The organism is Chryseobacterium ureilyticum (genome assembly GCF_900156735.1).
Taxonomy (GTDB): domain Bacteria; phylum Bacteroidota; class Bacteroidia; order Flavobacteriales; family Weeksellaceae; genus Chryseobacterium; species Chryseobacterium ureilyticum.
On record NZ_FTOL01000001.1, the window covers coordinates 1,268,774 to 1,326,444 of the forward strand.

A 57,671-nucleotide genomic window follows, 5' to 3' on the forward strand; every position below is an offset into this window, starting at 1 on the left:
GAAACCCTGTAGCTTAACAGACCTTTACTATACGAAAATCTTTTAATGGAAAGCAATGAATGAGAAATTTAAATTTAAAATTTGTTAAGCCGTTAGAATGCATTAATTTTACTAGTTTAATATACATCTTATTTCAGTTCCCATACATCAATTGATTCCAACATCCAAATTGAAAATCATTATCTTTAAACAATGGAAAAGAGAGATCTACTCATTATAAAATACTTGTCAGAAGGTTATAAGATAACAGAAATCAGGGAACAACTCATTACTTACCACTCTATCACCATCAGTAAAAGTTTAATTGAAAAACGATTAAATACAATCTCTAAACAATATCAGGCAAAAACATTATTTCAATTAGCAGTTCTCCTCACTAAAGAAAAAATTATTTAAAAAGATTAGCTAATACTAAACCAACAATTAAGGAAATAAATATTGTTTTATTCTATTAGCCATTTAAGTACACCATAAAAAATCTGGATGAAAAAATAACATCCATCCGGAGCGCTTTTCAGTTTCATTGAGTAGGGTCGCATTTTACAACCTGGTCCGGAACGATGAAAAACATTGCTCCGCCTTCAATGTAGTAGTCCTGCTATGAGAGGATTACTTGGAAAACTAAAATGCAACAACTACAAGGTGCTGATTGCAGCCTTTTCCATTATCCGACCTGGAGTGGCTCAAAGCGGAATGATGCGGGAATATATTTTCAGACATAACCATCCTACAAAATTTGAGTATTTTCATGAGGTTTTTGAAAAGGAATTAGGAGAAACTTATGGCATTATGGTCTACCAGGAGGATGTCATTAAGATTGCAATTTGATCAAGATTTAGATCAATTTCCAAAGAGAACAGTTCCTGGTCAGTCTCTTCAAACTTTAAAAAATGAAAGAGCTCTATGATTTTGTCGGAGGGAGATTTATTAAACTCGATGCGATTTGTTTCCATACAATTGCTCGGAAAGATATTTCAGGATATGCAACATCATTACCTTTTCGGTTGTGATCATATCTATGATACTTTCTTTGGGCATTAGAAAAACAGTGCAGTCTGTAATGGCAATGACATCAAAGGAAGATGAAAATTCTATTGATGTGGCATAGTTTCCCTCACCTCTACCCAAAATGGTGCAGATTATGTTATTTCCTTCAGAATCAACTTGGGCAAATGTTATCAGCCCACTTACAACCTGAAAGTAATGCGTCACCTCCTCATCTCTGCTAAAAGCAGAGTGCCTACGGCAAATGTACTGAATTCAGCGTCGTGCAGTCTCAGGCAGTCCTCCTCAATCATAGTATTATTAAATTATTGATGAATATAACTTTTAATGTCTACTACACTTTATGATTTGCAGCATAAGAATATCATTTGACAATCTCGTTGAAAGATTTAGGGAACAATCGTGATAAAAAGGTAGATCATAAATATCCCGATAAGCACAACTCCCTGCATAATATTGGTTTTTCCTGTGGCCAGCGAAATTGTGATGATAAATAGCGATAGTCCCAGAAGAACGGTCGATTTGATGTCTATTCCCAACGTCATCCGGATTCCGCTGAATACCGATATGATTGCAATGGCAGGAATACTCAGTCCGATGCTTGCCAGCGCAGAGCCAAATGCCAGGTTCAGCGAAGTCTGTATCCGGTCATTTTTGGCCGCCCTGACTGCCGCAAGAGCTTCCGGTAAGAGCACAATTCCTGCAATGATAACACCCACTGCGGATCTTGGTGCTCCCACAGCCACCACAAGATATTCTACATCTTTTGACAGAAGCTTAGCCATCAGAACAACCACGCCCAAACTTACGATCAGTATAAAACTGCTGATATACATATTCTTTCTTGAAACTTTAATTTTACCATCATCTTTCATAGTTTTTTCCTTCGCTTTGTCACTGGGCGATATAAAAAAGCTCCGATGCCTGATCGTCTGTACCATTGTGAAACCGAGATACAGCGCCAGACATAACAAAGCAATAAAAAAAAGTTGAAAAGAGGTATACTCACCTCCTTTGTGACTGACCGTGTAGTTAGGTAATATCAGAACAAAAACAACCACTGCTGTCAGAGTGATAAGCGCCGTACTTACGCCTTTCAAAGTGAAGGACTGCTCCCTGTATCTTATTGATCCAATAACAATACAGATACCGATAATTCCATTAAGGATGAGCATAACTGCTGCAAAAACCGTATCTCTTGCCAGAGTAATAGTCTCCAGACCTTTGGCTCCAAGCATAATGGAAATAATCAAACCAACCTCAATAACTGTTATGGCAAATGCCAGAAGAAGGGTGCCAAAAGGCTCACCGAGCTGTTGTGCAAGCACTTCGGAGTGATAGACCGCTGTTAGCACGCTTCCCAGCAATAGTGCAGTTAGCAGGATCGAATAATAACCTGATGAAAAAATGAAGCTCCAAAATAGAAGAGCCATGATAAAACCGGCACGACAATCGTCCAATACCGTAAGTATTTATGTTGATTCATAAAGAAGAACCTAATTTAATTTTTGATTGGTTAAGAGCTTATCATCTTTCTACAACAAAATGCGATCAATGCGCAGATAAGCCATTAACCGGTAAGTTTATTTGAAAGAAATAGTAGCTCTATTTGAATTGATACAGAAATACCACATTGCCAGTGTAGGCGGGTTTCGACTCATCCCTTACTACGAGCCTTGCTCCGACAACGACCTTGACCATTCCCCGAAGGTCATTCACCGATCTGATCGTCGCCTGCAATGATACTTCAGAATTCACTTTTACAGGCATGCAGAATCTCAGGTCTTCAATTCCGTAATTGATCTCAAGGTTTACATTCTGCACCGATGCGATTTGCTTCCATAGATAAGGAATCAGCGCAAGGGTCAGGTATCCGTGGGCGATGGTTGATCCGTAGGGACTTTCAATGGATGCCCTCTCGCTATCCACATGAATCCACTGGTGATCCAAAGTGGCGTCTGCAAATCTGTCGATCTGCTGTTGATCAATCGTGTGCCATGGAGAACTTCCGACCATGACTCCTTCCAGTGACTTATATTCTTCGTAATTGTTGATGATCTGCATATATTTTCTGATTTAATAGTTCAATGGCAGCAGTATGATTTCCGTAAAAAGATAAAAAGCCTCTCGCAATATGCGGGAGGTCGGTAATATAACTAATATAATAATAATAATAATAATTACTATACTGATCAGATTATGCCAATTTGACGTTGATTGCACTTAAACCTTTATCTCCTTTCTGTACGTTGAAAACAACCTCGTCGTTCTCACGGATGCCTCTTGACTGAAGTCCTGAGGTATGTACAAAGATGTCTGCGCCACCTTCTGATGGTGCGATGAAACCGAAGCCTTTTGCTTCATTGAAAAATTTTACGGTGCCTTTTTGCATTGTAATAAAATTAAAGATTAATATAATGGGATCTGTATACTTTACAGATTTCATTTTTGAAGTTAATGATGATCAGTAGGACAAACTCAAACATTTGTTTTATCTACCTATCATTCTTTGCGCGACTCATTGATGTTATGCATAAGATATCTAAATATCTTGGCCTGCAATATCGGGTCACTTTTTAAGATCAAAAGAATCGAGATTCTCAATATCATTAAAAAATTGGATCTATAAACGGGAACTGTAGAAGCAAGACCGATCGGTGTCATGGGACCGGTTAAGCAAAGGCAGGAACCTTTCTTTATGAATACTATGCAAATGTAGAACTATATTCTTCAAAATTAAAAAATATAAATAATTGATTATCATTATTTTATTTGTACATTACGCACACAGAAGAATTATTTGCACAGTGCGGATGATCAAAAATTCCGTAAACATGCAGACCCATCCAACTATACCCCAGACCCTATCTCAACCCATTGGAGAGCATTCCTCACCACAGGTTCGTATTGCTTATTTCATTATGGTACACCAGCGACCTGAGACCTTTAAAGCCTTGTTTGAAAAAATTTATACCCGTGATCAATTCTACCTGATACACATTGACCGGAAAGCCAGCTCTGAAACAACGGAAGCGATCCAGGATTATATCGTTCAATATCCGAATGTCTACATTCTGGAAAGTATGAATATCGTCTCAGGGGGCTTCAGCATGATCCATGCTGAGCTCAACGCGATGGAATTCTTACTCAATGCCAGCAAAGAATGGGATTATCTTGTCAACCTAAGTGGCGAAGACCTCCCATTGAGGTCTCAGCAGATCATCAGGCAGTTTCTGACGGTCAATGTGGGAAGAAACTACATTTTCTACTACGATCAGAAGTTTTACAGACCCGATACGTTGCAAAGGATTCAGAATCACTTTACAGAACTCACACACAGGATATCCTCATTAATCTACAAAAGAGACTTTATGAAGAATGTCACTCCATACATTGGTGGCAAATGGTTTATTTTTACACGGGAAACATGCTCTTTCTTAATCAACAATGAGAAGGTGATGGACTTTGAAGATTATTATCTGCATACTCTGCTTCCTGCTGAATCGTTCTTTCAGACCGTGCTAATGAATACCAATTTCAATGATATTATCGTGAATGATGACAAAAGAGCGACTTTTAATCCACCGTTGATAGGCAAAGACAATTATTACAAACAATTCCTCAGATTTTTAAAAGAGAGCAATAGCCTTTTTATTAATAAGGTCGGAGACCTGACTGATGAGCGAATAATCGAATGTATGATCAATAATTACAATCTCCCGTTACCTGAAGTCAATGAGATTGAAAGAGAATTGAAAAGAGATAAACCCGGCAAGAATTAATTTTTGCTGGATTATAAGAAGATTGTAGCCGATGTAAAACAGAGCGGTTATAAGATAGAATTTAAATATTCATCGGCGATATTTAATTTAGATGAAACAACATAATTTAGAATTTTATTTAACTGTAAAAATAATAAATGACAACAATCTAAGGCCATCAAACATTCTTCAATTCGTACGATTCCTCTATTAATTCGGATGAAAAGTCAAACTGTATCACTACAAAAATCTAAATGTTGTTCGGGAGATAAAAATTAATTGTTTAATTTGACTCAAACGAAACAAATCATCTATAAAAGTGTTTGAAGATATGCTCGTCTTGGACAAATAGCCAAATAGTGCCAACTGAAGACAGTTGGCGCTATTTTTTTATAATCTTTGCAAAATGATTTAAATAATCTTTTTTCTAGATTATTTAAATCACAAAAAATCAAAATGAATTCATAAAAATATCTTTTTCCATTTTCCAATCGTATTACGGCTCATATTGAATTTTAATGCTAATTGTTTATTATTCAACTTATTTATTTTTTGATAGTCAAGAATTTCTAAGATAGCTTTTTTATCATAAGACCGATGTTTCTGATTTGAAATAAAATATTCATTTCCTCCGAATATTCTTTGATTTAATTTAATAACCTCAAGAGTTGATAGTGTTTTTTTATCTAATATAGATTTAAATTCCATTTTTCTCTCCGGATATCTTCTATCAATCAAGTCATTATAGATTCGCCTGTAATCAGGTTTCAATATTTTTTTTTGTATTTGTCTATCCATTTATGTAAAGTAGTTTTTGGAATTCTATAATCTTCTATTACCTGTTTTATAGTTTTATCTCCAGATTCTACAAGCTCCACCAGAAAATCTATAACTTCTTTTGTATAAATATTTTTCTTGAATATGGGCAATGAATGCTTTTTACCAGATATCCCAGTTTGCTTAAGGGAAGCCGGTGGAGAATATAATATAAGATGCTGGGAGTATAGTCTGAAAAAATCGTATTCGAGAAGCTTAGACCATCTAAGAAGAATTTCTGAATCTAAAGATGGTTGATTGTAAATATTTTCAATTTCTACAGCATTTAAGTTGAAAAAATTACAAATTCTTAAAATATCTATATCCGCTTCATTGACCCTTATTTTAATCAGCTTCCCTATGTGTATGTCTTTATATAAACTCATTGTTCTGATTTATAATTTTTGTTAATTCACTTTCTAAACATAACTGCTGAGCATTATTTAATCTATAAAATTTGAATGATTGGTTATGAAGACCAGGCTTGTACATTTCTCCTCGTCTAAATGATATTTTAAGATTTGTTTTAAATAGTGTCCTCTTTATTTTGTATTTAACAAGTCTTTGTTTTGGAAATTCTGTAAGCATCTTTGAGTTATGGATGTGCTTTTTCATGAAAGGATGAGAAATAATAATACTAAGGACTTCACTCGTACTGTCAATTTCAATTTTATTAGTAAAAATCAAATTATTAATTAACCAGATTACGATAAATGTAAGAGAAATGATCATTAATAGTATTTCTGAAATATTATAAAAAACAATTAAAAAAAACAGATATAGAAAAGTAATAATGAGCAGAAAACAATTTATTATTAAAAATATTCGTGCATGGCTATAGTTATTAAATTTCATGAAAATTCTATAAGGTTTTTGAGAGAATATTAAAAATGTTGCCTTCTTTATTTACTATATATATATTGAAGTTGTGTTTTTTTATTTTGAGGAAAATAAGAAGGCAATTAATTTTTATTTATCACTGTTCCTATTAAACAACAGTGATATTAATTGAATAATCACTTAATTTGATGCCCAGAAAGACCAAACAGAGCCATTAAAAAAAGCTAATCTTTTAGCACCAATTTTATTAATATACACCATCATGCCAGGTGATGGACTGGGGATATTATTAACATCGCTTACAATAGGTATAATCATCGCTTTTGTTACTGACTCCAATATTAATAATCCATCTGCAGAACTGGTATTAGATCCGATAATAACTTTTGCATTAGTATTTTCGATATCATTTGTTTGTTGAGTAAGAACCGTTCCCATGTTACCGTCTTTCCCACTTAGATCCTGCCAAGCCCCGTTATAATATTTAATTCTTGCTTTTGAAGGGTTGGAAGCATCCAGCAGGAGTGTTCCAGGAGTAGCTGCACTAGGCAGACTTTTTACGTAAGGCAGTATAATACCTTTATTATTTGTGTTTGCAAATTCTAGCAATACGGAAGTTTTATTAGCTGCCATTCCTATTGCATCACCAAAAATTACTTGGGCAAAAAATATTTTATATAGAAATATTGCACTTAGCGTTATAATTTTTTTCATGTCTAACGGTTTAAATTTAAAAGAGGAATAATAATTACGGACAAGACGGGGTAGAAAAACATTTCCAAGTTCCATCGCTATATATTTTCAAGCATTTTTCTGTAGTATCATATACCATCATTCCCTCTTGTGGAGTTGTGATTGCAGATAACCCAGCGGTTGGAACCCTCGTAATCACAACGCCCTTGGTATTGGATTCTAAAACAGCATATGCTGATTTTCTGATCATTGGCCAATTTCCATTATCGGCACCAGCCCTTTGTTGTAGGGTTATACCCAATTTTGTATCGATACCCGCATTTGTATTTGTAACCGGATTATAGCAAGAGCAATTCCCTACATTTACTACTAATTTTGATTCGCTGACACAACCACTTGCATTCGTGTGATTATAAATAATTTCTGCAGTTCCGGAAGCTCCATAAACGGCTGAAGCAAGTCCTGTATTAGGGTTAATTGTAATTAAACTTGGATTATCTGAGCTCCAAACCCCGCCTGCCAGAGAATTTGTAAACTGGTATTGTGTAGGATTACTACTCATATTGCTGCATATAGTTGTTAACCCGCCTGTCATTTCAACGTTGGGTATGTCCGGAGGAGCCGGTGCAAAGGTGATATCATCAATGGCAATATCATTCCCATCACCTCCAACTGAGTTATTCTTTAAAAATATCTCTCCGGTTGTAGAAGTAGCAGTAAACGTAAAACTATACCTCTTCCAGATAGTAGATGAAATATCTCCTGTATTAATAGAAGCCAATAAAGTTCCACTATTAGGATCTACTATTCCCATTGTAACATTTGGACGTATAGAGAATGAAGGGCCTAGATCTGCAACCCAAAAGGCAAATTCATACTTTGTACCTACGGATAAACCTGTAACTGTTTGCCTAAAGAAGTCATCTGTTGCATATGAAGCATTGAAAAGTGCAAAATAGCCGTTAGGATCATTAGGAGTATGATTTAATAAAGGCGGTACCGGTCCACCAGCAAACCATCCCGTACTTGTTTTAGCTAAAGTATAATAGCCATCAGCCACTTGTCCGTTAGCAAAATAATGATATGAAGTAAATCCCTGTGCCGCATTTCCATAGGTAGAAGCACCTTGCCCAAAAGTTAAGATATAGTTTGTAGCACAAACAGCAGGGGTTACTATGGGATTTTCTAAAACATTACTATAAACTATATTAACCACTTCATTGGCAGAAACATTTATTGTAGAGGTGGAACTCGCCAAATTTGCAGAACTGTTATTAGTAGGATCATATAGTTTGATATCACTATTATTCCATCCCGACGGAACTATCTCAGAAAGGCTGTAAACTCCTGCCGGAACCGGAATCATTATAGAATTACCATTTGTACTGGTTCTTACTCTTTCATCATCTAGCCAATCCCCTGTTGATGTTCTAGTATAAATCGTATGCTGAATAAGATTGGAATTATTTTTATTAATAGACCAAACCTGATCACTAACCCCCGCCGTAAGACCATATAAATTTCTTGACCTTGGGTTTGTAGTCCACGATCCATTAGCATACCGAGAGATAGTCGCACCATAATTTGCATATACATTATCATTATTACTAACGGCAATATCACGTGCGGTGTCTGGGGCATTACCTGAAGGTGCATTGGTAACAATAACCGGCACTGCTGAAGAGGGATCCGAAGAAGATATTCTGTAAATATTCCCATCACCTTTGTTCTTTATAAAAACAACATCTCCCGTACCTGGATGTACATCTAATCGAAATGGAAGACTAGTCCCGTTATTCGTTACTTTCGAAAATACAATCCATGAGTCATTAGTTCCATCTCCTGTGTATTTGTATATCATTCCATTATCACCTATTACAGCTATAATTCCTGTAGGCCCACCAGAAGCAACATCTACAATTCCTACATTAGAATGGGAAGCGGGTGACCAAATAACAATAGAATTTCCATTATTGTACAATCCCACATTACCAGATGCATCGGAATATACAGCAGTATTCTGCCCTATTCCATCTACAGATTTTGCATTGTTAATTGAGGTTCCAAGCCAATTAGAGCTCCCCACTGGCCTTGTATAAATTGTTCCGGCAACAGTATGTACCTCTTGTGCAATACTATTATTATTGACAACAGTCCATAATTGCCCTTCTCCGGTATCATGACTATTTCCTAGATCAAATGAATTAAATCCCTCTGGTTTATCATTAAGGGTAAAATTAGCAACAGAATTGCCTCCGGAATCAGTTAAACTAAAATTAAAATTGAGCGAGGCCACTTCACTTATAGCCTTTTTGTGAACATAAATATATCCGTTTTGGGCCTTTATGTTTTTACCAAAAAGACAGAAAATAATTAGTCCGTAAATGTGTTTTTTCATTCCCTAGAGTTATATTTTTTTGGTTTCTATATATATTAATTAGTGTTTTTAAAGTGTTATCACTATGATATTGGTAGCGTCTATTTATCCCCTTTTATCAATGGATGTATCGTTATTTTTAGCGGATATTTAATCCTATTTTTAGTTTGGATATGGCGATGTTATACAATATAAAATGTTCGTTTCTTCTAAAATTTCACGAGGCAAAACTAGTATTGATATTAGAGAATGAAAACAAAAACACTATAAAATAGCAGGAATCAAGATAGCTCAACCGAACATTAAAATACTGATAGTCAATACGGCTTAATTGTATAAGGGCTTTTTTAAAGTATTATTGAAAGTTTAGAATTCTAGAACAGCTAGAAGCATGAGTATGCTCATAATTCAGCATCAACTTAAAATTTGTAATTAGAAAGAGATAAAAAATAACATGACAAAGCCATCACTTAAACAGTAAAAACCGAAAATGATGGTATAGATATTTTGAGTAAAAAAATTCCTACTGAACTTAAGATTTATTTTTCTGTTCCTCAGTTAAAAAACTAATATACTGGCTGGGAGAAATATTCTTAATTGATTTAAAAATACTTCCAAATTGGCTATGAGAATTGTAGCCACACATATCAGCTAATACAGAAATCTTATATTGTAGTAAGTGAGGATTATCGTGAAGTTCTTTCACAATATAATTAATCCGTTGGGTATTGATGTAATTGTAAAAATCCGAATTCCTATATTTTTTTATAATGTAATTAAGATACTTTGTATTTGTTTTAAGCATTACAGACATTTGTGCTGCAGAAATTCCTTTAGTTGTATAAAGTCTTTTCTTTTCAAAAGCATCCAGTTTTTTTAGAATTTCTCTTTCCGTTTCCTCGCTTATTAAGATTTTTTCCTTGGAGAAATCGCTTGTACTTGTTTGAGACTCTGAAAAAATGGTGGGTTCTGAATGCTGATTTTCAAGGTCCTTAATGATTTTTTGATATCTTGATTTTATGTTTTTATTTTTTGCTCTAAAAATGAAAATAACACATATGATTAATACAATGATAATAAAAATAAAAATGATCAGATTTAGCTTTATATTTTCTTTTTTTTCTTTTATGCTATTTTTATCTTTAGTGGTTTCTTCTATTGTTAGATTCTTTGTAACTGTAATTTGAGAATTTGTAATATCAGAAATGATTTTCGAAAATTTTAATTGCTCTGTGGGTGTATCAATGTTGGCTTGCAATCTATTCATTAGAATTTCTTTGATAACAATTCTATCTATATTGGGCTGAGAATAAGCCAAGTCGAAGTTTTTTCTCGCCTCGGACAAATTATTATCTTTGACATTAATAAGAGCTTTATCCAATAAATAAAACTCATATAAGTTTATAGGAGATTTATTTTTAATTTTTTTGAGAGCAATTTCAGTTTTTTCTAAAGTTTCTTTAGCTTCATCAATTCTACCACATCTAATTTGTTCATAACACAATTGCACCAGCATTGCAAAATCGAACATATTCTTATACTCTGTGTTTGGTATTTTTCTGATATGCTGAATATATTTTTCTCTGGTATCTGCTGCTTTGCAAAAATTGCCATCAATATCAAAAATTTTTGCCTGAGTATATAATAAATTTGCAGTCTTAATAAATGGACTTGATTCCTTATCAAGCCCTTTTACCAATTCCCACGTTTCCTCGGATTCTACTATTAGTTCTGCTCTTCGGTATGAATTTATAAGTGAATATAATATTGTTATTCGATTTTGGATAGAGTCGGTTTTCTTTATAAGAGAATCTGCTTTTTGCAAAATTTTTACAGATTCCAAATAATTTCCTTGTCCATACAAGCAATCACCCAAATTAGAGTAAGCAAGGGCTTTTTCATAATCATTCTGTGCGTATTTAAGCATATTTTTTGCTCTTGCCAACAGTTTATCCGGATTATATGATTTATCATCGTATTGTTGATAGAATAATTTTCTCTTATTTACATCAATCTTAGCCTGAGAAAAGATTTGTATAAATAGGAAAAGAGAGCCAAAACTAAATAAAAATCTTATTATTTTATATTTAGCCTTACAAGTTATCTGCATACTCCACATACATTATAGAAAATGGTTTTGTTTATTGTTTAAGCTATGTTTTTTTTAAATATCAGCTGACCAAAACTAATATTTAAAAACCAGATTTCAAAGTATAAAGAATAATATAATAGTGGAGGTATTTTAAAATATTAATAAGAACAGTAGATAAAAATTATTAATAAAACTTATATACATTTTTTGGTGAAGCAAAAGTTTTCGCAAAGATCAATTATATACACAAATATCTAAATGAAAGCAATAATACTTTTTAATTTTGCTCAAACGAACCAAATCATCTATAAAAATGTTTGAAGATATGCTCGTCAAGGTCACTGGTAGCCAAAAAGTAACACTTTAAATTGTCATGTCTAAGCTACAGACTTCGATGAACCATTAGATAGGATTACTGCGTTATCGTAGCGTAGCCTAATCGCCATTATCTTTCCCTCCATAAGCATCTTTTTAAGATGTTATAAAAAAGATTATCTGTTGAGAATAATTTTACGATTATATACTTTTTCACCTCTGGTTTTAATAAGAATAAAATACATCCCTACAGGCAGATAAGAAGGAATATCAAAAGATTTTGAAATCAGTTTAGTACGGTATACTTCTTTTCCGGAAAGATTACTGATGAAAACTTCTGACTTCTCCAAATCTAAATTTCCTTCTAAACTGACAGTACCTGTGGTAGGATTGGGAGAAACTTTTACTATTATATCCTCTTTAAAATCAGTTTTGGACGTTACACCCGGGACAGATGATGGACCACTGACGTTCCAGTTATAAGAATCATATAACATCTTTATTTCTTCCCATGTCAAGGCTTTATCATATACGATCAATTCATCAATCTGTGCCCGATCCAAGGTAACAATATTGGAGATGTTATTCCCCACCAGATTGATAATAGCCTCGAAAGGATTCAGGTCAAAATAAAAATTAGCTCCTCCATTGACCACTAGTTGACCATTTTTAAATACTTCCATTAATCCATCCTTATTCCTGATTAGATAGTGTTCAAATAAAGACGATGTATTAGGAGCCCAGCCAAACTCTGTATTATCCCCCAGCCCAAAACTGGGATAGGCGGAAGAAATGGCAAGCTTTAGACTATCCGGTAGTACAGCCAACCTATCCAATATCGGTTCAACTGCTAGTGAAGGAGATTTCTTTCCGGGTTGCTTAGGTGCAATTTTAGCCCAAAATGAAATACTGTGATTAAGGGCAATGTCTCGGGATGTCTTCCCATTTATTTTTTTGATTTCACCTGTAAGACTATATTTGGATTGATCATCCGTGGTTCCCAACCCCTGCCCACAGCGCATATTATTTTGGTAAACAGGAGGGAGAGCACTCGTCATCCCGTATCCGTTTACGGGATCATTGAGACTTCCGTTAAACGAATAGTAATGCAGAGGATCAAAAGGTGGATACGTACAGCCGTGAGGCCTGTGATAAGCATAATAAATTTTAAGTCCCCCATTAAGATTTAGAAGTCCACTGTTTAAAGTCACCCTTACACGATCAAAAGGTTTAGAAACAAACAGCTCCACGGTTCCTCGTGTTGGATTAGATATACCAAGCTTAAGAATTTCATTATTAACGATCTGATAATCATTATTTGAAATATTCCCGTTAAATGTTTCTATGGAAACACCACTCAGTAGCTGTACCGATAAACTCCCCTGCCCTGTACCGATCCCTATAATAATCTTTTCCTGTTTGGTTACTGTCGGAAAAATCAAAGTCTGTTCAATTCTGGCAATAGCACCAATGGGAATCACCATAGAAGAATAATCATCTTCATTATCTCCTAGGGTATTTTGTGCATCCAGAATAGAACATGCCACACACAATCCATAAATCTGCGAATGTTGTGTACCTGCATAAACTTTCTGAGCATAAGCAAATGAATTCAGTACAAAAAATAATAATAACAGTAGAATCGTTTTACCAAGAAACCTACCTGATAATAAATTTGTTTTCATATACTTAAGTTTTGGTTTTAGTTTTTAATCGTCTGCAAAATCCAATTCAAAGACTGTTAAAGATAATGATAAAACATAATTGTATTCTTTGAAAATTCTTTGAAAATTGATCTGCACAACTTCACGCTAAAAGACCAAATTTCACATGCAAATATTAGTATACCGTTGTGTGAAAGTAAACAAATAGAAATAGGTTCAGACTTTTCTGAAAAAAAAGACTTACCGAAAATATTCAGTAAGTCTTTTTTTTAAATAATTTTTATTTAAATCTAAGATTCAGAGATATAATATCTGATTTCATTCCTATGGATTTCGTATAATGTCCATATCTTATTTCTAACATATTCAGCCTTTCAACACCGAATAAACCGTTTTTCGGAGTTATTCTGATTCCTGCCCCGTAAAAATTACTGCTGAATTTTGAAAGATCATAATTACTGGTATAAAAATCATCAAAAGCCGTGTGCTCTTGATAAGGTGCAAAATATTTAGCTGCAGTCTGAGAATAGTACCTGTAAAATGGACTTACCGAAATAAAAGGTGAAATTTTTACCGGTGTTTCTAAACTGAGTGTATTCGATTTTAAGCCCCAATCATCGGTATAATAACGATAATACGCTCGCAGAATCACTTTGTCTCCTAGGAAATAATTCGCTCTTACTCCCAAAGGAATTTTAAACCTTTTATCCGGCAAAGCTTCCTGATGAACTGAATTATCATTGAAATAAACCCTGTGGAAAGGCAAACTTAAATATCCCGTCTGCTGAACACCGTCCGCCAAAAATTCAACCTGAAAATTCTGATTAATGATCTGCGAATAAGAAAGTGACAGCGCAAAAGTATTTCTTCCGCTGGTTCCGTAATTTTCGTGTTCTCCTCCGGTGCTTCCGTTTGTTCTGAGCTCAATCGGAGCAATAAGTTTTACCTGATCCAGATAAGCCTGAAATTTCGCCGTAAACTCTCCCATTCTGTTCTTTGTCTTTTGTGAAAACCCAATGTTTGCTCCGTACGATGTGTAATCGAACTCGAAGGAAGTGGAGACACCCGCCATTAAAGTTGTTCCTTTTTCATTATTCTCACGGCTCCAGCTTAATGCAGGATAAATTCTGTTGTCTGCGTGGGAAGCGGATGAATTGGCTTTCAGATCGATCATATCCGAAGAAGCAGAAGTATAGTGATCGATCCCGACACTGAAATCGAATTTATTTTTCCTGTCTTTCTTATCGTACTTTACCATAGTTACGTCAATGGTATTCGAGATGTCAGTCAGTTTTTCCGTACCGATTCCTCCCGTCACTGCGGAATTGTTTCCGTTTTGCTTGTAATAGCTTGAAACCAAATTAGCTTCATCGAAAGTCAGTTTTTTAGGCTGTTCGTTATTTGTGTTTTCCTGTGCTTTTGCGTTGAAAATTCCGAAAAGAGCAATAACACTTACGATCAATTTTTTCATTTTTGAATCACAATTAAATTTTACGATTACTCTTTTTAATTACATCCGCAACCACCACCTACTTTTCCTGCATTCGCACCCGAAGATCCTTCTCTGTATGATTGAAAGCTCAGTTCGGTTTTTTCAATTTTTCTGTTTCCAAGAGCCATTTCAGCATCGTTTAATTTGTTTTTCTCGTACTCTTTTACCGTTGTGCAGGACTGTACTGACGCAACTATGATTAGTAAGCAAGCTAATATCTTTATAAGGTTTTTCATTTTAAATTAATGTTTTGAGATGAATAAATTTTGTCCTGATCATCAATAATGATGCATTCCAGATGATTGATCTGATTGATCATATTAAGCGCCGCATCAATTCCCATAATACTTACCGGAGTTGCCATTGCATCTGCAATTTCTGCGTTAGGACAAAAGATCGTAACACTTTTCACGCCCGAAACAGGCATTCCTGTTTTGGGATTGATGGTATGAGAATATTTTTTACCGTTGATCACGACGAATTTTTCATAATTTCCGGAAGTTGCCACCGCCATATTGGTAATATTCATATAAGAAAAAGGCTGTTTGGCGTTATCGGGATCAGCAATTCCGACAGTCCAGGGTTTTCCGTCTGCCTGATTTCCCCATGTCGTTAAATCACCCGAAGCATTCACAATTCCGGAATTTACACCTCTGTTTTGAAGCATCTGTTTTGCCATTTCTGCAGCATACCCCTTACCGATTCCTCCAAAACCGATCCGCATATCTTTTTCTTTGAGGAAAACAGTCTGCTTTTCGCGGGTAAGAATAATATTCTGATAATTAACGAGTTTCAGATGATCTTTAATCAGTTCAGGATTCGGAAGCTCTTTCATTTCACGATCGAAATTCCAGAAACTTTTATCGATTCCCCCATAGGAAATATCGAAATAGCCGTCTGTTATTCTGCTGATTCTAAGGCTTCTTTCAATCAGATCAAAAATCTCCCAATCCACTTTTACAGGCTTAATTCCAGCATTTCTATTGATCAGATTGGTCTGGCTTTCCTCATTGAATGTGGTCAAAAGCTTTTCAATTCTTCTGATTTCGTTAATCGCTGCATCGATATGCTGATTTGCAGAATTTTCATCATCGCTTACAACGGTAATTTCAAAAGCGTTCCCCATTAGTTTCTGAGGTCTTTTGAATTCTCTTAACATACCTTTTTTATTTTTGATTTTCTTTTATACTTTTTATTTCTTTGCTGAAAGCCAGTGCATCTTCCGAAGGCAGCCCTTCCCAGCTTTTCAGGACTTTACCTTCAGCATTCAATAACAATGTATAAGGAAATAGTCCTTTTTGGTTGTATTGATCAGCAAGTGTAGCATTTTCTTTTTTCAGTTCCGGGGAAAGCTGATTCTTTTTATTTCTTGGAAAATCTGCATTGATGTAAACCACGACATTTTCTGTTTCCAGCTTTTTAAATTCATCGGTCTCGATGATATTTTTGTGAAGCTTGATGCATGGTATACACCAGTCAGAACCTGAAAAGTTCAATAAGATAAGTTCTTTATTTTGTGAGGCTTGTTTCTTGGCATTTTCCAAACGGCTTTGCGCATGAATACCAACAGCGAATACAACCATTACTATGGCTGAAAATAGTGTTTTCATTATTATGAAATTAATGATATAAAATAATTGATGATGTTGGTTTGTGAGCACAAACCAAATTGAGACTAAATTATGAAAAAGAAGATCTTGGCGGTTCCCATACGGAATTCAAAAAACCTTTGTAACAAAGATCTTCATCTTTTGAAGGAATCTTATCCATTTGTAAAGGAATGAAATGATACATTGCCGTTTCCAAACTGAATCCCTGATTAATTGTAAAAACCAATGATAAAGGCGCAGAATGTATGATAAAAGGAAGTCTCTGATCTTTACCGTAATCACCATCCTTCACAGGATGATCATAATGTGTTCTCAGAAATGCAGTAACCGTCATATCCGGATTGAATTCTTCATGCTCTATGTAATGTTCAACAAGTTCCGGGATTTTCAAAAGCTGATACAATTCGGTTGTAGAAACCAAATATAAAAATAACAACAATATGGAAATCAACTTTTTCACAAATCAAAATTATAAAATATTTTATCAGAAAGGATTATTTTTTTTTATTTTCTTCCTGTATACCTTTTTATAAGTTTATAAACCTCAAACCATAATACTGAAATAGCGGCAACAAGCAATGTTATCCCCAATTCCTTTACAGCAAGAGGTGCTACACTAAAGAATCCTGATACAGGTTTCACATACAGAATAATAAATAACAGTACAAGAACCAATGCCGAAATCCCCATCAGTAGAAAATTACGATTTTTAAAGCTTTCAAATATGCTGTAATAGAAAGATCGGTTCACCAGACTTAATAGTATATTAGCAAATATCAAAGTACTGAAAACCAAAGCTCTTGTTTTTGCCTCATCATTTCTAAGATCAACAGAATACTGATACATCCATAATATTCCTACTGTAATAACCAGCCCCTGAATAATACTTACCGTAAGCTCCCGCCAGTTTAAGAAAGTTTCTGTAAGTGCTCTCGGAGGTCTCTTCATTGCATTTTTTTCAATAGGCTCATTTTCATACACAATAGAACAGGTAGGCCCCATAACCAATTCGAGAAAAATAACATGAACCGGTGTAAATATGTGAGGAAATATCCACCCCAAGAATAATGGCAAAGAAACCGTAAGTATAATAGGAATATGAATGGAAATAATATACTGAACCGCTTTTTTGATATTGGCATAAATTCTCCGTCCTGCAGCAATTCCTACCACCAGCTTTTCCAGATCATCATTCGTAATTACCAAAGCAGCAGCCGATTTAGCAATCTCAGTCCCTTTATTCCCCATCGCCACTCCAATATGAGCTGCCTTTAAAGCTGGGCCGTCATTCACACCATCGCCGAGCATTGCCACTACATTACCTTGTGCTTTCAGAGCATTCACCACTTCCAGCTTTGCTTCCGGAAACATTCTTGTAAACAAAGTTGTATTTTCGCAGAGCTTCATCAGGTCATCTTCAGAACCTGCAGCTATTTCGCTTCCATTAACTGCCGGACTTTCATTTATAATTCCTGCCTGCATTGCAATCGCTTTTGTTGTGTCTGCATTATCTCCTGTAATGACTTTTACTTTAATCCCTGCGTCATAGATATGTTTAAAAACTTCTTTTATTCCTTTTTTAGGAGGATCATAAAATACAGTCAATCCTAAAAATTCAAATGTAAAATCCTGTTGTTTTACAGGAAAATTGTTTCCTTCAAAATGAGATTTGGCTACCCCAAGAACACGATATCCTTGTTCTCCGAATTTTTTAATGACTTCTCGTACTTTATTCTTTTCTTCTTCTGAAAGCTCAGAAACATTAAGAATAGCTTCAGGAGCTCCTTTAGCAGCAATAATTCTGTCTTTTTGTTCATTCTCGAAAAGATGTGTCATCATTGGAGGTTTTCCTTCCAACGGATATTCATGAAATAACTGGTAATCTTTCCTTTTATCTGAATCCTGAGTTTGTTCGTAAACCTTATGTAAAGTTATTTCCATCGGATCAAAAGGTACCGGTTCACTACTCCACATTGCATAATCAATGAGTTCATCCAGTTCTTTTATTGTAAAGTCTTCCTGCTCGTAAATGGTATCAGATTGATAATCATAAAGGTGTTTTAACTGCATGGAATTTTCAGTGATCGTTCCCGTCTTGTCTGTACATATTACCGTCACACTTCCTAATGTCTCAACAATGCTGCTTCGTTTGATAATGATTCCTTCACGCATCAGTTTCCAGGCTCCCAAAGCCATGAATGTTGTAAAAGCGACAGGAATTTCCTCAGGAAGTACAGACATCGCCAATGTAAGACCACTTAATAAACTGGTAACAAAATCTTGCGTTTTAATATAGCTGAAAACACATACTGCCGTAAAGATAACCAGCCCAATAATCGCCATTCCTTTTACAAAACTCCGGATCTGAAGCTGTAAAGGCGAGGCTTCTTCTTTTATACCAAGAATAGATTGCCCAATCTTCCCTACTTTGGTTTCTTTTCCTATTTGTTCTACCTCAAAAACAGCCAATCCGGAAACCGTAATGGTTCCACTGTATACTTTATTATCTTCCGATTTACTGTCTTTGAAAACAGAAAAGCTTTCTCCTGTCAAAGAAGATTGATTAACCGAAAAATCATTACTGTGGATAATCTTCCCATCAGCATTAATTAAACTTCCTTCCTCAGTAATACAAAGATCACCGACAACGATTTCAAAAGTGGGAATTTTCATTACCTTTGAATTTCTTATTACCGTACTTAAAGGTTCATTCAATTTTTCGAGCTCTTCCAGTGCTTTCTTGCTTCGGTTATCCTGATAAAAAGAAATAGCGGTAATACCTACTATCGCAACAAACATAAATGCAGCTTCTCCATAATCTCCTATGATTACATAGATAAGGGAAACACATATCAATAAAATAAGCATGGGTTCTTTCAGAATGTCAAGAAGCATACCTACCCATGTTTCCTTCTTCATCGCTTCTAATCTGTTATAACCGTATTTTTTTCTGGAAGCCGTAACCGCAGCTTCTGTAAGTCCTTTCAGGTCTTCAGGTATATTATAATTCATGCGAGATGGATGTAGTATTAAATTTACTGAATATTTTTTAATCAATGTTTTTATTCGCTGCTATTTAATCTGTTTTTTAACTTCAGATACCCACTTTTCTATTTCCGATTTATCTGCAGAAGATAATTTTGCATTACGATGGATGACTGTATATGAGCTTAAAGGCATTTCCCCACTTCTTACCGCTTCAGTAATCTCGTCTAATTTTTTCAATTTCTTTTCTTTAGAATAGGTATTGAATTCATCAAAATTCAAATGTCTTTTTCCTGAATTGACATGATCTGCCAACCACCATTTTACCGGCTGTATATGATTATACCAAGGATAAGCAGTATTGTTAGAATGACAGTCATAACAGCTTGTTTTTAATAAACCTTGTACATGAGAGGATAGCTGATAATGTTTTTGAATTGCATTTTCCGAAGGAGTAACTGATATATTTTTGTCAGTATCAAAAAACTGAATAGCAATTATCAATAGGGCGACAAATCCGGCTCCTGTTTTTATTAAAGAAGATGTTTTCATAATTTTATATTTTACTTGATTTTTTAAAATACTTATTCATTAATCACAAACTATTCTCCTTCTGTATTTTTAAGCTTCATAAGAAGGATATAGGCATTTTTGGTTACAATTTTTTTATTGTTAAAATCATTAAAATTGAGAATCTGTATGAATCCGTTTTCCGTTTCGCCCAATTTTACAGGAGTTAATCTATAGGTTTGCTTTTTATCTTCCACAAAAACAAAATCTTTCCCTTCAAAATTGACAATACTCTCTTCAGGTACGGCATTGGAGAACGCAGTACTCGTTTCTATTTCTGCATTCATGTACATTCCCGGCACAAGGCTCTGGTCGTATTTTTCAAAATGGCAATGTACTTCAGCCCAACCTCCGGGATTAACATCTTTACTTACCAATAAGATTTCTCCATAATACTTTTTATCAGGAGCAGTATTGGTATATGCTGCGAACCGCTGCCCTTTGTTCAGGGTTTTCAGATCCTTTTCATAGACTTTAAGAGTAAGGTGAATATCATTAGGATTAATTAATTCAAAAAGGACATCGGACGGGTTTACATATTTTCCGATATTCACATTGACCTTGCTTACAAAGCCATTGATACTGCTATAAACAGGTACACTTTTCGTAATATTTCCAGAGCTCAGCGATTCTGGATTGATGTTGATAAGACGAAGTTGCTGAGCTAAAGAGTTCATCAGGATTTTCTGACTGTTCATTTCAGATTGTGCCTGCTGCATCACTTTATCACTGGTTGCCTGGCTTTGATTCAGTGTTTTCTGACGGTTATAATCGAATTGGGCAAAATGTACTTTAGATTTTGCCATCAAATAATCCTGTTGAAGTTGAATAAACTGTGGGTTTTCAATAACAGCAATCACCTGTCCTTTTGAAACCGGTTTGCCAGGAAGTAAATTGCTGGATTTGAGATAACCTCCCAAAGGAATACTTACCGAAACCAGATTTTGCGGCGGAACATCAATCATTCCATTCAGCTTTAAAACTGAAGAAATCTTCTGTAAAGAAAGCGTTGTTGTTTCTATCGGAGCATTTCGCAACTGTGCATCGGTAAGAGTCACTATATTTTCATCTTTTGAAGTCTCGGATACCGGTTCTGTTTTTTTATGGTCTTTGCATTGATAAAACAGCAGCAATGTTACGGATAGAGAATATGATATAATTTTAAGTTTAAGTTTCATTGTTAAGGGTTTAAAGTAAGATATTCCAGTTCTATAGCACTTTGATTCAGTTTCCATACGGCATCGGCATAATTATTCTTTAAGGTAACAGCCTGATTGACCAATATGACAAATTCCAGATAATTAATTTCACCAGCCAGAAACTGCTTCTTAGCTGTTTCAGTAATGACATCGGCATTTTTCAGCTCTGAGCTTTCATATTGGGAAACAATATCAAGATTAGTCTGGTAGATATTGGTGATCTTTTTAAGCTGATTCTGTAGGGTAAATTCTGTATTCTCCAGATCATTTTTAGCAACTGATTCTGCAATTTTTGCAGCCTGTATTCTTGACTTCTGGCCTCCTGAAAAGATAGGAACCGAAACGCCCAGCTGTACAGAATGAAACTGAGGTGCAGGGCCATACACTTTATCATCGGCTCCCATTCCTCTGAAACTGTTAAGATTATAAGCCAACTGAAGACCGGGAAGCATTTTTGCCTTTTCAAGAGCAATCTGCTGCTCAGAAACATTTTTCTGCTGTTGTAACAATTTAATAGCAGGATGCAAGCTAAGTTCAGTTTTAGAAACTCCATTAAATAATTTCTGATCCTCAGGAAAAAAATCTGTTTCAGTATTCAACAACCATTGAAGTTGATATTTCAGAACAGAAAGTTCCTGTTCTACTTGTTTCAACTGAATTTCTATCGCTGACTTCTGATTGGAAGCTGTTGTTTTTTCCAGAATATTACTCTCACCTGCTTTTAAACGAATGCTTGCTTTGTTCAGAAAATCGGTGTATAATTTTAATGTTTCATGGAGAAGCTGCTCTTTGTCTCTCCAATACAGGATATTATAAAAGGTAAGACTCACGGCTTTCTTCAGCTCATATTCTTTAAGAGAAACATTCAGCAAAGACCTTTTCCATTCTTCAGTATATACATTTTTCTGTTTTTTATACACTGTCGGAAACGAAATATTCTGGGAAATTCCGAATTTCATATCGTTGTAAGCACTATTGATCTGCCCGTAATCCATTGAAATTCCCGTTTGCGCAATATCATTCGCTGATTTGATTAATGCTTTTGAATATTCTGTTTTCAGTTTTTCATTTTTAAGATTTCTATTGTTCTCTAGTGCTGTATTAATAGCATTTTGCAGGTTGATTGGAGTTTGGGATTTAATTCCGATTCCCATTATACAGAAAATCAAAATCAACACAGCTGCAAAGTTTTTATGATTGTGTTTTTTCATTTTAAATCCTTTTTCAATATTTACATAAAGCAGTGGCAAAACAAACAAAGTGAGAAAAGTGGCCACCATCAGACCGCCAATAACTACAGTTGCCAAAGGTCGCTGTACTTCCGCTCCCGCACCATTGCTTACAGCCATTGGAATAAAGCCTAATGAAGCCACAAAAGCAGTCATCAGAACAGGACGAAGTCTTGATTCTCCTCCGTCTATAACAATTCTTACTATATTTTTAATTCCTCTTTTATGAAGACGGTTAAACTCTGAGATTAAAACAATTCCATTTAAAACCGCAACTCCAAAAAGTGCGATAAATCCTACTCCCGCACTTATACTGAAAGGCATACCCCGTAATGCCATCAGAAATACTCCACCAATAATAGAAAGTGGAATTGCAGTATAGATAAGTAAACTTTCTTTAACAGAATTAAAAGCCAGGAACAGCATAACGAAAATAAGAGCCAATGCAATCGGGACAGCAATCATAAGACGCTGTTTGGCATTATTAAGATTTTCAAATGATCCTCCATAGGTCATATAATATCCTGTGGGAAACTTCATTTTTTGATCTGCTTTACGCTGTAGCTCTTCCACAATACTTTGCACATCCCGTCCTTTTATATTGAAGCCTACCACAATTCTTCTTTGAGCGTTTTCCCTCTGGATTTGATTAGGGCCATTTTTTACCTCTACTTTGGCAAGCTGGGAGAGCGGGATCTGATTTCCGGAAGGAGTAGGAACCAGAAGATTCTTAATATCAGTGACATTTTTACGGTCCTTGGTATCAAGCCTCACTACCATATCGAAACGTTTTTCTCCTTCAAAAACCAACCCTGTACTTTGCCCTGCAAATGCTGTGTTAACAATTCTGTTGATGTCTGAGATAGACAAATGATACTGAGCAATCAAAGGACGGTTGTATTCTATAATAACTTGTGGCATTCCGGAAATAGGTTCTATATAAAGATTCTGAGTTCCATCCACGGTCTCTATAATTTTTCCAAGCTTCTGGGCATATTGTGAAAGAACATCCAGATCTTCTCCAAAAATCTTGATCACAACATCCTGTCTTGCCCCCGTCATTAATTCATTAAAACGCATCTGAACAGGAAACTGGAAACTGGCCGTAATTCCCGGAACATCCTGAAGCTGTTTCCCCATTTTATCTGCCAGCTCAGGGAAAGAGGATGCGGAAGTCCATTCTTTTTTATCTTTTAAAATAACCATCATATCTGAAGCATCCATGGGCATTGGATCGGTAGGAACTTCACCACTTCCGATCTTTGTCACTACTTTTTCCACTTCAGGAAATCTGGATTTGAGAATATGAGCAGCCTTCTGGGTGCTTTCAATCGTCGTTGTAAGATTACTTCCTGGCAAAACTCTTGTGTCCACCGCAAAATCGCCTTCTTCAAGAGATGGAATAAATTCCCCTCCCATTCTGGATAAGATGAAAACGGCCATTATAAACAGAACAGCCACAATTGCAAAAACTGTTTTAGGAATTCTAAGAAGCTTAAGTAAAGTATTAAGATAAATCTTCTCCACTTTCTTCATAATTCTATCTGAAAAAGTAGGTTTCTCACTTCTTTTTCTCAGTAAAACAGCACTCATCATCGGGATATATGTTAATGATAATAAAAATGCGCCCAATAATGCAAAAGCAACGGTCTGAGCCATTGGTTTGAACATCTTTCCTTCAATTCCCTGTAAAGTAAGGATCGGAAGATAGACAATCAGGATAATGATCTGTCCGAAAACCGCACTGTTCATCATTTTTCCGGCAGAATCTATAACAACGGTATCCATTTCTGATGCTCCTACAGAAAAAATCTTTTTAAATTTTGAATTATGACTGAACTGATGTAAAACAGATTCTACAATAATCACCGCTCCATCGATAATCAAACCGAAATCCAGAGCTCCTAGGCTCATCAGATTACCACTAACTCCGAAAAGATTCATCATACAAATCGCAAATAACATAGCAAGAGGAATCACTGAAGCTACCAGTAAACCGGCTCTTATATTTCCAAGGAATAATACAAGAACAAAAACCACGATCAATGCTCCTTCTGTAAGGTTCTTTTCAACAGTACCAATGGCATTGTTCACCATTTTGGTTCGATCCAGGAAAGGTTCTATTACCACTCCTTTTGGCAGCGTTTTCTGAACCTGGGCAATTTTCTCTTTTACATTTTTAATCACCTGGTTACTGTTTTCACCTTTAAGCATCATAACGACCGCTCCTGAAACTTCTCCTTCATCATTAAAGGTCATGGCTCCGTATCGGGTGGCAAAACCTGTTTTTACTTCTGCAATATCCCTTATAAACAGCGGAACATCATTTGTTTTTGTAGCAATAGAAATATTTTTAATTTCTTCAATGTTCCCTACCAGACCTTCACTTCTGATGTATAGAACGGTAGGTCCTTTTTCAATATAAGCACCACCTGTATTTTGATTATTAGTTTGTAAGGCATCGAAAACATCATTAATAGTAATTCCATACGCATTCAACCTATCCGGATTGACTGCAATCTCATATTGTTTTAATTTTCCTCCAAAGCTGCTGACTTCTGCAACTCCTTTTACACCTAAAAGCTGTCTTCTTACAATCCAATCCTGAATTGTACGAAGCTCTGTGATATTGTATTTTTTTTCATATCCTTTTTCAGGTCTTACTACATATTGAAAAATTTCACCTAATCCTGTGGAAATAGGTCCTAATTGAGGATTTCCTATTCCTTGTGGAATGACAGCCTGTACCTGTTGCAGTCTTTCTGCAACCTGCTGTCTGGCCCAATAAATGTCAACATCATCTTCGAAGACAATGGTAACAAGAGATAGTCCGAATCTGGAAAAACTTCGGATCTCTTTTAATCCTGAAATATTATTATTGGCCTGTTCTATAGGAAAGGTAACAAGTCGTTCTATATCCGTTGCCCCAAAAGAAGGCGCAATGGTGATGACCTGTACCTGGTTATTGGTAATGTCGGGTACTGCATCTATCGGTAATTTTGTGACCTGATAGGAACCAATTCCAATAAGCCCTAATACCAACAAAGCAATAATGAGTTTATTCTTTACAGAAAACTCAATGATTTTTGTAAGCATAAATGATTAATTAATCTTAATTATTGAGATAAGTTTTGGTAGTCTGAAACACGTGATGAATGCATCTACACATTTTGCAGATAATTCACGGCAAAGCAGAATACCCTCAATCAGAGAATGATTGAGAAAAATAGATTAAGATTGATGAAATCTTGGGGGCTCCCAGATAGAATTTAAAATTTCCTTATTGTAAAGGACACTTTTATAAAAGGTCTTTTTAACCTTGGTAGGATTGTATACCTTCTCGGTAAAATGAAAGTCTAAAGTAGAATTAAGGGTAAATGCCACTGAAAGAAGGCTCACATGCGAAACAAAAGGCAATCTTTGATCCTTGTCATAATCGCTGTCTTTAACCGGATGATCATAATGAGTTTTCAGAAATGCTGTAAGAGACATCTCAGGGTTAAGTTCCTTATGCTCCATATAATGTTCTATAAGAAGCGGCATTTTCAAAAGCTGATAAACTTCAGTTGTAGAAACTAAATACAATGATAACAATAATATGGAAATCAGCTTTTTCACTACTCCAAAATTATGAAATCTTTCATTAAGAATGATTTTAAATAAGAATTTGTTTTAGTCAGTTTATCAAGGTTTCAGAGAAAAAAGCAATTAAACACGTTTTTCACTGCACAATCAGTTCCTTCGAAATAATCATTATAATTGGAAATGAAAGAAAAACCTTTATTCAGATGAAGCATAAAGTCTTTATTATATTATCAGTATATATATATTGCACTATCTTACTCACCAATGGAATTCAAAAATATATTGATTATTATTCATTTTAATAGTATCTTGTAGAAAACAAATCTGCATATACTATATGTCTGCCAAACGTTATCTTCAAACCCGAGCCAGAAAAATCAGAAAATTCTTTGGATTATTAGGTCCGGGATTAACGACCGGTGCTGCCGATGATGATCCTTCGGGAATTGCTACATACTCTCAGACAGGAGCTCAGTTTGGCTATGCCCAATTATGGACAGCTCTCTATATGCTTCCATTTATGACTGCCGTACAAGAAGCCTGTGCAAGAATAGGAATGGTTACGGGTAAAGGACTTACGGGAGTTATCAAAGAACATTACAGCAAAAAAATACTTTATAGTTCTGTAGGGTTGGTTGTAATTGCTAATACAATTAATATAGGAGCGGATATTGGAGCCATGGCTGCTGCTGCACATTTAATTATTCCTGCTGATATTGTTATACTAATGTTATTTTTTACTGTTAGTATACTTACTTTAGAGATTTGTACCAGTTATCTGGTATATTCAAAAGTTCTTAAATGGTTGGCATTATCTCTTCTTGCCTATCCTCTTACAGCTTTCATTATTGACCAGCCATGGAAAGAAGTATTAAAAGCCTCTATTGTTCCTCATTTCGAATTTTCTTTCAATTTTCTGTTCATAATGACCGGAGTCTTTGGAACAACGATTACCCCTTATATGTTCTTTTGGCAGGCCTCCCAGGAAGTTGAAGAAGAAAATGAAAGAGGATTAATACAAGACGGAAAACCCAACATCGGATGGCGTCATATTCATGCGATGAGAAAAGATAACAATATAGGAATGGTTATCTCTGAATTTACAACATGGTGTATTATATTAGTTGGAGGAACTGTTTTGCATAATGCTCATATAACGGATATTAATACCGCAGCAGATGCAGCAAAAGCTTTAGAACCTTTAGTACAATCGTTTCCCAATTCAGGGTTGATATCAAAAGTCATATTTGCCGTTGGCATAATAGGCCTGGGACTGCTTGCTGTTCCCGTTCTTTCAGGATCTGCATCTTATGCAGTTTCCGAAGCTCTCAACTGGAATGCAAGTTTAAACCTGAAATTTACAAAAGCAAGAGGATTTTATATGGTAATTATTATCTCTACACTTATTGGTCTGTGTATGAATTTTGTTGGGATTAACCCCGTGAAAGCCCTTGTATATACAGCAGTTCTCAATGGTGTAGCTGCCGTACCTCTCTTGTTTCTGATTATCCGGATATCTGCAAGTGAACACATTATGGGAGAATTCAAAAGCGGATGGCTTTCTAAAAGTTTACTTTGGGCAACTTTCATTTTTATGGCAACAGCTTCTATTGCCATGTTTTTCACTATCTAAATAAGTAAATAATATAATGGTAAACTTCCATGTCTTTGAAATCCTCATCTTATTCAACTAGTAAAATCTAAATTGTGATACAAATCCGTATAGTTAAAATCAACAAAATTTGTTTAAAAAGTAGAGCAATTTAATTCTCTTTTAATTTGGCCTAAACGAACCAAATCATCGATGAAAGTGTTTGAAGATACGCTCGTCTTGTTCAAAAACAGCCAAATAGCGCCAACTGAAGATAGTTGGCGCCTTTTTTATATCAATAATAGCAGAAATTACTCCTCTTAATAATCAAAAAGCATTATTTCAAATTTTCCATCTCTTTGATTGTTTGTTTCCAAAGTGTAAAAATATTCATTGTTTTGATGATTTTAAAGATAAAAACAAAAGCAAAAAATGAAATAAAGGAACTATAAATAGTATAATTTTTAAAGAATAAATATTGAACTACAAAAGTTAAAACATTGATTAACAAAAATGTTAAGGTAATCTCCTTATGTGACAACCCAAGAGTTAGCAGATGGTGATGAATATGCGTTTTGTCTGCTTTGAAAGGAGATCTCCCTCTCAGAATTCTATCCGCATATACTCTTACTGAATCGATGATAGGAATGGTGAATACAAACAAGATAAAGAAAATCCCATAGGGAAAACCTGAATGATTATGATCGAATTTCGTGATGTAAATTCCAATACTAATTAATAGGTATCCTAAAAAAAGTGCCCCCGAATTTCCTAAGAAAATTTTGCTTTTCTTCGACATATTATATTTTAAAAATGCGATAATACTTCCGATAAACAACAACCCTATTTTAGCTAATTCTAAATTTTTCTCCCACACCATAATAATGAAAAACAATACAAAACCAATTCCGGCAACACCTCCAGCCAAACCGTCGATCCCGTCAATCAGATTAAACGCATTTACTGCAGTTGTGATAACCAAAACAGTCAGTAAATACTGCGCGTAAACGTTGATCTCATAGACCCCAAATAACCCGTATAAAGAAGTAATTCGGATTCCTGCCATTGCAATGATTATACTTACACAAAGCTGAGCAGCAAGTTTATATAATGCTTTCAAGTCTGCCTTATCGTCTAAAGCTCCTAGCAAAAGCATAATATAAGAAGTAATAATAATGGGGAGGATTTCTTTTAAGCTTTTAAATCCGGAAACTCCCATTAATAAAAATACAATCATACCAATCACCAAACCACCTATTAAAGGAATTGCCGTTTGATGTACTTTTCTCATATTGGGAACATCAACCAGTTTTAATTTCTGAGCTACAACTCTCATGAGCGGAATAATACACATCGATAAAATGAACGCAAGTATTCCGAATATAGCTAGTTCTACAAAATTTTTCATAACATTAAATTTTAAATGGTTTTATTAGCTTCGTTGAATAACTTTATATTTTTCAGATGCTCAACATTATACTTTCCTAAAATACTTTTGTCCAGTTCTGAAATTAATGGATAAACTTTGATTTTCTTTTCAGAAACAAAAGTTTCTTCAATAAGATGACTGTATTTTTTTGCAATTTTTTCCCAGGTATATCTCCTTTCTGCAATTTTCTTCATCTGAATGGCACAGGCTTGAAGATTTTCTTGGGTTAAATTTGTAATGATATTTTTTAGTTCATACTCGTCAGAAAAATAATACGCTTTATGCTCTGTTGTTGTTCTGTTGTATGAAACACCGTTGCTTATAATAGGCAATCCTAGAAACATGGCTTCTACCAAAGAAGGATTTGTTCCTCCTGCGGAATGCCCATGAATATAAAGAGCGGCATTCCCTCTGATCAAATCAATCGCTTCCTGATTGTAAATGGGATCCAGAAGATCAATGTTTTTAAAACCTGAATATTTTTGTTTCAGTTCCCTGCCATACTGGCTGTTATTCCAGTTGCCTACCAAGACCAGCTTTTTCTCAGGCAGTTCACTAAAAACCTTCAAAATAGTATGAACATGATTCTCAGGTTCTATTCTGCAAACCTTTACCGCATATTGCTCAGATAAGAACGGATATTTGTCAATATCTTCCTTCGTTGGGTTCAGATTAACTTTGGTATGATCTGCCCCATACTCTATCACCCGACTGATCGTTTTATATCTTAATGACGTATAATCCTGAATAGATTCGTTATCGGATATATCAATATGAGAAAATCGAACCGCCAATTTTTCTGCCCACCATAGATATAGCTTTGCTGCCAAAGGCCATTTATCTCTCTTCCACTCTATCCCATCAATGGAAATAATAATTTTTTTTGTAGTAAATAATTTCACAAAAGGTAAAATCCACGCACCTGCAACTCCTAACACCAATAAAACATCACTTGTAAATAGGGCATGCAAAATAGACAATGTATCATAAGGAATACTTTGAATTCCATTGGCATCTAAAGGAAGATATTTCAATTTTGCCCCCTTCCAATTCTTAGCTCTCTCTTCTTTGTTATATTTTTTTGATGAGCAGTACACTGTAAAATCGTAAGTATCTGAAAGTTCTTCTACAAGATGTGCAGTTAATGTTTCGAAGCCTCCATATTTTGCAGGTAAGCCAACTGTTCCTATTATTGCAACTTTTGTTTTCATAATTAATGATTTGAAAACAATAGTACGATTCGCATTCCAAAGAATTAAATAAGATTAAATTATTGAAAATCAATAATTTATAATTTGTTGAAAATTTTACCAATTTCCAAAATATGGAAATCCAATCACAATTTGGAAACAATTTCTACGGCTTTCTTATCAAAATACTCTTCAGAAAAGAATAAACTTTTTTGATAAGAATCGGAACTGAAAGCATTATAAAGTATAGAATCACTTAAAATAAGGTTCAGTTTTTCTGATAATGCATCACTATTTTTAGAATCGATTAAAAATCCGTTTTCACCGTTTTTAACAAGCTCTGTCACCCCTCCAACGGGTGGAACGATAGCCGGAAGACCGTAGCGCATTCCTTCCAAAATCGTAAGACCGAAGGTTTCAACCCAAAGATCTGTATGTGAAAGATTAAGAATAATGCTTGCTTCACGATAAAACGGATGTGTATCTATTTGTGTAGGATAAATCTTCAAATTTTGCAGAAGTTCTTTTCCTTTAAAATACTCCTGAATATCTTCTTCAGAGGCATTTACCACAAGCTTAAAAATATATTGCGGATTGTTTTTAGCCAAAACAAAAAATTCATTAACTCCTTTATAGATTTTAAGTGAGCAAATCATCAAAACAATCCGGTTTGTTTTTTCCTGATTTTGGAATTGGTCTGCCTTTTCAGCAAAATCCTTCTCCAAAACGTTATACAAAAGAACCTGATTATGAATAAGCGACTCCTGCTTCATTAAAAATTCTGAGACAAAAACAATTTTGTGTGCTGTACCTTTTGCAATACCAAAAAGAAAATTCTTAAAAACCTTAGGTTTTACAGATGTTTCATGAATGTGATAAATGATTTTACAGCCTTTCAGTTTTCCGACAATCGCTGCTCCAAAGGGCAAAACGGTATTAATGTAAACCAAATCGTTTTTTTTAAGAAAAAAAAGAAGCTTACCCATTAAAAAAAACTGACTGAGAAAAAAATTAATAATCCTCACCAATGAATTGTCAGAAAACCTGTACCAATACGAATGATTTTCTACCAAAGAAATATCCGAAAGAAAGCCTTCTCTTCCACCTGAAGTAAAAAGATGGGTTTCGATACCGTTTTTTGTCCACGCTTTCAGAAGCTGCATTAAGACTTTCGGACTTCCGCTGTAATCGTTTAATAAGTGAACCGCTACTATTCTTTCCATTTTAAACTCGATTATAAATTTCGTTAAGATGTTCTCCTCTTTTTTCCCATGAAAATCTTTCTGTAAAACGCTGTCTTGCACCAGTACTCATCTCTTTTTGAAGATTTTTTTCTAAAAATAATCTAATTAAGGCATCGCTCAGTCCCTTGACTGTTTCATCGTATTCTTGTTGAGGAATTGTAAAACCACACGTATGATTGATGAATTCTCCCGGACCTTCATTTTCAAGACAAACCACAGGCAAACCAAAAGATAATGCCTCCGGAACAACCATCCCTGCACCTTCGTGGGAGGGGAAAAGAAATACGGAAGATTTTTCATACATTTTCATTAAATCCTTTCTATCAATCCATTCTATAATTTCTATCAATTTTTCCATTTTGCTTTCCTTAATCAAATTTTCATAGGATACTCTCTGTTCACCTGTTCCAACAAGAACCAATTTACATAAAGTTTTGTCTTTTTCACAGAGTTGATTAACAAAGGTGATGAATGATTTTATCGTCAAATCAAAACCTTTTAGCGGAACAAATCTTCCGACACTGAGGACTATAAAATCCGATTTTTGCAGAATTTCATCTTTTTGATAAAAATCTTCCGAAGCAACTGATGGATAAAGGGAATATTTGCTTTTATCAATATTCAGCTTTTCTGGAACACCACTGTTCATACACCAGATATGGTTAGAATGCTGGACAGTTTTCTTTAATGAAGATGAAAATTTCCAGAATAAATTTTTCACCAGCCACGTTAATCGGTCTTTGATGAGATATTTTTTAGAATAATCTTTCAGATACTGTTTCGGAATTAAGGGATGATGGCCAACCGGGCCCCAAACCATAGGTTTTTTGAGCTTCCAAAGGAAACTTGGTGTCCAGTCATTATGGAAATTCACATTATGAACAATATCAAAATTGAGATTTTGTTTTTTTATAAAAGAAATAATTCCTTTCTGCCAAAGGTAATAGTATAGCATAGCTCCGCGACTTCCTTTTTTCCAAAAACGCATCCAATACGGAAGATCGAAATAAAGAAATTGGATATTCCCGTATACTTTGTCAGGATTTTTATCCATATATCTCTCAATATGAGGTCTGTTGTTTTCCCGGGTAACGGCAATTACTTTTCGGAATCTGGCAATCTGATACACAAAATTCCAGCCCATTGCGTCTTCCGAGCCTTTATACGGATTCACGGCATAGCAGGTTGCCAGTATGGTCTGTTTGGTATTCATGAGTTCTCGTTTTTAAAAGTTTTGCCGGAACGCCCCCGATAATACTGTTTCTCGGAAAGGATTTCGTGATTACACTTCCGGCGGCCAAAATACACCCATCCCCAATTTCTACACCGTCGAGAATAGTTACTTTGCTGCCAATCCAACAGTTTTTTCCAATTTTAATTCCTTTTCTGTTAACTCCCTGATGTCTGATGGAAGTTTCTAAGTCTTCATAATTATGATTTTCCGGATGGCAACTTAAATACTGACCTACAATACATTCATCACCAATTTCCAAACCACCGGAACCACCAAGATAAGCAAACTCTCCAATTCCTACATTGTTACCTATTTTTATTCTTTTTCCTATATTATTGAAAGAAGTCGATACAATAATTCTGCTGAAAGCCCCAATAGAAACATTGTCTCCAAACTCAATTCCCTCTTTTGCCAATGCAGAAACATAAACGTCATTTCCCAACCTTAGGAATTTCCCCCATTTCATTTTTGAAATATTAAAAAAACCTACCCTTTTTCCTAATAACATACCTTTGGGGGGTTTAAGGAAAAGAAGTACTTTCAACCCTCTTAAGAAGCTCCAAAGCTGAACCCAAGCCAGTTGTAAAATTGCTCTGGAGTCCAAACAATTATCCATACAAAAACCAGGATTTCTTAGTCGAATGATTTTCTCTACAATAGTTTTCATCTTGCTGTAATTATAGTGTTCATAATAGAGCTTACTGTTGTACTAAGATTAATATTCTCAATTGACAGATATTTTGACTTTTGATTTTGCTTATCCAATCTGGAAAACAGCTGGCTGTATTCTTTGGTCAAATTACAGATTGAATGATAGGAAAGTTCTTTTTTTCTGCTAAGAATTTCTTCAGGAGAGGCATATAAAAAGAAATTAAACTTTGGTTTCATCAATAAATGATATCCTGCCTCTGTTAAAGTTTGGGGAAGCTGAATATTACTTCTCCTACTGTCTGCAATAAAGTCAAAATAATACCTGTCATACAAAACAATCTTTCCTCTCAGAACATATTTCAGATAAATAATAAACTGTCCAAAAATATAATCTATGTAATAATAACTGAATCTTAAAAGTGAGGCAATTGAGCTTCTGTTTTGCCCTTGTCGGGGTAAAGAATTAAGGACGTCTTGCTTTGCTTTTTCACTTCCTTTTATATAAACACTCAAAATAGGCAGCAGTGAAGGTCTGTGTCTCAAAACGATTACGGGTCTTCGGTACCGCTTCTCAATCAGTTCTGAAACTTCAGAGATAATGGTAGATTTTCCTGCTCCATCCACTCCGCTAAAAGTGACAACAAATCCTTTTTCTTTGAACATATCTTTTAAATAATGAAAAGTGTTCTTGATCAGTGATAATCCTTTATTGGGTTCCTGAGCTTTCATTCTTTTTATACATTCACTTCTTTTTACCATTGTTCTCTCTGAAAGATTCTCATGTACCAGAGGTATATATTTATCCGGAATTTCTGAATTGTTCAGGGTATAAAAGTAATAGAGGTATTTTGCAGTATCTTGTAGTGAACATATTTTCACTCCAAATTTATTGGGCTTTGCATGAGAAATCATTTCACTGGAATTCATAAACTCAAGATTTTTCCATTTCAGACTTTGAATTAAATCGATGTTTAGAATTTTATGGTCTTTCGTTATAATTCTTATCAAGAACATGAAAGATTTTTTAACGACTTTTATTTTGTTGACAACGCTGTTCTGTTTTATGTATGAAATAAGTTTTACCGCATCTTTAGGTTGTATGATAATATCAATATCTGAATTTAAGGTAAGATTCTCAGGTTCATTATCATGGAATTTTAATGCTCCATATTGATAGTGGTGTATATAATCAAAAATGTCCATAACAAGAAGTTCTCTTGAGGTTCTGTTTTTAGTAAGATACATATTCAAAGCTTCTGACCATGTGTTTAATAGCCAATGGATCTGAACATGCCATTGTTCCTGTTCTGAATACACTTTTAAGTAATACAAAATATCAGTGAGAAGATAAAATTTCAAGTATTTTTTAAGGTCCTTTTCATTGAGATTCAAAGTGATTGTGTTTTTCTTTTTAATTTCTTCTAAGATCGCAGTCCAGGAAAGATGTTGTACAAGTATTGCATTCTGAATGATATAATGGAAGAAATCAAATCCCAATGGTCTTTCAAAAGATGCGAGTTCCCAATCGTAAATTGCCAGAGTATTATTTTTTGTATAGCAGTTCCATGGTGTGAAGTCTCCATGAGAAAAGGAAAGGTGTATGGTTTCCTCCCTGTCAATATCCTTTAAAATCATATCAATTTTTCTTATAAGATTGGACGGAATACGTTTATCATGAATGGTTTTGAAATTTTCCGCCATCATGTCAAAATATTTCCATTCTGAAATTTTGATATGAGTCTGATACCTTTCTTTTATACCCTGAAGTGCACAAGCATGCACTTCATTAAAATTCTTTTCTCTTTTGCCTCCAACAGAGATGTCGGAAAGCTTTAAAACGTGCTCATTAAGAAGAGAAGCTTTTGGAACAATATATAGTCTGTTATTACCAGAATAAGTAATAATATTAAGTTCCTTATGAATAAGGTTTTGAGCATTTTGAGTGTCTGCTATTTTGTAAAAACTACCATTAGCATATAAAACAGCTTTATTATTGGGGCCTATAGTTCCTGTAAAAATTGACCAATCTCTCGTAATATCAAATAACGGTTCTTTGTCAATTGTATAATATAAAATTTCCTTTTTAAAAAATAATCTCTGTAATCTAAAAAGAAATATAAAATGAATTATTATTGCAAATAGTTTTCCTTTACCTGTTGTGGTATTATAAAATTTCAGAAATAATGGCTTTTTAGAATTTGAATTCCAGAACCATCTTACTGTACCGTCAGGATTAGGAATATAAGAAAATGAGATTTTTTTACTTCCTTCCTGCTGCTTCACATACAATTTATAGCCTGTATTTTTAAATAAGTTATTCATGATACTGTATTTTATAAATAAATAGGATATAAATAGTCGGCCAAAAACATAAACAATTGATAAACAACACAATAACACAAGTGTTATAGCTATTGAATTTTCCAAAAACTGGAATAATGCTAATAAATGGAATTCTTTTGTAAAAGATCTGGTCTTTTCTTTCTAAGAATAATTTTCTGAAATCGGGTAAGATGGTGGTTATTTTTGAAAGCTATTGAAAATATAATGATCTGATAAAAGAGAATTCCATAATTGCTTTCTCCAAAAATTCCAAACTCTGTAAAAGAATTAATAATAATAGGAATAAGCATTCCGATGAGCATGAGCTTAAGCTCCTTTTGCTCCGATAGAATTGACTTTATTGTGAAAAATACCTGAAATAAAACAATTGTAAGCCCGATAAACCCGAGGTTCATTAAAACCTGCATAAAAGTATTATGGGTCATTTTCCCTGGATAGGTATGTGCACTTTGAAAAAATTCTTTATAATCAATTCTCATAAAACCGAAGCCCAACAAAGGTTCCCTGGGCAAACCTTCTGTAATTAAAGCTTTCCAAAAAGGAAGTCTTCCGGTAAGGCTCATCACTTCATCAAGCCTATCCTGATTGCCACCTTTTAAAATAACCGTATACACAGCAAACGGAGCAACAGCTGCAACAACGGCAATAATAGCAAATTTCAACTTTTTTTGCTTGGTTTGGTTAACATGGAAAAATATAATCAGTAATATCCCAATTAATGAAGATCTGGATCCTGTCATGAAAAGAGCATATAGAATCACAAGAATTTTTACAATGGTCCATATTTTATTTTTGAACCGATACAAGTCAAAAATAAGACAAGCAGACCCTACTCCTGCCAACATGCCAAGTTCATTAGGATTCATCATGGTGCCTCCTAACCTCGCTTCTTCACCCCCGTCTGTAAGCCTAAAAAAAACATCAGGAGCACTCCACATACCGATAACGAAAATAAGTTGCAAAACAAAAACTGTATTTCCTAAAAGATGATATAGCCGAATAGGATGTCCTTCAAAATAAATATCCAATGTTTTTAAGCTTTTCACAAAAAAATAAGCAAAAACCAAGCTCTGAAAAGTCATAAACCATTGCAATGCACTGAAACCAGGATTGGTACTCCATGAAAAGGAAATAAACCCTAATGTAAGATAAACCAAGTATAGAACAGGTGAAAAAATATTTTTGTAGGACAAAGAGTTCACACTTCCATAATTGATAATCTTTTGGTAAACAAATATTGACGAAATCATCACCCCCATTCTTCCGACCACTTTTATTCCTCTTGTAATGGCAACATTTTCACTCCAGGTAAAAAAACACGCTACCATCAACAACAAAATAATAAACATCTGATTGTTGAGTTTTTTTAGAAATTTTTGATGTTGCAGTGGTAATGTTTCCATTTCGTTAACTGTAAAGTTTGGTATTCATTTGTTGAAGAATTGTATTCCAGTCGAATGCTTCTTCTACCATTTTCACAGCATTTCGACAGTATTTTTCGTATTGATACTGGTTTTTCCAGATGTTATAGATCTCAATAAAAGCTTGTTCCAAAAGTTTGGAATCAGGAAACGGAATGTTGATTCCGGCATTGTATTTTTCAATGAGATAACCAATATTTGTATTTTTTGTTACAATACAGGGTTTTGCAAAATGAGCAGCCTCAATTACAGAAACCGGTAAGCCTTCGTTTCTTGAAGGGTGTACAAAAACATCCATTTTTTTTATCAAATCATTCTTCTCTTCTCCGAATTTACTTCCCAGAAGTTCAATTTTACCCGACATTTTGTATGATTCAATGAGTGTATGAAGTTCATCTTTTTCTTTACTGTCACCTATAATCCAAAATTTGGAATCAGGATGATTAGCATTGAATGAAGCAAAGCTTTCCACCAAAAGATCAAGGCCTTTTGTATAAATGTCGAGTCTTCCCACAAAACCAAAAATGATTTGTTTTTTATATGAATTGATCTGAAATTCCTCTTTAAGCTGTTCAAAGCCATAGGGAATCAAAACACTTTTTTGGTTCGGAAAAATAGTTTGTAATCCGTCGATTTCACTCTCCCCAATACAATGAATTTTTGAAGCATTTTTAATAAAATTTTTCTCAAAAAGATTAAAATAAACCTTCTTTCTTAGTTTACTTTTTTCCATTGCAACAGTGTTATACGCTCCATGTGGAGTAATCACATACTTTCGGTGGTTTTTATTCAAAAATTTACTTAATGAAGAAAATACAGGAATCCAACCACCATGAAGATGAAAAATATTTGATGGATCGCTTTTCAAAATTTCTTTTTTTAACCCTTTAGGAATAGAAAAAGGGTTTTTGTTCCGTTTGAAAACTTTTGTAGTAAATAATCTTTCGGGGTAATTAATTTCTGTATTTTCAGAAATTCCCCAAACCTCAACATGAAAATTGTTTTCGGCTTGCTTCGTAGCAATATTATAAACTACTTTATTTACGCCGTTCATCTTTTCCGGATTCGCTTTGCCTAAAATTAAATGAATTATACCCATACCGAAATCTTTTTTTTGTTAAGGAGAATCTTCCAGTACACAATCATAAGGACCTGATTAATGACCAAGCCAGCGACAGCTCCGTAAAGGGCACCGTATTTTAATAGAAAATGAAAACTTAAGACTGAGAAAATAAATGATATACAATACCCTATAAAAAAGGCTTTATTTTGTTCTAAAACTCTGATGGAAATTCGTGTCGGATAACTGTACAAAATCACAAAATATAATACGGAAACAAGTTTAATTACAAATCCATAGTCTTTATATTTTTCGCCGCCAAGCAACGTAATTAATGGTTCTGAAAAGATGAAAAATACAGTGATAAGAGCCCCCAGAATCATCATTCCTTTAGATAAATTGAAAAGCAACGTTTTCTTCTCTTGCTTTTTGTTTTGATGATACAATTGGGCTGCTTTTGGAAGGTAATAATTTTCCACAGTTTGTAAAATTACATTGATTGCCCCAAAGAAAGATTGCACTAAACGTAATGCTCCCAACGCATTAATTCCTAAGTAAATTCCGGCCACAAGCGTGAAAAAATTACTGGAAAACCACTGCATAATTGAAGCACTGAAAAGCCATTTTCCTTCTTTGAAATGATATTGCAAAAGTTCTTTATTTTGTAAACTAAATTCAGCGTTTCGTAAAAAGAAGAAAATTCCGGGAAGTGAAGCGATGATGTTGACAACCCCTATAATTAACAAGCTCTTTTCTAATTTCAAACTTTCCTGATACCCAATAAAGGGAAAGACCAATAGAAAAATGCTGTCCATTACAACGACAAGCTTTATAAGATCAATGGCCAATAATATTTTTCTGAGAAAATCCTGAAATAAATAGGCAGAAATAAAAATAATAATGACTGGTAAATTAGTTTTAAAAAAGTAAATGGCTGAAATCGGAAGAAATTTTACGCCATACATCAATAAAGCAAGAATAAAGATCAAAACCAGTGATATTTGAAAAACAAATCCTAATGGTTTTTTATTACATCCTTTTGCCACAGAAATCTGAAAGGGCTGAACGATAAGTGCATTGAAAATCCCAACAAAAAAATAAGTTACTAAAAGCACCGTTGAGAAAAGCCCAAAATCTGTAATGTTGAGTTTTCTTGCCAACAAAAAAGTAAGTAAAAAGTTGCTTCCACTGAAAATCAGCTGGTCTGTAAAAACCAGAGAATACGGTTTGCGTAGTATTTCCGCGAGCTTTTTCACGATCTGAATTTATTTACAAAACTTTTAATAGTGGTTATCAAACTGGGGTTATAACTTTCTTTATTTAACACGAACCAAAGATTCTTCACCTGGTATTCGTCTTTCAAAAGTTCAACGTTCATAATATTTTTTGCAGCGGTTTTTCTACTGTCTAGTAAGAAGAGATTCTGATCTGCCAGTTTCAGGAAAAGTAAAGGAAGTTTACCTTGCTTTATTGATTGATTATTAATAAAACATATATCATAATCCTGTACTCGTTCGGTAATAATACGATGAACATCCTGATAGGTCATTTGCAGATTCTGATCAGAAGAAAAATCGATGTAATTATGGGAAGAGATATTTTTTAATGTATTTGCAACATCTATAACCAAAACTTTCCTGGATTGAGCCTGGAGAGCGCTGATGATATTTTCTGCATGAAACTTATGCTGTTTGGGATTATCATAAGAAGTAATACAAATTATATTTTTTTCTTTAATAATTTCTTTAAGTTCCATCTCAAGGACGTCCTCCAGGAAATGGTGCATCACCATGTTCTTATCTTTTATGAAAGGGGTTGTAAATGCTATTTGAATTGAACTGTTTTTTTCAATAGTATACAGATCATTCACTTTAGCTTTAGCAAAGTGCACTAAGTAAATCAATACAATAGACCCTATCATACTCATTATCGCCGCCACAATGATAATGATGGAACGCATAGGTGATACAGGTTGTTGGGAAGCTTCTCCGCGGGTTATAATTTTATGAAATGATATTTTTGCAGATTTTGCAATTTCGGCATCTATTCTTTTTTCATTTAGGAAATTATAGTTTTTTTCATAAAGATTAAACTCCCGATTCATAATATTCAGCAGCTTCTCTTTTTCGGGAAGTCCTACAAAAGATTGTTCGGCAACCTGAATATCGCGATCAATATCATTATATTTTATTTGTAGATTTTTCTCTGTATTTCTGATGCTTTCTGTTTGATATTCTGTAAGATCTTTAATTTTAGCATCAATGACTTTTACTTTTTCATGTTCAGGGGTATAGGTAAGCAGAAGTTCTTTTTTATCAGCTTGCAGCTGCTTCATATTTTTTACCATTTCAGTAGATAGCAGATCATTGAAAGCCTCAAAATTTGTTGCTAAGTCAAGATAGTTATCTTTACCTTGGTTTATATATCCATTCAGGCTCTTGATAGCATCAAGATTCATTTTTAAATTGCTTTTCTGAATTTTCAGCTGTGAAATCTTTCTAAGATCTGTTTCCGTTTCCTGTGGGATATTGATGATGTTTTCTTTATTTCTATAGTCCTCAATCTTATTTTCTGCATCAGAGAGTTTATTATTAGCCTGTCCGATTTCTTTCTTCAGAAAATCCACCGTAGTATTGGCTGCTCTATATTTATTTTCAATGTAATCTTCAATGTATGTTTCAGCAAGGGTGTTAACAAACAGGGCTGCCTTTTCAGGAACATTGCTTTTGAAATTAATTCTAATGACAGGAACATCTTTATCTACCGGAACAATATCCAGGCTTTTATTGATTTTTTCTAAAAGCTTTTCTCTGCTAAGAAACTCGAATTCATATTCATCTTCTAATTTTGCATCGGGTTTTGATAATAAATAATTGTTATTCAATGTTATCAAAATTTTTCCCCCTTTAATATTTACCGGGCTTCCAAAAATGCCATCAATTTCTTTGACATTGTCTGGCAATATTATTTTAAAACGTTGTTTTGAAAGAATGTTTAACTGAATTTTCTTATCATAATTATTTATCGTGCTAAATGTTCCCTCAATGAAGACGGGTGAGTCGTTGAACAATTCTACAGAGCGCATTTTCCCTTTACGATATATTTCGGTAGAGAAAGGTAGTTTTTTTAACGTTTTGTCCAATAATGAGGTTGATTTTAGAACTTCAATTTCAGTGCTGATTTTATTCGCGCTGGCAAAAACATCAAAATCTTTGAAAAGGTTGGCACTGGGAACTCCTTCCTGTGTATCCGCAAGTTTTAATTTGGCAGTACTTTCAAACAGTGGGGTTACATAATTAAGATATTTTTTTGTCGCCAATATCGAAATGATCATTATCAAAATAATAATGGGCAAGCCTCTTAGAAAGGGTTTCAAAAATCGAAGATTTTCATTATTCATCATGACAAAACTTATAATAGGTTGATTAGTACTGCGGCGGCCGAAGTAACCGTAGTAAAAGGAATAATGGTAGAAACTCTTTTATCAAAATCCTTACTTTTTTTAGAAGGAACAATAACATAGTCTCCAGGATGAAGAACAATATTTTGATTGGGAATATCCTTCATTTCTGTAAGATCAATATTGGTTACTCTAACGTTTTCACCTTCCTGTCTCAATATTTTCACCGATTTCAGATTAGCATACATTTCGAATCCGCCAGCTTTTGAAACAAGCTCCAACAAAGTATTCTGATCTTTATCAACCTGTATCACTGCAGGGTTCTTCACTTCTCCCATGACTGCAATTTCTTTATTGAGCACCTTAAGATCTACGATAGGATTCACAAGCCATCTTTTCAATTTTGTTTTGATTTCGTCTTTAAGTTCAGGAATCGTTTTACCGATTACATTGGTTGTTCCTAATCTTGGTATTTCTATATTTCCATTAATATCAACCAGCAGCCATTTCCCATATACTTCATTTGAATTATAGATCCCATATACTGATCCAACACTCAAATCATCCTGTCCCCATACAGACAATGTAATTTTATCATCTTTACGGATTTTATATTCATATTTGGGATCATATGAAAAATCTTTCATATCACGGGAAGGATGCTCTTCTTCCAAAACATTGTACGTCTTACATGAAAACAAAAAGAATAAAAAAACGGATGATATGATGATTTTTTTTAACATACTATTTAAAATAAAATTGAAAAGAATTTTCTAAAACCTTTCAGTTTGCTATGAGACATTTCTTCTTTAATTTTTAAAATCTTTTCTACAGTCTCAATCATTTTCTCACAAACTCTGGCATCTTTTACTAAATAATCAAATGCTCCGTACTTCAAGGCATTCACTGCTGTATCTATATTTTCCTGAGCAGAAACCATGATTACATAGATGTTGGGATCGTAACGTTTTATTTTTTTCAATACTTCAAAGCCATTAAGGTCTTCCATATTATGATCTAGAAAAATAATATCGGGCTTCTGATAAAGTTCCTCAAGACATTCTTCTCCATTACTAAATGAAGTGATATTTTCATAATGATTATTTTTCAAATACTGTTCATATACCGTTGTGCAAAATCTATCATCATCTACAATAAAGAATTTTAAATTTTGATTATAAGTTTCCATCTTTTTTTATTTGAAAACTATATCTCCACTTTCATACCTTTGCATAAAATATTAAAAATCAACATATTAATAAAATAACAAAATCCAAAATATAGAATCTTTCCAAATTTTGGAATCTCTTTTATTTTATTTTACTTTTTCCTGCAATTGTTCAATTACCTGAATAAGTGTAGTCTTTATCTCTTTAAACAGCTCATAAAGCTCAGAAAACTTAATACTTTTTTCTTTAGCATTCATTTCAAGATCTTTTACTTTCTCCTTAATTGAATAAATTCCAAATCCCTCAATACTTGGTTTTATTTTATGCATTAATCTTGAAATTTCAGCATAATCTTTTTCTTTGAATGCTTTATCAACCAAAGGAATAGTTTCCTGGATCTGAGTAATAAATATGGAAAGCATCTTTTGAATAAATTCTTCATCATCTCTCGCCAGTTCTTCAATACTGCTTAAATTATAAAGTTTTTGTTCTCTATCTTTTTCATCTTCTGCAATAGCATTTTTAGTATGTTTATAAATAATTTTTAGCAGTTCCTCTTCATTAAAAGGTTTGGTTATATAATCATTCATTCCAACGGACATACATTTATCAATTTCTGTTCTGAATGCATTTGCTGTAAGAGCAATAATAGGTGTTTTAAGTCTAAGCTTATTCCGAAGTATTTTAGTTGCTTCCACACCATCTAATTCCGGCATCTGTATATCCATTAAAATGATGTCAAACTTTTCTTTTGCAAGAATATCAATCGCAATATGGCCATTATCAGCTTTAGTAACTTCACAACCCAAATATCTGAGTGAGTTCTCAGCAACAAGTTGATTGATCTCATTGTCTTCTACAAGCAAAACATTTACCCCTTTAATTGATATATCATTATTTTCTGTAGTAATCTTTGTTAAAGACTTCTCAGTACTTTTTTCCAAATTCAATATTATTGTCGTTTTGGTTCCCACATTCTTTGTACTTTCAATGTCGATTTTTCCTTTCATCAGAGTAACCAGCTCTTTGGTAATTGCCATACCTAAACCGGTACCGCCATATTTCCTTGAAACAGAACCATCCTCCTGATTGAATTTTTTAAAAATATTTTTTACATACTCTTCACTCATCCCTATTCCGGTATCAGAGATAATAATTGAAATCGTCTGATAATTGGATGAATCTTTGAGTACCGCACAATCTATTACGATCTCTCCCCGATCCGTAAACTTTAAAGAATTACCAAGAATATTGTAGAAAATCTGTTCTATTTTTAAAGAGTCCCCTTTAAACTGTGGAGCAAGATAATCTGCAAAAATTGTTTTAAGCTTTATCCCTTTCTCTTTCGCCTTTGATTCAAGAACAGTGAGAACATCATGAATACTTTTTTTTATTGAAAAAGAGTGCACATTTAAAGACATTTCTCCTGATTCAATTTTTGATATATCCAGAATATTATTAATGATAGATAATAAATGCTGTGAAGCACTATAGCTATTCTCAACAAATTGATTTTGAGTAGCATTTAAATCAAGTCTTTTCAGTTCTCTTAAAAAACCAATAATACCATTGAGGGGCGTTCTAATTTCATGGCTCATGTTGGCCAGAAAAACTTCTTTTGCTTTTGAAGCTTCTATAGCTTTTGCTTTTTCTTTTTTTAAGTCTTCTTCTAATTTTTTTTGATCTGTAATATCGAGATGAATACCTATAGAACCCAGAAGATTCCCATGATCATCATAATTGGGGGCTCCGCTTATTGCCCACCATCTGATTTCTCCTCTCTTATTTTTTACAGGAAGCTGATATACACTTGAAACTCCTTTTTTTCTTAATTGGATTTGATCCTGTACAAACTGAAGATTATTGTCTCCGTATACAAATAGCTCAGAGGGACTTTTGCCTATTAATTCATCCGGATCATAACCGGATACATTACAAAAACTTTGATTGGCATAGCGGATTGTTTCGTTATTGTCTACTTCCAGCAACCCCAAATTCATATTGGCAATGATGTTCCTGTATTTTTCCTCTTGTCTCCTGATACGATCTTCCGCTCCCTTTCTTTCAGAAATATCTTTAATGAAATAGCAGTAATATTTGTTATCATCCTGTTCTACAGCAATAACCGATATTTCTACCGTTAGTTCATCTCCGTTTTTTTTGATAATATTTTGCTCTACTTGTTTATTTAGAAATAACCCGTGAAGCGTTTTATCTGCTTTCGGAAGAATTTTTTCAAGAATTTTTTTGCCTTCCACTTCTTCTTTTGTCCAGCCGAAAGTAGAAACCGCACTTTTATTCCAAAAAGTGATTTCTCCATTATGATTAGTAATGATGATGGCACTCATGGCAGAATCCATAATCATTCTGTTGCGTTCTTCACTTTGTCTGAGCTGGTTTTGGGTAACAACACGTTCCGTTATATCATTATATTTCCAGAGATGTCCTTTGTAATGATCATTAATGAAAATAGGAATATAATGTCTTTCTAAAAATTTTCCATCCCGTGTTTCCAAGAGTTCATTGGTTACGATTTTCTTTTCCTTAAGTATTTGATTAATTCTCTGGACAAAATAATCTTCATTCTTAAACAGAGCTTTAGATTCTTCTGCAGAATTTGTACAATCTAGTCCGATCATATCATCTACGGAAATAGGAATATTAAACATTTTGCAAAACAAATCATTGGTAAATATAATTTGTCTGTTCTCATCTTCCATTAATATTCCCGACTGTAAATTCGCCAATAGCTTTTTCAGAATTTCTACTGTTCTGGAAAGGCTTCTCTCAAGAACAAGGCGCTCACGGACATTGACAAGAACCTGAGTAAAAATGGTGAGTAAATTTTTCTCCGTGTCCGATAGCTCATAGTAATTTTTTACAAAATCAAATCCCACAAAACCTAAGCATTCATTTTGCATCATGGCAGGAATCACAAGCAGACTTTTGATTTTTTGTTCCTTTAAAAGATATTTAAGCTCGTTCTCCGGCAATTCCTGAATATCTGGATAATAGATACTTTCTCCTTTTTTATTGATTTCCACCCATTCACTGATGATTTCAAGAGGTACATTCTGCAAGTTGTCTATTTGAGGATCTATTCCCTCATTGCAGTACTCATAAACATTGGAACAGGTATTTTCTGCAAAATCATATCTGAAAATATAGCTCCTGTCTGCCTTTACAAATTCTGACATCTCTTTAAGAGATTTATTCACACTTTCGGATACCTCTTCTATAGGAATATTAATATACCCTGAAGATATATTCATCAGCAGTTTCTGAAACTCCAGTTGCTTGTTAAGCTGTTCCTGCAAAAAAAATCTTTTTCTCAACTGTTCAGATACATAAGAAGACAGCTCTGTAAGGTCGTCAGAATCCAGATATTCAATTGCAGGATCAAGAATTTTGATGGACTCATAAAGATTGGAGATCGACTTTTGCTTTAAAATGTTTTCATTTTTAAGGTTGATGTAGATTGCCTGATACTCTTCCTCACTTTGTTTAAAAGCATGATCCATGATCTCTTTATCCCTTTCAAAAGATTGATAAGACTGATTGACAGCATTGATGAAATTTTTGAACTGCGGATGAGACTCCCAGTCTTCTGTAAGATATTTTTTGAGCTGTCTTTTTAACAGGTTGTGAAAATCCGGTTCCATTTTATTCAGTTTCGTTAACGGTGGTAATGGTAATAGTCTGGTTGTGTAAGGCACAATCATCAAAGGGCTTCAGAGGAGATATTTCACCATAAGAATAAAAACCGGTTATATTGTTTTGCTTCCCAATACCTCTCTCACAATTTCTACTTCTTCCGCAATCCGTTCACCAAGAACCAGTTTTCGTCCAACACAACTTACAATAATTGCTAAGCTAGCGCCTGAATTTATCGCCAAACACGCCTCCGCTGCAGCATTAGCAGCATCTATCAGTCTATCCATATTGGCTTTCATAAATCTTACCTTACTTCCTTCCGGCAAATCTCCTGCAAAGATCATATTACCCTCATCATTAATCGATAAAATAGTTCTCACCACAGGATCTGAATCTTCCGAAATTTTTAACGAAAGAGGAAAAAGTAATGCCGAGCCAGGTAATTCTTCAGCATATTTTCCTAAATATTTCTTATAAAGATCTAGTGCATTTCTGTTATCTATTTCATAAAGAATATTTTTTTCAGATTTGGTCACTGTTCTTTCTAAGCCAAAGCTTTCCCAGCCTCCATAAGATGCATGAACAAGTTCTAATTGATCCCCATAAAAGCCAATTGCTACAATTTTATCTGATGCAGGAACCTGATTAAGCCCCACGACTGTTTTCTCAAACTTATCACTATCACCGGCAAGGCCGCCAGAAATTAAAACTTTATCAGGGCGGGCATTGTTCAGCCCTTCTACCAGCTTACTTCCATTAACGTTACTTCCGTCCGATAAGACAAATACCCATTTAAGATGATCATCAGAAAGATTTTCTATAAGTCTGTTTCCCGCTTCAAAACTATCCTGAAAATCATTAATATCTATTTGTGCCGTTCTGATTTGTGATGAAGAAAATTCCAGTACTGTAATGGCTACCGTGTCGTCAAAGACTTCATTACAGAAAATTTCACCGGAAGAAGATGAAAGAGCAATATCAGCCTTAGGAAACATTTTTTTTACTTCACAAAAAAATATAGGATCTTCCAATATATTTCTTGCACCATATCCTAATACAAGTACGGCACTCTGGTAATCTACCCCTTTATCATTTCGTTCAGATTCCCATTTTCCATTTTTATAAAGTAATTTGGCAACTCTCATGATTATTTTTAGTTTGTTTTGGGTACACTATTGATTACATTATAGACTGTTGATTTTCCTATATCTAAAATCTTTGCCGTCTTGATGACATCATTATTATTCTTTTTCAAAAAATGAAGGATAATATCTGTGGTATATTGTTTTAATGTTTTATGCCCGGTAAGAAATGTTTCAGCTTCTTTTTCAAGATGATAAAAGTTGATATCATCTGCCTCTATTTCATTGCCTTCTGCCATTACACAGGCAAGATCTATTACAGATTTCAACTCTCTAACGTTTCCTGGAAAACTATATTTCAAAAGCTTTTTTTTAGCATCAGAAGATAAATTAAGTGGCTTAACTTTATTTTCTTTGGAAAAAGAATCAATAAAATGTTTAGCCAAAATCAGCACATCCTGGTCTCTATCTCTAAGTGGGGGTAATGCTATTGGAAGGCCTACAATCCTATAATAAAGGTCTTCCCGAAAGTTTCCTTTTTTAACCTCACTGGCCAGATCTTTATGGGTTGCAATAATCAAGCGAATATCAAGTTTAATTTTTTGAGTTCCTCCTACTCTGACAATCTCTCTTTCCTGCAATGCGCGAAGAAGTTTGCTTTGAAGATTAAAATCCAATTCTGCAATTTCATCTAAAAAGATCGTTCCTCCGTTTGCTTGTTCAAATTTTCCAATTGATCGATCATTAGCTCCTGTAAAAGCTCCTTTTTCATGCCCAAAAAATTCGCTTTCCATAAGATCTTTAGGAATTGCGGCCATGTTAACAGCTACAAATGGTTTGCTTTTTCGGGTAGAATTAAAGTGAATTGCCTTGGCGACAACTTCTTTTCCTGTTCCTGTTTCTCCGGTAACTGAAACATTAATATTTGAGTTAAGAGCCTTGCTAATCTTGGAAAATATAGCTTTTAAGGAGTCACTTTGTCCAATAATTGTTTTCTCAAAGCTATATTTTTTTTCAAGCTCCTCTTTTAAGTCTTCAACTTCCTGCTTCAATGAAATATTTTCCTTGAGCCGAATAATTGAACTCCACAAAAGTTCTTTAGTATGTTCGTTTTTAACAATATAGTCTTTTGCCCCCTGCTTAAGAAAATTAATTGCCACTGAAATATTTTCCTGACCACTAATAACAATTATGGGCAGATTTGGATACACATTTTTTATCTGCTTAAAAAGTTCATCTCCCTGTATATCAGGTAAACCAAAATCAATACAGATAATATCCGGATTACGATACAACTCGGAAAGACAATCTTTGGCTGTATTATATAAGAAAACTTCATAATCAGGATTGAGCTGAAGATGATACTTAAGCATTTCTCCAAAGAAGGGATCATCATCTACTAAGAATATTTTCATTATGGTTATTAGTTGATATTACTAAAATAGTGATTTTTATTCATTCATATATGAATTATTTTTCATTTATTTAATTATATCTTCAATACAATAAAATCTTTTCTAAAAAGTGATAAACTTCTAAATCTTTTGTAATTTATTGAAATAAACCAGATCATATCTATAGGATAAAAAATACCCCCTCTAACAAAATAATTTAAAACAACCGAAACTTATTCTTTTTGAAATTGGACATTCTTAATTGTTTGAATATTTTAATGATAATTGAATATAAAAATGATACCTCAAAAAAATAACAATCCTTTCTAAGGTCAACTGTATAACGTTTTTGGCTGAGACCCTTAACAGGTTATTACAGCATGCGAACAATTTAATAATAAGGAATATTTAGCCCTTATCCATTCAAAAATTTGTAGAATCTTTGTGCGAAAGTAAAAGACAATCGAAGTTAAATAGATTCCAACAACGTCAATCTCTATCTTTTTTTATACTCAAGATTATATTGCTTATAGTTTAAAGTATATGAAAATTACTAGACAAAAATGAGCTTTGTAATTCTTTTTTTATTTGGCTCAAGCGAATCAAATCATCGATAAAAGTGTTTGAAGATACGCTCGTCTTGGTCGCACAACAAAAAAATCGTTACTTTTTAAGTAGCGATTTTTTTATTATTAACCATGATAGCATTAATTCCTGCCATACTATATAGTTCTGTACATTTTTTCGGATAAAGCGAAAAAGTTGGGACTAGTAAAAATCTATACTTTTTATGGAGCCAACAGGTCTTTTTTTTTAATCGCAAAGAAAGATGCTTCAAAGGTTTTATTTTAGGGATTATTACAACAACATGAGCTAAAAGGCTTTAATTGGCTTTGAATAGCCTTAATATATACAAAGAACCTCCCAAAGGAGGCTCTTCATAAAATCAGTAGAAACTTGAATAATTCAAGCATACAAATATAAAAAATCCCAGGATCTCTCCCAGGATAAATCTAATAGCAGCCTTTACATTTGCTTTTATCAACATATACTTTATTACCGGATGAATTGGTATAATAACAACCTCCTTTATCTCCCACATGTAAAGTATGACCATTATAAGAACATCCTGAATTGCAATCACAATAAGCTTATATTATAACGGTCATAAAAAAGCCTCCCGTGTCAATAGGAAGGCAAAAGTTCAAAATGAATTATACGTAAAGTGATGTAGTGTTAAACAAGTTTTCTCTTAAAAACCTGTTTAAACAGTAACAATGCGTATGCCACATACATCACTGTTTATAGAAAATTGCTTTTTTTAGTATATTTTAACACTCCTGCTTTACCTATCAATTTAAGGCTATGTCAGTAAATAAATACTCTGTACAACACCAATGCTTTTTACCTTTTACTTACAACAGGTTTGAAGAATAAAAGGGGCTTAGCTTAGAGAATATCAGAGAACTAAATGAGAATTTATTTGAGGAAGTTTTTAATGAGGAAGATGATTTTGTAGAGCAAAAAGAGATGATTCAAGCAACAAAGCATCCCCCTATTATGACCGTCAAATAATTTTGGTCTAAATAACAATTAATCAGCCATCCCTATATACATCTTATTTCAGTTCCCATACATCAATTGATTCCAACATCCAAATTGAAAATCATTATCTTTAAACAATGGAAAAGAGAGATCTACTCATCATAAAGTATCTATCAGAAGGTTATAAGATAACAGAAATCAGGGAACAGCTCATTACTTACCACTCTATCACCATCAGTAAAAGTTTAATTGAAAAACGATTAAATAAAATCTCTAAACAATATCAGGCAAAAACATTATTTCAATTAGCAGTTCTCCTCACTAAAGAAAAAATTATTTAAAAAGATTAGCCAATACTAAACCAACCATTATGAAAATAAAACAATATTTATTTCCTTAATTGTTGGTTTAATTTTGTTGCGTCTTCTTTTAGTAAACTTTATCAAAGAAGTAAATCAAATACAACTATCAGTACCTTACCATTACTACCCCTATAGCTGTTCTGTATAAAGCTCCGACAGGTAAGCCTGCTGCTGTTGCAGCTGCATTATCTGCATATACGTTACAGCCTTCTATAATAGCAGGTGTTAACTGACTTGCATTTTTAATAATATGCAGTTTAGCTTGTGGTGCAGTAGTGTTGATACCTACATTAATTTCATCTGGACTGTTAGAAGCTCCTAATACCATACTGTTACTGGTTTGTACTTTTGCACGATAACCTATGGCTGTACTGTTGCTAATCGTTGACAAATTAACTTGATTACCAACAGGGCCGGAGTCATATCCTATAGCTGTATTATTATTACCTGTGGAATAAGCTAAGCTACCCCCTCCCATAGCTGTATTATAAGATCCTGTGGTATTATAGGACAAAGCACCATCTCCAAATCCACTATTGGTATTTCCTACCGTATTAGAAGCTAAAGCATATTGTCCGAAAGCACTGTTTCTCCATCCTGTAGTATTAACAGCCAGGGTATTATTCCCAAAAGCATTATTATAATGTGCTGTGGTGTTGGATGATAAAGCTTTATATCCAAAGGCATTGTTAAATTCCCCTGTAGTATTTGTGGTTAAAGCGTCTCGACCAAAAGCATGGTTTCCAAATCCTGTTGTATTTGCTGACAAAGCTGATTTACCAAAAGCGTTATTATAAACACCAGTTGTATTATTTCGTAACGCTGTGTGCCCGTACGACGCATTTTCATTGGTTATTTGTCCGGCATGTTGATTGTTTATTTTAAAAGTAAGGGGTACGTCATTCAGTGTTCCTAGAAAATATGTTGCAGTTGCTGTATTACCTGTATATAACCATGCATCTGGATTAGATGGTATAAGGCTTGCTGTTGCAACACTTTTTAATACACCTGTATTATCTACCATTACCACTTTATCTGTAGCTATGTTAGCTCCCTGGGTTGGTAAACCAACCAATTGCGCATTACCATTAACTTGTAGCAGCTCGCCTGTGTAGCGGGTCTCAAAATTATTAAAACCAATACCTACTTTACCATGCCCCAGAACAGTAAAAGCATCTGCCCTTGATACGCTATTACCTTTACCTATATTAAAAAGACGGTTTTTTCCTTCATCTCCAACCAAACTTGTGTATGTATAATTAGTAGAAAACATACCGGCTACAAATTCACTATATCCATTTGCTGTATTTGAAGTACCTGCAGCAACCGAATGAGCATTTAGAGTTTCGTTAAAGCTTCCTCCCAGAACAATAGAATGTGCGCCAATTGCTTTATTATAAATACCCCCTATAACACCCGCTCCTTGTGCTTGTGATTCATTAGAAGTTCCACCTATAATAAAATTAGACCTCACAGCATTTGAACTATTAGGATTTTTAATAGTCTTATTACCGCTTCCTCCTAAAATTGCAGAAAACTCCGTTTCAGCAATATTATTCGATCCTGATACTAGAGAATGTAAACCTATTGTGGCACTTGCAGAATGACCAGATCCCAAATGAACGGCTCCTCTTACATCCAGGCTAACCCCTGTAGTAGGGTATGGGGTACCTATAGCTACATTACCGGTCTGGTATATATTTTCTGAATTTGCTGTTGCCGGATTTGTAGTGCCTTCTACGTTCCATGGCTCTGCTGCTGCCCCATTCGCTAATTTCTGCCAAACTGCTCCATCAAAATAATAGTACCCCGCTGTGGTTATATTTACAGTTTTAGTGGTTGTAGGTACTGCTGCGGCTGTTACATATACTATAGAACCTGTTTGTGCAGCAAGATATAATCCATCTTTGGTCTTCAACTGGTTACCTGTTAATCTTGGTGCTAATACACCATCTACTTTAGTAAGATCTGACGGTGATGCTGCAATATCAAGCGTTGCCTTGGGATCTGGTGTATTAACCCCGATCTGACCTAATGCCGCCACGGATAATAAAAGAGCAGATAAAATTGTAATATTTTTTTGCATAATTAAATGTTTAAATACTTTAGTTTTAAAGAAATGATTGTTTGAAATTAGCCTAGAAGAAATGTGAATACAGATTACTTTTTCAGTTTCTGTAATTCTTTGATTCTCTTATCCTGCATATGAGCACTCATAAGCAAAATAGGCACGAATCGTTTTAATGATATCTGTTTTTATTCAGTAGCAAACGAAAGTGGATTAAGATAAGCATTAGATAGTCAAAACATTAAAGGTTTTTTTCACTTATTGCAAGGATACTTGAGTAAAATTTTCAAGCTCCAATACTCAACAGTCAGAGATCCTTTATATAAATATTTGATACAGAGATCATTTTTTAACTTAGAATGGGTATAAAAAGTAGGTTTGGAAACTTTGGACTTCATAATTATATGATTATTAAAGCCTTGTTGATTGAATAAGAAACAATCTTTTTTTTAATTCTTTCTCGTGGAAGATTCACTTGGTTAAGTTTTTTGCAAAGATAAATAAAAAAAATACAGACTTATCTGGTCACTTATATGAGAATTAAATAATTGTTAAATTTTATAGAAATTGATTAAAAAAAAGGATTTATGAAAGTTTTTTCTTAGTTGTAATTAATTATAGTTACTGTTATTTACAGTAAAATATTAGTTAAAAATAACTTCGAATAAGTAGATAGATATTTAGCCCATCCACCACCAAGAGCTCTATACATCACAACACTTACTTTAGTCCTGTTGTCCATAATATAGTTTATCATTAAATCAAAGGATCTGGAACGATGGCAAGCGTGGGGGAATACAATTCGATCTTTAAGGTTAACTACTACATGACGTTGAACATTAACAGATTCTTAATTGACTTAATTGAATAGTATGATTAAAAAATAAGCCTTCTATAGATAGAAGGCTTATTGTTGTATTTAGAGCATATCTGGGAATTTAATACATGATATGACGGCCATTAATTTTAACAAGTTCTTCCTGCTCCATTTTTTTGACAGTTCGAATAACGGTTTCGACACACAAACCTGTCAAATTAGCAATCTGCTGCCTTGTCAAAGGGACTTCATAACTGTACCGCTCCTGTTGATGTGCACATTCTTTAAAGTAATCCATTAAAGACATAATTTTAGTGCTTGGTTCTGATGCTGAATTATTTCATCCACAACAAAGCGTAATTCTACACAGGAGTTTTTAATATTTTTCTCTATAAACCCTTTTAATGTATAGATCTCATTATTCTGAATTTTAGATCTCAGTAATGAAGAAACTTTCACTCCAATTGAAACAGTATCAGATTCTGAAAACAGATGATCGTAGTAATAATTTCCATAGGCTTTCCCGCCACCAAAAGAATATCTTCCTTTAAGATAAATAAGGTTAATTGTTGCATTAATTTTTAATGCATTACAAAACAATCCCATTACTGATCCTGGGGAGTATATTGGGTAAGTCGGTTCATTTCCCTGCATCTTCTTCCACAAAATTAAATGACATCAAATATATTGTTATTTTATCAAATCAGCCCCAATCAAAAGTACTACAACAGCACTACTACGATAAAAATATATTTACTGCCACCACATCCCGTTTCCGTTTTCTTTTTCTTTGAGTTTTATATTTTTGTATTGATAATTATCATCTTGAATACATTTTTACTCATTTTTATTATGAAAGTACCTCCTGAGTTTGAAAATAAGTATTTTAAAGCAGCTTTATAATACATATTTAGAGACCTAATGAATTTATAACAACGAATTTTGCATTTTCCTTAGATGATGTAATCCATCAGTTACTTTTCAGCTACCTTGATTCTTTTTATCCAACTCTGGTAAATAGGATACCAAACACGATCTCCGTTTGAACCATTACAGAGTATTACAATACCACTCTTTGTGGGTAGATGCATAAACACTCCAGCACTCCACCCTTCATTTTCTCCAGTATGTCCAATTGTTTCAAACCCTTCATAATTCATAAACCTGTAGCCTAGACCACTTTTTCCCAGATCAGAAAATGGTAAAACAGGTTTTTCCATTAATTGTAGGCTTGTTGCTTTCAAAACTTTATTCAATTGTCTTGAATCAGAAGTTACTGATAGCATAGCGAAATGAGCCAAATCCAAAATTGTAGTTTGTAAGCCGGCTGCAGCCTGTTCTGTAAATATCCTGTTCTTTATTGGTTTCCCTGAACTGTCATAAGCCGTTGCAGAGCTTGCCATCATTTCTTCTGTCCATTCATAATGGGTATGATTCAATGCTAGAGGCTCAAAAACATTCTTTTTCATGTAGTCTGCAAACTTTTCTTTCGTTCGTTCTTCGAGCAGCAATTGTGCAAGAGTGTAACCACCGCCTGAATATTCCCATTTTGTTCCGGGCTCACTGATCAAACGCACACTTTCTCCATTTCTTTTTGTCTTTCCTGAAAGTGACTCTTCTAAACTTAACAATGGGGTTCCCTGCTCCGACCCTCCGTATCCATGTACTGAAAGTCCTGCTGTATGACTGAGAATACGTCTCAAAGTAACTTTTGATATATCATATTGAGATACTGGCAACTTCCAACGTACCAAGAGCGGGTTAATCGGTTCATCTAATGCTACAAGTCCTTTTTCAGTCAACTGCATCAATCCCCATGCAGATACCAATTTCGATACAGATCCAACATTAAAAATTGTTTCTGTAGTAACCGTTTTTTTACTTTTCATATCCGCCAATCCCACACATTGAGTCCATGCCACTTTTCCATTTTGAATCACTGCTATAGCTACCCCCGGAACATTATTATTTTGGGTAGCTTCTACAGCTACACGATGAATTTCCATATAAAGCAAATCAGATTTATCAGCTCCCTTTCCAGTACTGGTCTCAACCACCTTTTTTGTAGCCGAGCAGGAAAAAAGAAGTGTGGCAAAAGAAAAAACAACGAGCCGTTGTACACTAATTTTGATCATTTTTTATTTATTTGTAATGCCTGCAGCTTCAAAAGATCACAAGCAGTAATGATATAAAGTAAATTTCTGCTATATTTTCACGCCAAATTCTGGGTGATCTGGTTACGAACGTTCAGTATCTCTTTGTATATAATTCCGGATTGATTCTGGTTTCCATTAGGGATAACATTCTTGTGAATTGAGGTTCAAGATCATAACTTTTGTTCAAATCCAGCTTTCTACCAGAATAATAAATGGTAACCGTTGGTGTTTTATATTTTCCAAGTCTTACCATATCAATCTTTGTTATATCAGTCCAGCAAATAAAATAACTTTTAAAACTACTCACAAAACGGATTTCATTATTCGAAATAATAAGTTTTTGACGGGTGTATACCAACATGGAAACAGCAATAAAGAAAATCAGAGGGGCTAAAAAAAGCAGCCATCCTCCATTTTTTATCATGAGAACGTTAATTCCTAATGCAAATACTAAAAGACTTACTATCTAATAGGTTATTTTCTGCCATTGTGGTGCTGCAAACACTTCTTCTGTGATTAGCTCTCCCATACTGTAAATATTTGTCTACTATAAACTACAAGCCAAATAGTATGAATAAAATTACTTTAGTTCATATTCAATTTCGTCATGATCTGTCTCTTTCACTTTCACAAAATTAAGCCGTTCAAGAAGTTTAAGCGCAGGGGCATTTTGTTGTCTTGTTGCGGCCCAGATTCGATATAATTTCATTTGATTTAAAGTTAACGATATAATTAGATATACCTGCTAAATTGTAAGAGTGATTTTGTAGATGGATCTGAAAGATATTTTGCAGGGTATGAATAGTGGTATCTCTTAAATCAATATCTGATTAAGAACACTTTTATAACATCCTAAAATAAATTCGGTATAATACAACTGTGCGTCTAATGCCTGAGTCTTATCATGAAGTTCTATTCGTTTGGAAAGCACGATCTCTCCTTTGTAGCTAAATGAACAGAATGAATACACTTTAAATCCTGAATTTCTTACAGATGCTGCATATCCCGTGGAAGCAATTCCCCAGTCTGTTCCAAACGATTCTGCGACCTTTACAGCCATTGTATCAGCCATTTTTGGGGTTTCAAAACCATTTTCCTGAGCTTGAATTCTATTGATATCTAAAAAGCCAACTTTTTCAGGTAATGTAAACGTTGTTATTCCTCCTTTATAAAACAGTTTTGCATTAGGCATCTGTGAAAAAGCCAGCTGTATTAATCCCGAGGTTACACTTTCTGCTATAGAAACTGTTTCATTCATTGTAATGAGTGAAGTACTGATATAATCAAGTAAACTTTGTTGAAATTTCATTGCTTCTGCTATTTAATATTGATCTAAAAAACTTTTTACGCTGCTGAAATCAATGTTCAGATAACGTCATAATCATTCATGGTTGTTACAAAATAATGCTCAATCATTTCCTTGGCATTGCTGCACATTGACAAAAGATCTTCCCTGGTCATATCCTCAAAAATAAAATCATCGTGAATATCAATAATGAACTCGGTCACTTTTTCGGTGTTCATCAGGTCATAGGCCATTAAATCGTTTAAATTATCTAATCTACATTCTTCCTTAAAAAAAGGAGGCTTCCGGGAAATGGAATTCTTAAACTGAAAAAGATATATTG

The 57,671-nt window shown here is 34.2% G+C and carries 48 protein-coding genes and 1 pseudogene (2 of these 49 running past the window's edge); 6 read left to right on the plus strand and 43 right to left on the minus strand.

Annotated elements, in window-relative coordinates; all coding sequences use genetic code 11:
- The 3 genes and pseudogenes from BW983_RS05490 to BW983_RS05500 all read left to right on the plus strand — a co-directional run.
- Window positions 1-12 carry the 3' portion of a hypothetical protein gene (locus BW983_RS05490; protein ID WP_076550515.1) on the plus strand. Its footprint begins 933 nt before the window's first position, so only the last 12 of its 945 coding nucleotides appear in the window; its start codon lies beyond the left edge, outside the window; the stop codon is at window positions 10-12.
- 180 nt (window positions 13-192) lie between these two features.
- On the plus strand, window positions 193-396 hold the full coding sequence (locus tag BW983_RS05495) for a hypothetical protein (RefSeq protein ID WP_076550517.1): 204 nt from the start codon (window positions 193-195) through the stop codon (window positions 394-396).
- 195 nt (window positions 397-591) lie between these two features.
- A pseudogene (locus BW983_RS05500) lies at window positions 592-825 on the plus strand (hypothetical protein); the annotation flags it as partial.
- Between the two features lie 102 nt (window positions 826-927).
- On the opposite strand, the gene BW983_RS23820 reads toward BW983_RS05500, so the two are convergent.
- The 4 genes from BW983_RS23820 to BW983_RS05515 all read right to left on the minus strand — a co-directional run bounded on the left by BW983_RS23820 (window position 928) and on the right by BW983_RS05515 (window position 3,397).
- Window positions 928-1,260 (minus strand): cyclic nucleotide-binding domain-containing protein, encoded by a 333-nt coding sequence (locus tag BW983_RS23820; protein WP_317048120.1) that lies wholly within the window; start codon window positions 1,258-1,260, stop codon window positions 928-930.
- A gap of 134 nt (window positions 1,261-1,394) precedes the next feature.
- The gene (locus tag BW983_RS05505) at window positions 1,395-2,465 is read right to left on the minus strand and encodes a calcium:cation antiporter (RefSeq protein WP_228408964.1); all 1,071 of its coding nucleotides are present in this window, start codon (window positions 2,463-2,465) and stop codon (window positions 1,395-1,397) included.
- A gap of 145 nt (window positions 2,466-2,610) precedes the next feature.
- A complete protein-coding gene (locus BW983_RS05510; protein WP_076550519.1) occupies window positions 2,611-3,069 on the minus strand; it encodes a MaoC family dehydratase in 459 nt (152 codons plus the stop codon).
- A 133-nt stretch (window positions 3,070-3,202) separates the two neighbouring features.
- Entirely contained in the window at window positions 3,203-3,397 is a 195-nt protein-coding gene (locus BW983_RS05515; protein ID WP_076550868.1) for a cold-shock protein, read from the minus strand.
- Window positions 3,398-3,839: 442 nt separating this feature from the next.
- On the opposite strand from BW983_RS05515, the gene BW983_RS05520 reads away from it, so the two are divergent.
- Window positions 3,840-4,787, plus strand: coding sequence for a beta-1,6-N-acetylglucosaminyltransferase (locus BW983_RS05520; protein ID WP_076550869.1), 948 nt, complete (start codon window positions 3,840-3,842; stop codon window positions 4,785-4,787).
- A gap of 441 nt (window positions 4,788-5,228) precedes the next feature.
- On the opposite strand, the gene BW983_RS05525 is transcribed toward BW983_RS05520, so the two are convergent.
- The 16 genes from BW983_RS05525 to BW983_RS05605 form a co-directional block, all read right to left on the minus strand.
- A complete protein-coding gene (locus tag BW983_RS05525; RefSeq protein ID WP_076550521.1) occupies window positions 5,229-5,564 on the minus strand; it encodes a transposase in 336 nt (111 codons plus the stop codon).
- Window positions 5,534-5,968: a transposase gene (locus tag BW983_RS05530; RefSeq protein ID WP_076550523.1), complete on the minus strand. Its 435-nt coding sequence runs from the start codon at window positions 5,966-5,968 to the stop codon at window positions 5,534-5,536. Before BW983_RS05530 ends, BW983_RS05525 begins: the two co-directional genes overlap by 31 nt.
- Before the next feature lie 634 nt (window positions 5,969-6,602).
- The gene (locus BW983_RS05540; protein ID WP_139329230.1) at window positions 6,603-7,211 is read right to left on the minus strand and encodes a hypothetical protein; all 609 of its coding nucleotides are present in this window, start codon (window positions 7,209-7,211) and stop codon (window positions 6,603-6,605) included.
- Complete coding sequence (locus BW983_RS05545; RefSeq protein ID WP_076550527.1) at window positions 7,171-9,513, minus strand: hypothetical protein; 2,343 nt, start codon at window positions 9,511-9,513, stop codon at window positions 7,171-7,173. Before BW983_RS05545 ends, BW983_RS05540 begins: the two co-directional genes overlap by 41 nt.
- Before the next feature lie 511 nt (window positions 9,514-10,024).
- Entirely contained in the window at window positions 10,025-11,602 is a 1,578-nt protein-coding gene (locus BW983_RS05550; RefSeq protein ID WP_076550529.1) for a helix-turn-helix domain-containing protein, read from the minus strand.
- A gap of 473 nt (window positions 11,603-12,075) precedes the next feature.
- Complete coding sequence (locus BW983_RS05555; protein ID WP_076550531.1) at window positions 12,076-13,584, minus strand: T9SS type A sorting domain-containing protein; 1,509 nt, start codon at window positions 13,582-13,584, stop codon at window positions 12,076-12,078.
- A gap of 259 nt (window positions 13,585-13,843) precedes the next feature.
- Window positions 13,844-15,034, minus strand: a complete 1,191-nt coding sequence (locus BW983_RS05560; protein WP_076550533.1) for a DUF3570 domain-containing protein — start codon at window positions 15,032-15,034, stop codon at window positions 13,844-13,846.
- A 35-nt stretch (window positions 15,035-15,069) separates the two neighbouring features.
- Window positions 15,070-15,291, minus strand: a complete 222-nt coding sequence (locus BW983_RS05565; RefSeq protein ID WP_076550534.1) for a DUF4266 domain-containing protein — start codon at window positions 15,289-15,291, stop codon at window positions 15,070-15,072.
- Window positions 15,288-16,214 (minus strand): FAD:protein FMN transferase, encoded by a 927-nt coding sequence (locus tag BW983_RS05570; RefSeq protein ID WP_076550536.1) that lies wholly within the window; start codon window positions 16,212-16,214, stop codon window positions 15,288-15,290. Before BW983_RS05570 ends, BW983_RS05565 begins: the two co-directional genes overlap by 4 nt.
- A 7-nt stretch (window positions 16,215-16,221) precedes the next feature.
- Window positions 16,222-16,665 carry a thioredoxin family protein gene (locus BW983_RS05575; protein ID WP_076550538.1) on the minus strand — a complete coding sequence of 148 codons (444 nt, stop codon included), beginning with the start codon at window positions 16,663-16,665 and terminating at the stop codon, window positions 16,222-16,224.
- Window positions 16,666-16,735: 70 nt separating this feature from the next.
- Window positions 16,736-17,125 carry a hypothetical protein gene (locus tag BW983_RS05580; protein ID WP_076550540.1) on the minus strand — a complete coding sequence of 130 codons (390 nt, stop codon included), beginning with the start codon at window positions 17,123-17,125 and terminating at the stop codon, window positions 16,736-16,738.
- 44 nt (window positions 17,126-17,169) lie between these two features.
- A complete protein-coding gene (locus tag BW983_RS05585) occupies window positions 17,170-19,677 on the minus strand; it encodes a cation-translocating P-type ATPase (RefSeq protein ID WP_076550542.1) in 2,508 nt (835 codons plus the stop codon).
- A gap of 60 nt (window positions 19,678-19,737) precedes the next feature.
- Window positions 19,738-20,202 carry a heme-binding domain-containing protein gene (locus BW983_RS05590; RefSeq protein WP_076550544.1) on the minus strand — a complete coding sequence of 155 codons (465 nt, stop codon included), beginning with the start codon at window positions 20,200-20,202 and terminating at the stop codon, window positions 19,738-19,740.
- Between the two features lie 50 nt (window positions 20,203-20,252).
- Window positions 20,253-21,398 (minus strand): efflux RND transporter periplasmic adaptor subunit, encoded by a 1,146-nt coding sequence (locus BW983_RS05595; RefSeq protein ID WP_076550546.1) that lies wholly within the window; start codon window positions 21,396-21,398, stop codon window positions 20,253-20,255.
- A 2-nt stretch (window positions 21,399-21,400) separates the two neighbouring features.
- Window positions 21,401-25,744 carry a CusA/CzcA family heavy metal efflux RND transporter gene (locus BW983_RS05600; protein WP_076550548.1) on the minus strand — a complete coding sequence of 1,448 codons (4,344 nt, stop codon included), beginning with the start codon at window positions 25,742-25,744 and terminating at the stop codon, window positions 21,401-21,403.
- A 135-nt stretch (window positions 25,745-25,879) separates the two neighbouring features.
- On the minus strand, window positions 25,880-26,266 hold the full coding sequence (locus BW983_RS05605) for a hypothetical protein (protein WP_076550549.1): 387 nt from the start codon (window positions 26,264-26,266) through the stop codon (window positions 25,880-25,882).
- 304 nt (window positions 26,267-26,570) lie between these two features.
- Between BW983_RS05605 and BW983_RS05610 the strand changes: the two genes are divergently transcribed.
- Window positions 26,571-27,866, plus strand: coding sequence for an NRAMP family divalent metal transporter (locus BW983_RS05610; RefSeq protein ID WP_076550551.1), 1,296 nt, complete (start codon window positions 26,571-26,573; stop codon window positions 27,864-27,866).
- A 295-nt stretch (window positions 27,867-28,161) separates the two neighbouring features.
- Here BW983_RS05610 and BW983_RS05615 read toward each other — a convergent pair whose 3' ends face one another.
- The 15 genes from BW983_RS05615 to BW983_RS05685 all read right to left on the minus strand — a co-directional run bounded on the left by BW983_RS05615 (window position 28,162) and on the right by BW983_RS05685 (window position 49,116).
- Window positions 28,162-29,232 (minus strand): glycosyltransferase family 4 protein, encoded by a 1,071-nt coding sequence (locus tag BW983_RS05615; protein ID WP_084184315.1) that lies wholly within the window; start codon window positions 29,230-29,232, stop codon window positions 28,162-28,164.
- A gap of 11 nt (window positions 29,233-29,243) precedes the next feature.
- Window positions 29,244-30,464: a DUF1972 domain-containing protein gene (locus BW983_RS05620; RefSeq protein ID WP_167369961.1), complete on the minus strand. Its 1,221-nt coding sequence runs from the start codon at window positions 30,462-30,464 to the stop codon at window positions 29,244-29,246.
- Between the two features lie 125 nt (window positions 30,465-30,589).
- Window positions 30,590-31,666, minus strand: a complete 1,077-nt coding sequence (locus tag BW983_RS05625) for a glycosyltransferase family 4 protein (RefSeq protein ID WP_076550557.1) — start codon at window positions 31,664-31,666, stop codon at window positions 30,590-30,592.
- Window position 31,667: 1 nt separating this feature from the next.
- The gene (locus BW983_RS05630) at window positions 31,668-32,900 is read right to left on the minus strand and encodes a glycosyltransferase family 4 protein (RefSeq protein WP_076550559.1); all 1,233 of its coding nucleotides are present in this window, start codon (window positions 32,898-32,900) and stop codon (window positions 31,668-31,670) included.
- Window positions 32,848-33,588 carry an acyltransferase gene (locus BW983_RS24530; protein WP_076550561.1) on the minus strand — a complete coding sequence of 247 codons (741 nt, stop codon included), beginning with the start codon at window positions 33,586-33,588 and terminating at the stop codon, window positions 32,848-32,850. The genes BW983_RS05630 and BW983_RS24530 overlap by 53 nt, the downstream gene beginning before the upstream one ends.
- Window positions 33,585-35,894 (minus strand): nucleoside/nucleotide kinase family protein, encoded by a 2,310-nt coding sequence (locus tag BW983_RS05640; RefSeq protein ID WP_076550563.1) that lies wholly within the window; start codon window positions 35,892-35,894, stop codon window positions 33,585-33,587. Before BW983_RS05640 ends, BW983_RS24530 begins: the two co-directional genes overlap by 4 nt.
- A gap of 119 nt (window positions 35,895-36,013) precedes the next feature.
- A complete protein-coding gene (locus tag BW983_RS05645) occupies window positions 36,014-37,318 on the minus strand; it encodes an O-antigen ligase family protein (RefSeq protein ID WP_076550564.1) in 1,305 nt (434 codons plus the stop codon).
- 4 nt (window positions 37,319-37,322) lie between these two features.
- Window positions 37,323-38,435, minus strand: coding sequence for a glycosyltransferase family 4 protein (locus tag BW983_RS05650; protein WP_076550566.1), 1,113 nt, complete (start codon window positions 38,433-38,435; stop codon window positions 37,323-37,325).
- Entirely contained in the window at window positions 38,426-39,652 is a 1,227-nt protein-coding gene (locus BW983_RS05655) for a lipopolysaccharide biosynthesis protein (RefSeq protein WP_076550568.1), read from the minus strand. Before BW983_RS05655 ends, BW983_RS05650 begins: the two co-directional genes overlap by 10 nt.
- Window positions 39,649-41,799 carry a GumC family protein gene (locus BW983_RS05660; RefSeq protein ID WP_084184317.1) on the minus strand — a complete coding sequence of 717 codons (2,151 nt, stop codon included), beginning with the start codon at window positions 41,797-41,799 and terminating at the stop codon, window positions 39,649-39,651. Before BW983_RS05660 ends, BW983_RS05655 begins: the two co-directional genes overlap by 4 nt.
- 8 nt (window positions 41,800-41,807) lie before the next feature.
- A complete protein-coding gene (locus BW983_RS05665; RefSeq protein ID WP_076550572.1) occupies window positions 41,808-42,539 on the minus strand; it encodes a polysaccharide biosynthesis/export family protein in 732 nt (243 codons plus the stop codon).
- A gap of 5 nt (window positions 42,540-42,544) precedes the next feature.
- Window positions 42,545-42,985, minus strand: coding sequence for a response regulator (locus BW983_RS05670; protein ID WP_076550574.1), 441 nt, complete (start codon window positions 42,983-42,985; stop codon window positions 42,545-42,547).
- Between the two features lie 126 nt (window positions 42,986-43,111).
- On the minus strand, window positions 43,112-46,687 hold the full coding sequence (locus tag BW983_RS05675; RefSeq protein ID WP_084184319.1) for a PAS domain S-box protein: 3,576 nt from the start codon (window positions 46,685-46,687) through the stop codon (window positions 43,112-43,114).
- A gap of 45 nt (window positions 46,688-46,732) precedes the next feature.
- A complete protein-coding gene (locus BW983_RS05680; protein ID WP_228408965.1) occupies window positions 46,733-47,764 on the minus strand; it encodes an FIST signal transduction protein in 1,032 nt (343 codons plus the stop codon).
- An 8-nt stretch (window positions 47,765-47,772) separates the two neighbouring features.
- Window positions 47,773-49,116 (minus strand): sigma-54-dependent transcriptional regulator, encoded by a 1,344-nt coding sequence (locus tag BW983_RS05685; protein WP_076550578.1) that lies wholly within the window; start codon window positions 49,114-49,116, stop codon window positions 47,773-47,775.
- A 1,661-nt stretch (window positions 49,117-50,777) separates the two neighbouring features.
- Here BW983_RS05685 and BW983_RS05695 point away from each other — a divergent pair.
- Entirely contained in the window at window positions 50,778-50,981 is a 204-nt protein-coding gene (locus tag BW983_RS05695) for a hypothetical protein (protein WP_076550582.1), read from the plus strand.
- 127 nt (window positions 50,982-51,108) lie between these two features.
- On the opposite strand, the gene BW983_RS05700 is transcribed toward BW983_RS05695, so the two are convergent.
- From BW983_RS05700 to BW983_RS05730, 8 genes are all read right to left on the minus strand, one after another.
- Window positions 51,109-53,088, minus strand: a complete 1,980-nt coding sequence (locus tag BW983_RS05700; protein WP_076550583.1) for a hypothetical protein — start codon at window positions 53,086-53,088, stop codon at window positions 51,109-51,111.
- Window positions 53,089-54,008: 920 nt separating this feature from the next.
- Entirely contained in the window at window positions 54,009-54,194 is a 186-nt protein-coding gene (locus tag BW983_RS05705; RefSeq protein ID WP_084184321.1) for a helix-turn-helix domain-containing protein, read from the minus strand.
- A complete protein-coding gene (locus tag BW983_RS05710) occupies window positions 54,185-54,541 on the minus strand; it encodes a hypothetical protein (RefSeq protein WP_076550585.1) in 357 nt (118 codons plus the stop codon). The genes BW983_RS05705 and BW983_RS05710 overlap by 10 nt, the downstream gene beginning before the upstream one ends.
- Before the next feature lie 320 nt (window positions 54,542-54,861).
- Window positions 54,862-56,022, minus strand: coding sequence for a serine hydrolase domain-containing protein (locus tag BW983_RS05715; protein ID WP_076550587.1), 1,161 nt, complete (start codon window positions 56,020-56,022; stop codon window positions 54,862-54,864).
- A 112-nt stretch (window positions 56,023-56,134) separates the two neighbouring features.
- On the minus strand, window positions 56,135-56,467 hold the full coding sequence (locus BW983_RS05720) for a hypothetical protein (RefSeq protein WP_076550589.1): 333 nt from the start codon (window positions 56,465-56,467) through the stop codon (window positions 56,135-56,137).
- A 156-nt stretch (window positions 56,468-56,623) separates the two neighbouring features.
- The gene (locus BW983_RS24475) at window positions 56,624-56,752 is read right to left on the minus strand and encodes a GNAT family N-acetyltransferase (RefSeq protein WP_262484584.1); all 129 of its coding nucleotides are present in this window, start codon (window positions 56,750-56,752) and stop codon (window positions 56,624-56,626) included.
- Between the two features lie 105 nt (window positions 56,753-56,857).
- On the minus strand, window positions 56,858-57,352 hold the full coding sequence (locus tag BW983_RS05725) for a CinA family protein (protein ID WP_076550591.1): 495 nt from the start codon (window positions 57,350-57,352) through the stop codon (window positions 56,858-56,860).
- 56 nt (window positions 57,353-57,408) lie between these two features.
- On the minus strand, window positions 57,409-57,671 hold the 3' portion of the coding sequence (locus tag BW983_RS05730) for a heme oxygenase (RefSeq protein ID WP_076550592.1). It continues 7 nt past the right edge of the window; only the last 263 of its 270 coding nucleotides appear in the window; the start codon falls outside the window, past its right edge — the gene reads right to left on this strand; it ends in the stop codon at window positions 57,409-57,411.

Bases quoted from the DNA above. Each gene is read 5' to 3' on its own strand.
- BW983_RS05495 (WP_076550517.1), top strand. From the start codon at position 193: ATGGAAAAGAGAGATCTACTCATTATAAAATACTTGTCAGAAGGTTAT.
- BW983_RS05510 (WP_076550519.1), bottom strand. From the start codon at position 3,069: ATGCAGATCATCAACAATTACGAAGAATATAAGTCACTGGAAGGAGTC.
- BW983_RS05515 (WP_076550868.1), bottom strand. From the start codon at position 3,397: ATGCAAAAAGGCACCGTAAAATTTTTCAATGAAGCAAAAGGCTTCGGT.
- BW983_RS05520 (WP_076550869.1), top strand. From the start codon at position 3,840: ATGCAGACCCATCCAACTATACCCCAGACCCTATCTCAACCCATTGGA.
- BW983_RS05525 (WP_076550521.1), bottom strand. From the start codon at position 5,564: ATGGATAGACAAATACAAAAAAAAATATTGAAACCTGATTACAGGCGA.
- BW983_RS05530 (WP_076550523.1), bottom strand. From the start codon at position 5,968: ATGAGTTTATATAAAGACATACACATAGGGAAGCTGATTAAAATAAGG.
- BW983_RS05540 (WP_139329230.1), bottom strand. From the start codon at position 7,211: ATGGAACTTGGAAATGTTTTTCTACCCCGTCTTGTCCGTAATTATTAT.
- BW983_RS05545 (WP_076550527.1), bottom strand. From the start codon at position 9,513: ATGAAAAAACACATTTACGGACTAATTATTTTCTGTCTTTTTGGTAAA.
- BW983_RS05550 (WP_076550529.1), bottom strand. From the start codon at position 11,602: ATGCAGATAACTTGTAAGGCTAAATATAAAATAATAAGATTTTTATTT.
- BW983_RS05555 (WP_076550531.1), bottom strand. From the start codon at position 13,584: ATGAAAACAAATTTATTATCAGGTAGGTTTCTTGGTAAAACGATTCTA.
- BW983_RS05560 (WP_076550533.1), bottom strand. From the start codon at position 15,034: ATGAAAAAATTGATCGTAAGTGTTATTGCTCTTTTCGGAATTTTCAAC.
- BW983_RS05565 (WP_076550534.1), bottom strand. From the start codon at position 15,291: ATGAAAAACCTTATAAAGATATTAGCTTGCTTACTAATCATAGTTGCG.
- BW983_RS05570 (WP_076550536.1), bottom strand. From the start codon at position 16,214: ATGTTAAGAGAATTCAAAAGACCTCAGAAACTAATGGGGAACGCTTTT.
- BW983_RS05575 (WP_076550538.1), bottom strand. From the start codon at position 16,665: ATGAAAACACTATTTTCAGCCATAGTAATGGTTGTATTCGCTGTTGGT.
- BW983_RS05585 (WP_076550542.1), bottom strand. From the start codon at position 19,677: ATGAATTATAATATACCTGAAGACCTGAAAGGACTTACAGAAGCTGCG.
- BW983_RS05590 (WP_076550544.1), bottom strand. From the start codon at position 20,202: ATGAAAACATCTTCTTTAATAAAAACAGGAGCCGGATTTGTCGCCCTA.
- BW983_RS05595 (WP_076550546.1), bottom strand. From the start codon at position 21,398: ATGAAACTTAAACTTAAAATTATATCATATTCTCTATCCGTAACATTG.
- BW983_RS05600 (WP_076550548.1), bottom strand. From the start codon at position 25,744: ATGCTTACAAAAATCATTGAGTTTTCTGTAAAGAATAAACTCATTATT.
- BW983_RS05610 (WP_076550551.1), top strand. From the start codon at position 26,571: ATGTCTGCCAAACGTTATCTTCAAACCCGAGCCAGAAAAATCAGAAAA.
- BW983_RS05615 (WP_084184315.1), bottom strand. From the start codon at position 29,232: ATGAAAAATTTTGTAGAACTAGCTATATTCGGAATACTTGCGTTCATT.
- BW983_RS05620 (WP_167369961.1), bottom strand. From the start codon at position 30,464: ATGAAAACAAAAGTTGCAATAATAGGAACAGTTGGCTTACCTGCAAAA.
- BW983_RS05625 (WP_076550557.1), bottom strand. From the start codon at position 31,666: ATGGAAAGAATAGTAGCGGTTCACTTATTAAACGATTACAGCGGAAGT.
- BW983_RS05630 (WP_076550559.1), bottom strand. From the start codon at position 32,900: ATGAATACCAAACAGACCATACTGGCAACCTGCTATGCCGTGAATCCG.
- BW983_RS24530 (WP_076550561.1), bottom strand. From the start codon at position 33,588: ATGAAAACTATTGTAGAGAAAATCATTCGACTAAGAAATCCTGGTTTT.
- BW983_RS05640 (WP_076550563.1), bottom strand. From the start codon at position 35,894: ATGAATAACTTATTTAAAAATACAGGCTATAAATTGTATGTGAAGCAG.
- BW983_RS05645 (WP_076550564.1), bottom strand. From the start codon at position 37,318: ATGGAAACATTACCACTGCAACATCAAAAATTTCTAAAAAAACTCAAC.
- BW983_RS05650 (WP_076550566.1), bottom strand. From the start codon at position 38,435: ATGGGTATAATTCATTTAATTTTAGGCAAAGCGAATCCGGAAAAGATG.
- BW983_RS05660 (WP_084184317.1), bottom strand. From the start codon at position 41,799: ATGATGAATAATGAAAATCTTCGATTTTTGAAACCCTTTCTAAGAGGC.
- BW983_RS05665 (WP_076550572.1), bottom strand. From the start codon at position 42,539: ATGTTAAAAAAAATCATCATATCATCCGTTTTTTTATTCTTTTTGTTT.
- BW983_RS05670 (WP_076550574.1), bottom strand. From the start codon at position 42,985: ATGGAAACTTATAATCAAAATTTAAAATTCTTTATTGTAGATGATGAT.
- BW983_RS05675 (WP_084184319.1), bottom strand. From the start codon at position 46,687: ATGATTGTGCCTTACACAACCAGACTATTACCATTACCACCGTTAACG.
- BW983_RS05680 (WP_228408965.1), bottom strand. From the start codon at position 47,764: ATGAGAGTTGCCAAATTACTTTATAAAAATGGAAAATGGGAATCTGAA.
- BW983_RS05685 (WP_076550578.1), bottom strand. From the start codon at position 49,116: ATGAAAATATTCTTAGTAGATGATGATCCCTTCTTTGGAGAAATGCTT.
- BW983_RS05695 (WP_076550582.1), top strand. From the start codon at position 50,778: ATGGAAAAGAGAGATCTACTCATCATAAAGTATCTATCAGAAGGTTAT.
- BW983_RS05700 (WP_076550583.1), bottom strand. From the start codon at position 53,088: ATGCAAAAAAATATTACAATTTTATCTGCTCTTTTATTATCCGTGGCG.
- BW983_RS05705 (WP_084184321.1), bottom strand. From the start codon at position 54,194: ATGTCTTTAATGGATTACTTTAAAGAATGTGCACATCAACAGGAGCGG.
- BW983_RS05710 (WP_076550585.1), bottom strand. From the start codon at position 54,541: ATGCAGGGAAATGAACCGACTTACCCAATATACTCCCCAGGATCAGTA.
- BW983_RS05715 (WP_076550587.1), bottom strand. From the start codon at position 56,022: ATGATCAAAATTAGTGTACAACGGCTCGTTGTTTTTTCTTTTGCCACA.
- BW983_RS05720 (WP_076550589.1), bottom strand. From the start codon at position 56,467: ATGATAAAAAATGGAGGATGGCTGCTTTTTTTAGCCCCTCTGATTTTC.
- BW983_RS24475 (WP_262484584.1), bottom strand. From the start codon at position 56,752: ATGAAATTATATCGAATCTGGGCCGCAACAAGACAACAAAATGCCCCT.
- BW983_RS05725 (WP_076550591.1), bottom strand. From the start codon at position 57,352: ATGAAATTTCAACAAAGTTTACTTGATTATATCAGTACTTCACTCATT.